The sequence below is a fragment of the Stenotrophomonas sp. 01N47 genome (assembly GCF_056399165.1).
Genome location: NZ_JBFTQU010000007.1, coordinates 1 through 56,215 on the forward strand (window position 1 = coordinate 1; position 56,215 = coordinate 56,215).

Here is a 56,215-nt window from a genome sequence, read left to right on the forward strand (position 1 = left end):
AACCACAGGGCACCGCAGTTGCCGGCCAGCGGCCGGCACTACCCAGCAACCACAGGGCACCGCAGTTGCCGGCCAGCGGCCGGCACCACCCTGCAACCTCAGGGCACTGCAGTTGCCGGCCAGCGGCCGGCACTACCAATCAACCACAGCGCACTGCAGTTGCCGGCCAGCGGCCGGCACTACCGGTGGGTGCCGACCGTTGGTCGGCACGCCCCCAGGCCCCCGCCAACCACGGCCGGGGCCCATCCACGGTAGAATTACCCCTTAATCGAATCCCAAGCCGCATATGAGCCACTACGAAGGCGATCTTCGCACTCCCGAATCGGCGCGCTTCGCCATCCTGGCCAGCCGCTGGAACGCCCGCATCACCGATGTGCTGGTTGCTGGCGCCCGCCAGAGCCTGGCCAGCAACGGCATTGCCGAAGCCAACATCGACGTGATCCGCGTGCCGGGTGCCTGGGAGCTGCCGCTGGTCGCCGCGCGCCTGGCCGCCGCCCATGAGCACGCCGCCATCCTCACCCTGGGCTGCGTGATCCGTGGCGACACCCGCCACTACGAACACGTGGCCGACCGCTGTGCCGAAGGCCTGATGCGCGTGCAGCTGGACTTCGGCGTGCCGGTGCTGAACGGCGTGCTGGCAGTGGAACGCGTGGAAGATGCCGAGGCCCGCGCAGGCGGCAGCCACGGCAACAAGGGCGAGGAAGTCGCACTCGCCGCATTGGAAATGGTCAACCTTCTGGAGCAGCTGCCATGAACAAGAACACCCAGGGCAAGCCCTCCGGTAAACCCGTCCGCCGCGATGGCATCGATCCGGTGCTGCGCTCGCGCGCGCGCCGTCGTGCCGTGCAGGCCATCTATGCCTGGCAGATCTCCGGTGGCAACGGCCAGTCGCTGATCGCCCAGTTCGCCCACGAGCAGGCCCGCGAAATCGCCGACCTGGCGTACTTCGAAGCGCTGATGCATGGCGTGCTGGATAACCGTCGCGACATCGACGAAGCCCTCGGCCCGTACCTGGACCGTGGCATCGAAGAAGTGGACGCGATCGAACGCGCGGTGCTGCGCCTGGCCGCCTACGAGCTGCGCTACCGTCTGGATGTGCCGTACCGCGTAGTGATCAACGAAGCCATCGAATCGGCCAAGCGCTTCGGTTCCGAACACGGCCACACCTACGTCAACGGCGTGCTGGATCGTGCCGCCGTGGAATGGCGCAAGGTCGAATCGGGTCACTGACCCACCTGTGCCCGCCTTGGGCGGGTCTGGACGCTTCCGGGTAGATGCCAACCTTGGTTGGCACGGTTGGGATCCTGCTTTGGTGGGGTCGACTGTTAGTCGACCGCCTTTCGAACAGCGGTCTTGATGTCGGACGGGAGAGCAGTCGACTAGCAGTCGACTCTACCCAGCCGGTTCCACCCAACCGGCATCATCCGCCCGCATCCGCGCCCGCCGCCCATCCATGCAACCCGCCGGAGCACCCCATGTCCCTGGCCGAATTCACCCTCATCGACCGCATCCGCGCCCGCACCGTCGAGCGCGACGACATCGTGCTTGGCATTGGCGATGACGCTGCACTGCTGCAGCCGCGCCCGAACGAGCAACTGGTGGTCACCGCCGACACCCTCAACAGCGGCGTGCATTTCCCGGCCGAGACCCCGGTGTTCGACATCGGCTGGAAGACGCTGGCCGTCAACCTGTCCGACCTCGCCGCGATGGGCGCGCGCCCGGCGTGGTGCACGCTGGCGATGTCGCTGCCTGAGGCCAGCGAAGACTGGATCGACGCGTTCGCCGATGGTTTCTTCGCACTGGCCGACCAGCACGACATCGCCCTCATCGGTGGTGACACCACGCGTGGCCCGCTGTCGCTGTCGGTCACCGCGATGGGGCAGGTATCACGCGGCCAGGCACTGCGCCGCGATCGCGCACAGGTGGGCGATGACATCTGGGTGAGCGGCACCTTGGGCGATGCTGCCGGTGCGCTGCGTCTGTGGCAGCAGGGCGCACTGAACGTCACCGCCGCCACGCTGCTGGCCGACTACGAAACCCTGCGCCTGCGTCTGCTGCGTCCCACTCCGCGCGTCACCCTCGGCCTGCGCCTGCGTGCGTTCGCGCATGCCGCCGTGGATATCTCCGATGGGTTGCTGGCCGACCTGGGCCACATCGCGGCACGCAGCGGCGTGCGCGCCGAAGTCGATGCCGATGCGTTGCCGATGTCAGCGGCGCTGCGCGAACTGCTGGGCCGCGATGCTGCACGTGAGTGCGCGCTGCACGGCGGCGACGATTACGAGCTGTGCTTCACCGCCGCCGCCGATCAGCGCGACGCGCTGCACTTCGTTGCCGAGTCGCTGGACCTGCCGATCACCCGCATCGGCCGCATCATGGAAGGGCAGGGCGTGCATACCGAAGGCCACGACGGCCCCAGCGGGTACGAGCACTTCGCCTGAAGCACGGCGGGGTCGGATCCCTTTGCAACGCAAAGGGCTCTGACCCCAACCTGACGCTATCACGGTGCTGTGGTAGGTGCCAACCTTGGCTGGCATGCCGTCTCGTTCTCCATATGGTCTTGCGGCCATGCCAACCAAGGTTGGCATCTACCAGAAGCGGTGCAGCTTTCGCTCAAGCTGCGTGCACTTGCAAACTGACATATTCGGCCAGCCCACGGCAGGCCAGTATCAATCCCTCGCGCACGTCATCGCCCACCTGCTGCCCCTCATCGCCGTCCACGCGTACACGCTCGATGGCATGCAGTAGTTCCAGCAGCAGTGTCAGCCCGGCATTGGCACGGTCGAGGCGGGCCATCGCGATGCCGTGGCCCTGATTGCGGGTTTTCCAGGGCCAAGGTCGCCCGTCGGCGGCCTCCACGTGGCGAATGCGCTGCAGGCAGCCGAGCAGGGTAATGCCCTCGTCGGCGTGGGCGCCCATCGTGCTGCCCAGCGTGGTTTCCAGTGCTTTGGCCAGGTCATCCGGCAGGCGTTCGACGGCGTCGCCCAGTGTGGCGAACAGATAGGGATAGAGCGAAGAAGTCATGGCGGCATCCTTGTGCATGTAGCAAGGGGCCACTGTCGCGCGGGTGCGAGGGTGGCAGGCGGTGCGTGGTTGCAATACCGGAGGTTGATGTAGAAGCGCCGGCGGGCACGAGGCCCCCACGCACCGCCCGCCATAAACGCGCGGACGGATTGCCTGCCGACGCCACCCGAGGGATGGGCGACGCCGACAGGCAAGCGTAAACAACACATCAACCTAACGGGATTGCAAGCCCGTGCCATCCGTTGTCGGTGGCGATCCATGATGTGCACGGAAGTGCCGCTGCACCAATCAGACAAGTTTCAAATTCGAAATCATTGCAATGTGCGTGCACAGCGAAGCGCAGATGCAGAATGGTTTGATCGCGTCATTCCGCGCCGCACATGGAAGCGGTAGCGCCGGACCATGCCCGATGGCTCTACAGCAAGCTCATCGTGCAATGAGCAACGGCGCCGGAATGCTCCGGCGCCGTTTCAGTTCCTTCTTACCAGCTGTAAGCCACGCTCAGGTTGCCAGTGGCTTCGCGATACCCGCTGTCACCGCGCATCACGCCGAACCCACCCCACGCGCTGAAACCGGAACGGAATTCCACACGCGCACCCGCGCTCAGTTCATAGCGGTTGCGCGGAATGCCGGCCTTCAACACTTCATCATCGAAGGCGATGCCATTACCGGCACCATCTCGGTACCAGTTGGCCGCCAGGTACGGGCTGACCGAGGCACCTGCTGCCGAGCGCGATTCACCCTGCAGGCGCAGGCCGGCACGACCGGACAGGCCGTTGTTGCCCGCTGCCCGCACCACGGTGCCGTTGGTTTCGGTATGCACATCCGTCTTCGCATCGGTATAGACCAGCTGCAGTTCCGGCTGCAGACTCAGCGCGGTGCTGCCGATCTGGCCGATGCCGAAGCGGTAACCCGCCTCGAGGGACGACTGCCAGATATCCGAGTCGTAGCGTTCTTCGGCCAGGCCATCGCCCTGCACGCGGTTGCGGACCTGGCCGCGCTGCACACTGGCATCCATATACATGGCGTCGTTGGCCCAGTTGCTGTACACGCCCAGCGCACCACCTTCCACCTTGCCGCGTGCACTGAACCCGGTCACGTCCGAACGCGAAGTAGCACTGCTGCGTGCCGCGGTGCCCATCACGCCGACGCGGCCACGGCCGTCATCGAACACGCCGATGTCCGCACCCAGCTGCAGGCGCGAGCGGTCCACGCGCAGGTCGAGCTGGTCATCCACCGCTCCCAGCTTGCTCTGGGTGGCATCCACGCGGGCCCAGCCACGGATGCCATCCGTCACAGCGGCGCCGCGCTGGCGGTCGCGGTAGCTGTGGCGCAGCATCTGGTCCAGTGCGAACTGGTTGGCCAGATAGGCGCCGGTCTCCGGGCGCAGGATCGGGATGGGGGTGATCGGGTCGATGGGGTCAACCGGATCAATGATCGGCTTGCACTGCGGCAGCGACGGGTCAGCCAGGCACGGGTCCGGCGTGGTTGCCAGCTCCGAACGCAGGTACCAGTTACCGTTGGCGTCCTTCACCAGGAAGTATTCGTACTGCCCACCCACGGCGCGGCCGACCAGATCGAACTGCGCGTTGGACGCGCCCCCGATATCGATCAGCTCGATGCCGCGATCGGTCTTGGCACCGGCACCGCCGGCATTGAGCACGCGCACGCTGGCCTGGCCGTTGGCATCACCGGCAATCACCAGCGTGTCCGTCAGCGAGGTGTCGTCGCCCAGCTGGGTGTTGAACAGCAGCGTGCCGCCGTTGCCGGTGAACGCATCCAGGCTGAGGGTGTTGAAGCTGCTGCCATTGCCCAGCGCCACGGTACCGCCCGCGCCCAGGGTGAGGTGGCCGACAGTGCTGTCGCCGGTCATCAGCCAGGTGCTGTCGCTGTCGATGCTGGCGGTGGTGACGTTGGTGAAACGGCCGTCTATCTGCGCCTTGTTGCGAAGCACTACGTCCAGGCTGCCGGTAACGCGGCCGGTGTCGAAGGTGATATCGCCGGCAAGGCGTGCGTCATCCACCGTGAAGTGGACCTCGGCTTCGCCCGTTGCACTGCCATCGGGGCGCACCAGCAACAGATGGCCATCGCCGCCGGAGAGCTGGGAGCCGTTGGCGACGGTGATGTCGTAGCGCACCGACCTGCGCGGTGCTACCCAGATGGCGGCCCCACTGTCCGAGGCGACCTGTGCGTTGTCCACGCGCAGGGTGATGGGCTGCCCGAGTACGGACGGGATGGTGCCACCCAACAGTAGTACGCCCGAATTCGCGCCTTCCACCCGGGTGCCATTCTGCAGGATGGCGGTGCCCTGCTGCAGGCGCACCGCATGACCATTACTGAGCATGGCCGCACCCGGTGATGCTTCGGCGCGTACGAACGAAGAGTCGACGATGACGGTGCTGTTGGCATCGGGTTGGCTGGGGGACTTGTCGAGATAGATGCCGACGCTGAACCTGGCGTTGGCCCCCACCGAGCGCAGGGTGCTTCCCGTGATGCGCGCGCTGGAATGATCGCTGACCACCACATTGCCGTCATGCAGCGTGCTGTTGGTCATATCCAGCGTTGAACTGCCCCGCAGCACGATGCTGGCACCCCTGCCATCGACGAGCGCTTGTACATGGCCGTTGTTCAGCGTTACCTGGGAGTCCGTGCTGGTGATTGTCTCCGTACGACCGCCGTCCACACTCAGGCGTGAGCCGTTGATGAGATTCCAGGCTTCGACGGTGCTGCCTTCACGCACGGTGGCCAATTGGCCGTCAAGGTCACGGGCCAGCACGGATGTTGCGGGAAGAGCCGCCAGGGCCAACAGCAGGCACTGGGTGAGGGGGCGCATGAGGAGGCACTGGGGACGTGCAGAATGACGGCGCATGGATCACTCCTGATCGGACGAATGTGTCTGGTATGGACAGCCGCGTCATGGGCCGTCGCCCCTCTCTTCCGGGGAGCTTGGCCTGTCGGCGATGCTATGCCAAAGACGCCCGGGCATGTCCATTTCGACTCAAATTGTTCCGGCTCAAGGAGCGGGGGGCCATGCAATTTGTTGCAAAGCGTCGTGATCGGCCTCCTGCGTTGCTTGAGGGTTCAGCGCACGACGGCGCCGTCGCTGGTGGGCAGGTTCAACCGCTGGGTAGGCTGCAGTGACTGGATGAAGCCCTCATCGTGGGAAATCACCACCAGGGTGCCCGGGTAGGCGTGCAGGACCTGCAGCAGATGGGCACGAAGGCTCATGTCCAGGTTGTTGGTGGGTTCGTCCAGTATCAGCAGGGTGGGCGGGTGGGCCGCCATCAGGGCCATCGCAAGGCGTGCGCGTTCGCCCCCTGACAGCTGGCCGATGGTCGTCTGCGCCGGAGCCTCGCCACGGAACAGGAAGTCGGCCAGATGCAGGCGGCATTCGGAGGGGGTCCATTGGGGCTGGCACGCGGCCATTGCCTGCACCGGCGTCAGTGCGGCCGGCAGCGCGTCATAGTGCTGGTCGATCAGCGCGACCTGCTCCGCCACCGGCAGCAGCCAGTCGCCCTCACGCTTGACATCGGTGGCACCCTGCAATGCGCGGGCGAAGGTGGATTTGCCGCTGCCGTTGTCGCCGGTCACCAGCAGGCAGTCGCCCACCTCCAGGCGAACCTGCAGCTGCTGCACGATCATGGGAGCATCGTAGCCGCATGCGCCATCGGTGATCTGCACCACCACGCCTTCCCGGCGCCAGCCCGCAGGAAGCTGGAAGCGCGGCTCGATGACCTCGTCGCGCTGCAGCTGCCGGCGGCGCTCGGCAATGTCCTCCTGTACCTCACGGATCTGCTGGCGTTTCTGTCCGGCGGTGGTGTTGCCGCGTTCCAGCTTGGTGGCCGAACGCACCGTGCCCCATTCGCGCTGCTCCACCTTCACTGCGCCACGCTTGCGTGAGGAGGCGGCGCGCTCCTGTTCGCGCATCAGTGCGTCATGCGCCTGCGACTGTGCGCGGTCGAGATCGCGCGCGGTGCGATCCAGCGCGTCGCGCCGGCGCTGCAGTTCCACCTGATGGTCGTGGTAACGGCCCTGGAAGACCTCGATGTGCTGGTTGTGGATATGCCAGAGCGTGTCGCACAGCGCATCGATCAACGCGGTGTCATGTGAGGCGATCAACAGGGTGCCGTGGTACTGGCGTAGCCGGGCCAGCAGCGAGCGCCGCGCACTGCGGTCCAGATGGTTGCTGGGCTCGTCCAGCAGCAGCACGTCCGGTGCTGAATCCAGCGCACGTGCCAGTGCATGGCGCATCTGTTCGCCGCCGCTGCGCGCCGATCCGTCCAGCACGTGCTGCGGCACAAAGGCAACCGATGCGCCATCGCGCCAGCGGATCTCACCTGCGCTGGGCATGACCTGTCCAGCCAGCATGCGCAGCAGGCTGCTCTTGCCGGTGCCGTTGTTGCCGATCAGGGCGACGCGTGCGCCGGCAGGCAGGCGCAGGTCCACGCCGCTGAAAAGTGGGCGGCCGTTGAAGTGAAGCTCTATATCGTCCAGTCGCAACATGTTGTTTGATCTCCAGCGAGCAGGTCGTTGACGGCCTGATCCTTCGCGACAGTGTGTAACGGTACAGTTTCCGATAAGGGTCTGGTCAGGACTTCAGGTCCCGAACCATTGACGGAACCCGATCCCTGAATTCCCTGGTGAAACTTCGGTTCTGGTAGTTCCCCAGCAGACCACGACCGTCAGCCAAAGTCACTGCAACTACTTGCAATAGCACTATGGCCGACCCAGCCCGGGGAGCAGCGCTAGTGCAGGACCTGAGTGAAATATCAGCCAGGCGGAAGCACCTTGCCCGGGTTGAGAATCCCATCCGGATCCAACGCGGCCTTGATCGCGCGCATCGTCGCCAACGTAGCCGGTGTGAACGCCTGCGCCATGAAATCGCGCTTGGCCAATCCAATGCCATGCTCGCCGGAGAGCGTTCCGCCCAGCGACAGCGTCAGCTCGAAGATCTTCGGCAGTGCGGCATGCGCGCGCGCGTTCTCGTCGGCATCGTCCGGGTGGTAGAGGATGTTGACGTGCAGGTTGCCGTTGCCGGCATGGCCGAAGGTGACGATGGTCAGTGCGTACTCGCGCGCCAATGCCTGCACGCCGGCCACCAGATCGGGGATGCGCGACACCGGTACCACCACGTCTTCGTTGATCTTGCCCGGGGCGACGCTGTGCAGCGCGGGTGACAAGGCCTTGCGTGCAGCCCACAACTGATCGCGCGCGCGGCCTTCCATCGCCACATCCAGCTCGATCATGCCGTCGCCCTCGGCGGCGGTCGCCAATGCCTGCAACAGGTAGGGCAGGGTGTCGTGGTCGCCATCGGCCTCGACCAGCAACATCGCACCCGCTTCCGGCACGTCGGCACCATTGAGGCGCAACAGCTCCAGGCTGCGTGCGTCCATGAATTCCAAGCGTGTGGGAACGACTGGCTGCGACATCAGCCGCGACACGCCAGCGGCGGCTGCATCGGCATCGCGGTACAGCACGCGCAGTCCGGCCTGGCTGACCGGTAGCGGGGTCAGCTTCAGGGTGGCTTCCACGATCAGCGCCAGCGTGCCTTCACTGCCCACCAGCAGGTGGGTGAGGTCGTAGCCGGTGGAATCCTTGGTGTAGGCGCCACCGCAGCGGATCACCTCGCCGGTGCCGGTCACCGCCACCAGGCCCAGCACGTTGTCGCGGCTGGTGCCGTACTTCACCGCGCGCGGGCCACCGGCATTGCACGCCAGGTTGCCGCCGCGATAGCGCTCGTTGGCGCTGATCGGCTGCAGCCCGGCATTGCACAGGTAAGCCTGCGCGGCAGCTTCCACCGCCGCGCCCCGCTGTGCCCGCGCGGTTGGCATGGGGCTTAGTTGGCGCTGGCGATTGGCATCGGCCGGCCGCCGCTGAAGGTCGACCAGGCCGGCACGCGCAGCACGTTGCCGTTGCTGTCCAGGAACAGCGTGCCGGTGGCGCCTGGCAGGCCGCCTTCGTTGGCCATCTTGTCCAGGTAGGCGCTGATCTTCCATGCATCGAACCCGAACGCGAACAGGCGGCCGGCCGCGCCACGCGCGGTGGGCAGAATCTGCCCGGCGGTGCTGGCCGACGGCAGGCCCAGCACGCCACGCACGTTCCACGCTTCGTTGGGGTACACGATGCCGTCCAGGGCCATGTCGTCTATGGCGGCCAACTGGCTGCGTGGACCGCGCACCAACGCACTCGCCTTCAATGGCGAAACCCTGGGCGCGGATATGCCACGCAACCGCTATGAAGTGCAGGCCGGTGCCGAGCTGAAGCTGGGTCAGCGCTGGTCGGCGTGGGGTGGCATGAGCGTGCAGCGTGGCGACCACGCCTACCGCAACGTGGGTGGCCAGCTGGGGATGCGCGTGCGCTGGTAACAAAAAAAGGAGCCGGGTAATGCCCGGCTCCTTCGCGTTACGCGTGCTGCTTCGTGCATCATCGTAGCGCCGGGCTCTGCCCGATTGCTTTCTGCGGATGTTCCAGCGCAGCCGGGCAGAGCCCGGCTCTACGGCGCGCAATGCGGGGTGTTACGGGGCGCCTACAGTGGCCTGTTGGTCGCGCGGGGTGCCGTAATCATCCAGCCACTGGAACGTCACCTGGTTCGGCATCGATGCACCCGTCGGCAGCGCATAGCGCACCTGCTGGCCCGGGGCGATCATGTCCACGTCCACCTTGCGGCCGTCAGCCAGCGTCAGCGTGCTCAGCGTCACGTGGTAGGCAGTGGGGTTGGTGACCTGCAACGCATTGTCTGCACTGGACCATACCAGTGCTGCAGCGGCATCACGCGCTGCTCCTGGCAGACCCGCAGGCCGGTGGAACAGCTTCACCCGCGTGCGCACCGCGAACTGCAGCAGGTTCTTGCCCGCGGCATCGGCCGGTTTGGGTGGGATATCCAGCAGGTTGAAATAGAACACCGATTCGCGGTCGGTCGGCAGCGCCGGTTCCGACGGACGCGGCGCATACGTAATGCGGTACGCCTGGCCCTGGTGGGCATTCAGCAGGCGCGGCTCGGCTGGCGTCAGCCGGAAGGGGGTTCGCACGTTCTCTGGACGCGCCTGGCTGTCACCATCGTCGATCCAGACCTGGGTCATTGCCGGTTGCCCGCCGGTATTGCTGGCCTTGATCGTGACGTCGCGGCCTTTCTGGGCGTCATGGACAATGCGGGTGCCCTGCAGGGTTACCGCTGCCGACGCGGGCAGGGACGCCAGGAAGACGGCCAGCGCGAAGGCCCCAGTCGATGCACGGGGTTTCATATGTCACCTCTCGATGGAAGGGATGACCAGCGGTGACGCCAGCCATCCCGGGGCGGCTCAGCGGTAAAGCACCACGAAGTCACCGGATGCATTGGCGGTGCCGGCCGTAGCATCCTGTCCCGGCGACGCGTACCACGCGGAGTAGTCAAGCTGGCCGCTGCCATTGGCGGCGATGGTCACCCACTGGGTGGGGTCCTCACCGATCTTCTGCTGGACGCCGGCGGCGTCATACAGCGCGACGCCGACCTGGCGCGCGGTGGACGCCGCAGTCAATTTCAGATTGCCGGTGCTGCCATCCGGCGTACCGCCGAAGCGTACGCCCACGTCCTGCGAGGCACCCGAACCGGTGCAATCCAGGCTGATGCTGAAATTCTTCTGGCTCGCACGCGTTGCAGCGTTCACCGATGCGAGGTCGACCTGACCCATCGCCACGGTGATCGTGCCGCCGGTGGATCGCACGGCACAGGTGGAGGTGAGCAGTTCACCGGTGATTTCCAGATTCTCGGCGAAGGCAGGAGCAGCGACGGCGGCCAGCAGCGACAGTGCAAGCAGGCGGATCTTCGGATTCATGAAGGTATCTCGTGTTGATGGAATGGGCGTCACCCAGAGGCGAACGGCGGCAGTCTCTTCGATGTGCGGGGTTGGGGACATGCAACAAGTTGCAAAAGACCCTGGGCGACGTTGGCTTTGAAATCATTCCGAAGGCGACGTTTCTGCATGTCGCACGGCCGGACCAGGCATTTCGACGTGTTCAACCGGTTGGGCTAGGACAAGTTGCGTTGCCCATCGTTTGCAATAAATTGCATGGCCTTGGTGGCATCGCAGGCCTAGCCTCCCACTTCTCCCCATTGCACGACGTCCGGGTTCAGCCGGGCATTGCCATGCACCTGTCTGTTTCCGCCCCGCTTCGCACCCTGTCGGCAGCCATTGCACTGGTGTTGGCCGCACCTGCATGGGCATCGCCCGAGCCGGCCATCGAGTTCAGCGAAGGCTTCCTGCTCGGTGGCGACGCCATCGACATGTCACGCTATGCCAATGGCAATCCACTGCCCGCCGGTGACTACGCGGTGGAAGTGAACGTCAATGGCCAGTTTCTGCTGGCACGCGACATCTCCTTCGTCGCCTCCAGTGACCCGCATATCGCCACGGCCTGTCTGCCCGCCGAGCTGGCAGGCCATCTATCGTTGAAGCCGGCCTATCTGGACGCATTGGCAGCGCAGGACGCCACCTGTATGGATCTGCCGGCACTGGTTGAAGGCGCAACCGTGGCCTTCGACAGCAGCAGCCTGCAGCTGGATATCAGCGTGCCGCAGGCCGCCCAGGCACAGCATGCGCGCGGGTATGTCGCCCCGGCGCAGCGCGACCGCGGCATCAACGCCGGGTTCATCGACTACAGTTTCAACCAGCACCGCAGCGATGGGCGCGACAACCGCTACCTGGGCCTGCGTGCCGGCCTCAACCTGGGCGCGTGGCGGTTGCGCCATCGTGCATCAGTGAACCAGGGCGAGCGCGGTACCCATCACGACGTGATCAGCAGCCACCTGCAACGCGACCTGCCAGAGTGGAACAGCCAGCTGCTGCTCGGACAGGGCAATACCGGTGGCGAACTGTTCGACAGCGTGGCGTTCACCGGCATGCGCATGGCCACCGACGAACGCATGCTGCCCGATTCACTGCGCGGCTATGCACCGGCGGTACGCGGCATCGCCGAAGGCAATGCGGTGGTACGCATTCACCAGAACGGCAGCATCATCCACGAGGCCAATGTCGCGCCGGGTCCGTTCCTGATCGAAGACCTGTATCCGACCAACTTCGGTGGCGACCTGGTTGTCACCGTGACCGAGGCCGACGGCCGCGAACAGCGCTTCTCGGTCAGTTTTTCTGCGGTGCCACAGGCACTGCGGGTCGGCTCTTCCCGCTTCAGTGCCACGGCTGGCGTGCTGCGCGATGCCGGCGGCAACGTGGAGCCCCTGCGGTTTGCCGAAGGCACCTACGCGCGTGGCATCAGCAACCGCCTGACCCTGCTCGGCGGTGCGCAGGCGGGTGAGGCGTACCAGTCGGTGCTGGCCGGTGCAGCCATCAACACCGCGATCGGCGCCTTCGGTGCCGATGTGACCCACTCGCGCGCGCGTCTGCGCGGAGACGATGCGGTGACCGGCAACAGCATCCGCTTGAACTTCCAGCGCTACGTTGCACGAACAGGCACCAACGTCGGTCTTGCCGCCTATCGCTACAGCACGCGCGGCTACCTCACCCTCAACGATGCCGCGCGCGCGCACGACGATGCGTGGGGCTACAGCACGCGTGCGCGACAGCGCTACCAGGTCAATTTCACCCAGCGGCTTGGCGCGCGCAGCTCGGTGTACCTCAGCGGCGGCCATGTGGCCTACTGGGACAGCACGCAGCGGCAGAACGACTTTCAGCTCGGCTTCCAGAGTACGTTGGGCCGCGCCAACTACAGCCTGTCAGCAATGCGTTATCGCCTCGGTGACGGTCGCCAGGACACCCGCTACACCTTCACCTTTGGCGTGCCATTGGGGCGAAGCCCGAGTGCGCCACGTGCGACCACCCAGGTGGGCCATTCCGGCCAGGGTGGCAAGCTTCAGCTGGGGGTCGCAGGTGCGCTGGGCGAATCACGCGCACTGACCTACAGCGCCACGGCCAGCCGGTCGGCCGCCGAGTCGGGCAGCGTTGACACCTATGTTGCTTACCAGGGCGGCACCGTTGCGTTGAACGCGGGCTACAGCCAGGCCCAACGCTACCGCAGCCTCAACCTGGGGGCGGCTGGCAGCGTGGCGCTGCACGCGGGTGGCATCAACTTCGGTCCCGCGGTGGGCGAGGGCTTCGTGCTGGTCCAGGCCGAGGGCGCCGAAGGGGCGAAAGTGGGCTATGGCGACCCGATCCGTGTGGCCGGCAATGGCTACGCGTTGTTGCCGCATGTCAGCCCCTATCGCTGGAACCAGATCGACCTGGACCCGTCCGGCCTGCCGCTGGAGGTGGAGCTGCTGCAGACCTCCCAGCGCGTGGCGCCCACCGCGGGCAGCATCGTGCGGGTGGCGTTCACCGCCACGCGCGAGCGCACGCTGTTCATCGATGCCACCGATGCGCTCGGCCAGCCGTTGCCGTTCGCTGCGCGGGTCGTGGATGACAACGGCCAGCCGATGGGCGCGGTGGGCCAGGGCGGCGTGATCCAGCTGCGCGGCGCGAACGACAGCGGCGCGTTGATCGTGGACCCGGACGGCCCGCACCGCTGCCGCCTGGAATACACCACGCCTGCCGCCGCCGACGCGTACGGCCTGTCCTGGACCCAGGCGGTGTGCACGCCGTACCCCGCGTTATCGCCCGGCCTGCAGGCGGTCCTGCAGGCTGCCACCACCGACGCACCTTGAACCCTTTTCCGTCGTTCCATCACGAGGTCATCCCATGCACGCTTCCACTGCTTTCCCCACCCGTATCGCCATCGCTTTCCTGCTGGCCTGTATCGCCCCGGCCGCTTTCGCGGCCACGCTGACCATTACCGGTCGCGTACTGCCCGGCACCTGCACCTTGGCGGACGCGCAGATATCCCTGGACCCGGTCAAGGCCAACGAAATGACCGTCGGCGACAACGCGCTCAAGGCCGGTGCACTGAACTTCACTGGCTGCATCGGCGTTACCAAGGCCACCCTCACCTTCGACGGCACCGCCGCCGATGGCGACGCGCTGCGTTGGAAGAACACTGCGGCCGCCGATGCCGCCACCGGGGTAAGCGTTGCGCTGCTGGCAGCGGCCACCGGCACCACCTATCTGACGAAGGGCGACAGTGTGGATCTGGTGGTGAGTGGCGCCACGGCCACCTATCCGTTGCGTGCCGGCTACTACCTGCCGTCCACCAGTGGCATCAACGCCGGCGTGGTGCGGACCGAGGTGGTGGTGACGGCGGACTATCTGTGAGCGGGTGGCTGTTGCGGCACGCGCGACCTCCGCGGAGAGCAGCGCTTGCCGCATTGACCTTGGCGTGGCTGTTGCCAGGCGCAGCAGGGGCGGCGTGCATGCGGCTGAATCCAGGCGACCAGGACGTGACGGTCAGCATGACGATGCCCAACCTCGACCTGCCTGACCGGAGGTTTGTGCTCCAATCGGGTGCAACACTCATCGATCCCTTCCAGTGTGATCCTGGAACGAATGCCTTCGTCGTGGATCTACCGCTGACCGGACTGACCTACGAGCGGGAGATCGCCTCCGATGATGGCAGGACCTACAGCGTCTATAGCCTCGGCCCGCGCTCGCCTTGATCGGTTTTCTGCATTCAGTCAGCGCACCTCGCGGCGGTACGAGCCCCTCACAGGATGCGGTTGCAGTGGGGCTGAGGCACCGTAATGCCGGTCTTCTGTCCGCATCCGCAGAGCCACTCAATGTATGGATGGGCATCGTTCGCACCGCCGGTACACTGAAGCCGGGTGCCATCGTAGGCGAAGCAGTGCTGACGGCTACATATCGCTGAGGCGCCCGAGGCAGGGGGCGCAGCCACGGCGCGTTGGAGCGTTCCTTCCAGTCCCGGCGCCATGCGAGTGGCGGACCCAGCAGGTGGCCTGGGCTGCAGGCCGGTGAAGTGCACTCGGAAATCACCGTCACCGCCGACTACGAGTAGGGTCGAGCTTGCTCGACTGCGTTGTTGTAGAGCCGAGCCATGCTCGGCTGAGGCGCGCAGGGGTCGTGATGTCTCGAAGGCTCGCCTCCACAAGCGGCGTGAAGCTGCACATCTCTCACCACGCACGCGCACGCGCTTGGTTCGCGAATGCCACGCTTTGCCGTTCGCAGCATTTCGCAACAAATTGCATGGTCCTGTACCCGTTTGAACTGCACCATGCATGGCTTCAACCTTTCACCCTGGAGCCATCATGTACGGTGTTACCCACTTTGCACGGGCAGTGACGCTGGCCGGACTGACGTCGTTTGGCTTCACGGCACACGCAGCGTGCGTGCCGGATGTTCCCAGCGTGACCTACGCGCAGACCGTACCGGTGCGATTCGTGCATGGGCCGGATGTGCTGCTGCATACTGCCAGCACCCCCATCATCACCTACCAGTGCGACAGCGACGAGCATGCCATTCTGCGTCCAAGGCTGATGGGGTTGACGTATGTTCGTGACATCGATTCCGAGCCTGCTTACGAACTCAGTCCTGATTCTCCATTGGTAGTGCTGAGTTTCTGGAATGAGCCAGACAATGGCAGTGAAGGCTTGGAAGGTGCCATCGATGCGATGCGTGATTCATCGTGGTCCTTCGAAGCGGCGGGAAATCGCATGCAAGCGACCTTGCGCTTTTACTCCCGCGGTGGCCCAATGCGACCGCAGACACAGCGCCCACTTGGCTCGGTACAGGTGCTTGGCTCCGGCTCGGCCGAGTTCCATTTCGAGTTGGGCTATGAGTTCCAGGGCACCACCTGCGCCCTGATGGATGCCAGCCCCGTGCTCGACCCCATCAGTGCCGCTGCGCTGGACGCCACTGGTACCGGTGGTGCGAAGGACTTCACTGTGCAGATGGACTGTGGTGTTCCCGGCCGCCCGGTGTCGCTGGAAATCCATGACGCCACCGACCGCAGCAACATGAGCGATATCCTGGTACCTGCGGCAGGCTCCAGCGCGCAGGGTGTGGGCCTGCAGGTGCTGCACAACGGCCTGCCGCTGCCGATGGGGCGCGTGTGGGCGCATACCGATTCCACCGGTGCCAGTGAACGCATTCCGTTCACCGCGCGCTACATCCGCCTGCCAAGCGAGCCGTTGCTGGCCGGCGAGATCATTGGCCAGGCGGTGCTGGTGGCCAACTACTACTGAGCGGCGGCAGCGGAAACACGACCATCGGCAGTGATCGAGTGTTCAGCGAGTTCTTCGTGAACTGACCGGAGCGCAGCCGAGCATGGCTCGGCTCTACAGTGCGGTGGGCGCAAATGATGGGGCCAGAGCCCATCGTCGTTGCGATAGGATCCGACCCTTGGCCATCGGTAGCGCCAGGCCATGCCCGGCGGCCATCACGCCGGCGGCAGCACCTTGCCGGGGTTGAGGATGCCATCCGGGTCCAGCGCGGCCTTGATCGCCCGCATCGCCGCCAGCGTGGCCGATGAAAAGGCCTGTGCCATGAAATCACGCTTGGCCAGGCCGATGCCGTGTTCGCCCGACAGCGTGCCACCCAGCGCCAAGGTCAGCTCAAAGATCTTCGGCAGCGCGGCATGCGCGCGTGCGTTTTCGTCGGCGTCGTCGGGGTGGTACAGGATGTTGACGTGCAGGTTGCCGTTGCCCGCATGGCCGAAGGTGACGATGGTCAGCGTGTAGTCGCGCGCCAGCGCCTGCACGCCGGCCACCAGGTCGGGTATGCGCGACACTGGCACCACCACGTCTTCGTTGATCTTGCCCGGGGCGATGCTGCGCAGCGCGGGCGACAGCGCTTTGCGCGCGGCCCACAGTTTCTCGCGTGCGGCCCCTTCCATGGCCACGTCCAGCGCCAGCAGGCCGTCGCCCTCGGCGGCGGTGGCCAGTGCCTGCAGCAGGTAGGGCAGGGTGTCGTGGTCGCCGTCGGCTTCCACCAGCAGCATCGCGCCCGCCTCGGGTACGTCGGCGCTGTTGAGCCGCAGCAGCTCCAGGCTGCGCGCGTCCATGAACTCCAATCGCGTGGGTACCACCGGCTGCGACATCAGCCGCGACACGGCAGCGGCGGCGGCATCGGCATCGCGGTACAGCACGCGCAGCCCGGCCTGGGTGACCGGCAGCGGGGTGAGCTTGAGCGTGGCTTCCACGATCAGCGCCAGCGTGCCTTCGCTGCCCACCAGCAGGTGGGTGAGGTCGTAGCCGGTGGCGTCCTTGGTATAGGCGCCGCCGCAGTGGATGAGGTCGCCTGCGCCGGTCACCGCCACCAGCCCGAGCACATTGTCGCGGCTGGTGCCGTACTTCACCGCGCGCGGGCCACCGGCATTGCACGCCAGGTTGCCGCCGATGCTGCAGATCTCGGCGCTGGACGGGTCCGGTGCCCAGAACAGGCCGTGCGGTGCCAGCGCCTGCTGCAGCGTTCCGTTGAGTACGCCCGGCTGCACCACGGCGCACCGGTCACCGGCGCGGATCTCGAGGATGCGGTCCATGCGGGTGAATGACAGCACGATGCTGCCCGGTAGTGGCACCGCGGCGCCGGTGGTGCCGGTGCCCGCACCGCGCGCGACCAGTGCCACGCCATGCGTGCGGCAGGCGCGCACCAGCGCCTGCACCTGTTCGATATCTGCCGGCAGTGCCACGGCAGCCGGGCGCTGGTGGCGCCAGGAGTTGTCCTGCGCGTTTGCTTCCAGTGCGCCGTCATCCATGCGCCAGCCGTCGCTGCCCAGCAGGGCGGACAGTTCGGCAACCAATGCGGAGGGCAGGGCAGTACTCATGACAGATCTCGAGGGGCAGCGGGGGCAGGGTGAATCAGTTTCCAGGCGATGACAGTGCCGGCCAGCGGCAGCCACACCCAGCGCAGTTCCGACAGCAGCGTGGCCAGGCCGCGCGCGCTGAAGAACTGCGCGGCGAAGGGCGAAACGCGGATCGGGCGCCAGGGCGCGAAGAAACGGTGTTCGCTCCAGGGCCAGGCCAGCGCAACGCCAAGGCCGCCGGAGGTCAACGCATCCAGCAATGGATGGCTGGCGGCGCAGACGAACACGAACGCCGCCGCTTGTACGGTAGATGCCAAGGTTGGCTTTGCCGTGGTAGGTGCCAACCTTGGTTGGCACAGCACCGCCAACCAAGGTTGGCGACTACCGGAGCTGAGCGGCGCCGACCCAGGTCGGCGGCTACCAAAGAACGCCAACACCGCCGCCAACACGGCGAGCACCAGGGCGAACAGCAACGAGTGGCTGGCTCCGCGATGGCCGAACGCATCGGCGTAGGGAATGTGCAGGGCAAACGCGAGTACATCGGCGTCGGGCAGCATCGCCGCGATCACGCCGGCGCCCAGCAGGCGCGGTGGAATGCGGCCGCGATCAGCGGCGCACCACAACGCCAGTGGCACCGCCGCGTGGGTGATGATCGAGGGCATCAGGCATCGGCTCTGGTAGTGCCGTCCGCTGGCCGGCATAGGGTAGCCATCAGCAGTCGTCCAGCCGGAACGCATCACGCAGCCAATGCAGCTGCGGTGGTTCACCCGTGGCTTCAACCACATCGAAGCGGCAGGGCGCATTGGCCATGGCGGGATGGTCCTGGAGGTACAGCTGCGCAGCGTGGATCAGGCGGCGGCATTTGTGCGGATCGACCGAGGCCGCGCCGCCACCGAAGTCCTGTCGCGCGCGGTAGCGCACTTCCACGAAGACCACGGTGCCGGCGTCATCCATCACCAGGTCCAGTTCACCGCCGCGATAACGCACGTTGCGCGCGCGCGGCTGCAACCCAGCCTGCTGCAGATGCTGCTCGGCGGCGGCTTCCACCGCCGAGCCACGTTGCAGGTGCTCAGCGACCACCGGCGATCGGCATCGGCCGGCCACCGCTGAAGGTCGACCATGCCGGCTGACGCAGGATATTGCCGTTGCTGTCCAGGTACAGCGTGCCGGTGGCGCCGTCCAGGCCGCCTTCGGTGGCCAGCTTGTCCAGGTAGGCGCTGATCTTCCACGCATCGGCGCCGAAGGCGAACAGGCGGCTGGCGGCGCCGCGCGCACTGGGCAAGGTCTGCGCGACCTGGGCAGCGGACGGCACGCCGGACACGCTGCGCACGTTCCAGGCTTCGTTCGGGTAGATGATGCCGTCCAGCGCCACGTCTTCTTCGACCTTGCCGCTGCCGGTGGTCAGCTGCGAGGTGCCCACGCGGGTGGCACCGCCGGCACCGGCCAGCGCCAGCTGCGGGGCCAGCAGGCGGGCCTGCGGTGCACGTACGGCCAGGAACACGGCATCGACTGCGCCGGCGTTGCGTACCTGCGCGCTGACATCACCCACCGTTTCGCTGACAGCGATGGTGGCGGCGACGCTGCCACCGCGCTGGGCAAAGCGCTGGGCGAACGCGGCCGCTGCGCGACGGCCGGTGTCGTCACTGCTGTTGATCACCAGCGCCTTGCTGCGCTCGCGGCCACGCATGTATTCGGCGGCGACGATGCCGTCGTCTTCCGGTGCCAGCGAGAAACCCGCGCTGCCGGCCGGCGGTGCATCCTTGCCGCGGTTCAGGCCCAGCACCGGCACCGGCAGCTGCTGGCGGCCATACACGGCATCCACTTCGTCGCGGCCGAGCGGGCCGACCACGAAGTCGGCGCCGGACGCTACGGCCTTGTCATACGCGGCCAGCGCACCGGCCGGGGTACCGGCGGTATCGAAGAAATTAACCTCCGGACGACGGCGGGTTTCGCCGTAGTAGGCGCTGAGCAGGCCATCGCGCACCGGCTGCGCGGCGGTGGCCAGGCGGCCGCTGAGCGGCAGCAGCACCGCCAGCTTGGCCGGTGGGCGGTAGCCATCGCTCATGGCCGGCGGGCGCTTGCTGGTGTCGAACTGGGCGGCGCCATCACGATCGAACGGGCGCGGCAGCGGCAGGCCACGGGCGATCAGCGCGCGGCCGGCGAAGTTGTACAACGGGTCATTGGCCGGCAGTGCGGCGGCACGGCTGCGCAGGGTGGCATCGTCAAGGGTGCCGAGCAGGCCGGAGATGGCGGCCTGGTTCTCGTTGCGCGCAGCACCGGCCAGACCGGCGTGCGCACGGGCGCGTTCGGTGGCGGCGCCGAAGGCATCGCCGGTAGCCTGCAGGGCATTGGCGCGGGCCAGCGACCAGCGCGTGCGCAGGCTCGGGTGCACGCTGTCGCCATGATCCTTCAGCAGGGCCAGCGCCTGCGCCGGCTGTTTGTCGGCCAGCGCCAGCTCGGCACTGGCCAGCTGGTAGCGCTGCAGGCTGGCACCGTTCACCTGGCGGGCGGTCACCTGGCCCAGCAGGCTGCGCGCGCGTGCGCTGTCGCCGGCCAGATGCCAGGCCCAGGCCGCATCGGCCAGGGCGTTGCTACGGGCACCACCACGCAGGGTGGCGGCCAACGCTTCCAGTTGCAGGGCGGCGTCGCGCGGCTTGCCTTGTTCGATCAGCGCCAGCGCCTGGCTCTGGGCCGGCGATTCGGGCGCGCTGACGAGGCTGGTGGTGGCACAACCGGCCAGCAGCATCAACGACAGCGACAGGGCAGAGATGCGTGCGGCGGGCTTGTTCATGATCGGGTCCATGCGATGAGGGCAGCGGCCTTGGCCAGGTACACGCTAGGATTCTACCCTTGCCCCGTGAGTACCGCTGAAATGAGTGTCCCAACCCTGTATGTCGTCGCCACGCCGATCGGCAACCTGGCCGATCTGAGCCCGCGCGCGCAGGACGTGCTGCGTTCGGTGGCGGCCATCTGCGCCGAGGACACCCGCCGCAGCGGCCAGCTGCTGTCCCATTTCGGCATCCAGCAGCCGCTGGTGGCGCTGCACGAGCACAACGAAGAGGCGCTGGCCCAGCGCCTGGTGGCCCGCCTGCAGGCAGGCGAATCGCTGGCGTTGGTCAGCGATGCCGGCACCCCGCTGGTCAGCGACCCCGGCTTCCGGCTGGTGCGTGCGGCGCGCGCGGCCGGCATCAAGGTCAGCCCGATTCCCGGCGCCTGCGCCGCCATCGCCGCGCTGAGCGTGGCCGGCTTGCCCAGCGACCGCTTTACGTTCGAGGGCTTCCTGCCGGCCAAGGCCAGCGGCCGCCGCGATCGCCTGCAGGCGCTGGCCGGCGAAGTGCGCACGATGGTGTTCTACGAATCCTCGCACCGCATTACCGAATCCCTGGCCGACATGGCGGCGATCTTTGGCGGCGAGCGCCCGGCCGTGCTGGCGCGCGAGCTGACCAAGCTGTTCGAGACCGTGCTGGACGGCGACCTGGCCGGGCTGCTGGCGCAGGTGGAAGCGGACGACAACCAGCGCAAGGGCGAGTTCGTGGTGATGGTGCAGGGCGCTGGCGATGATGCCGAGGCGCAGCTGGCCCATGGCCGTCAGGTCTACGCCAAGCTGAGCGAGCACCTGCCGCCGTCGACCGCCGCCAAGCTGGCGGCCGAATTGACCGGCGCACCGCGCAAGGCGTTGTACGGCAGTTGATGCGCGGGGTCGGACCCCTGCAGGGGCTCCGACCTCAGACACCCGAGGGTCGTTACGTGTGCAGCGTGCGGATGAAGGTGCTGATTTCACCTATCACTACGTCCAAGGGTGGGGCCAACAGGCGATTTCTGCGCAGGAAGGCTCTCCACTGCGCCTGTTTCTGCGCATCGTCGGCAAATGCCTTCGACAAGCCGAACGGCAGCGCTTGCGGCCAATGTGTACCGCGGCGTTCGAACGTTGCGCGAATCGCCTCGCTCAGTGAGGAGGTTGCCATTTCACCTTCGCGCGCCAGCGCCAGCAGATCGAAGTAGTCCTTCATCCTGCTGTTGGCGATGCCCAGTACTGTGATGGCTTCGAGTTTCTCGGCGAAGACGGCTTCCCGCGGGTAGACCCGCAATCGGGGTGACGGGAACTCATCGAGCAGTACCGGGTAGTTGCATTCAGGCGGCGGCTGATGGACGGCATCGCCGAACCCGACATCCCATTGGACGTGGCAGCGGGCATTGCCCAACTGAGCGCACAGTCGCATGCGCAGTCCCTGGTAGTGGGAGCCTTCGCGTATCGATTCGATGGCAGCCGAGGCCGCATCGAACTGCAATCCATCGTCCAGTTCAATCGCGCACAGGTCATGCACGATGCGTATCAGCTGCTGGGGATCAGACGATCCGTGCCCCAGGAAGTCGGCATCACGGGTGGGCCTATGAGGAACGTCGAACCATATCGCGAAAAGCATCGCGCCCTTCAGCAGGAACTGCTGCCGGTAAGGGGACATCGACAGCCGGTACAGCATCCGCTCTACCGCGAAGCGATCCAGTACGAACTGGAAGTCTTCGTCGCGCTCCCGTGCGCGGTCACGCAGCCGCTGCCGTATGGAGCGGATGCGGTCTGAGGAGGGCGTGGAGGTCATGCCAGCGCTTCAAGATAGGGGCGCATCAGTCTGGCAACGCGGCAGAGGCGTGCATACCTCCAAAGCTCATCCACGGTGGTCGCGCCCTCGCGCAGCGCGTCCCGCAGCGCTTCGATGGCAACGTCCATACCCACCAGATTCCGGTACTTGAAGCAGTCGGCAACGGTTTTGGCCACGCAGGTCGTGCGCACGTGCCGGCGTCCGACCTGCAGTGGTTCCAGCCCCGCCTCCAGTGTCTTTTCCGACATGCGGACAACCCGCAGAGGCGGCCAGTCGATACGGGGCGCACGATCCTTGTTGCCAATGGCAATCCAGACTTCGAAGGGTGTCTGGGTGGTCAGGCCGTGCTGGCGCAGGGCGCTCAGCAGGCACAGTCGCGGCGAAGCAGTGCGCTCGGCGACAACCTGCAGTCCCTCCTGTCCTTCCGCCGAAGCCAGGCCGGGCAGCATGTACACGCCCCGGGACAGCCGTTGCAAGTTGCCAGCGGCGACAAGTCGCGACAGCTGCGCGCGGGCTACGCCGGCGCGGACCAGATCGCGCGAGCGTGCCGCGCCCGTGCGCTGGATCAAGGCCTTGGCAATGGCGAGTGGGTCGGTCATTGGGCGATTGTTCCATAGTGTCGGTATAAATGAAGTAAATACCGACAATTTGGAACAAGGGTTGAGGTGTTAGTTTTGGGGCGTCGGGGGAGGTCCCGTAGTTCTTCATGGAGGAAAAAGATGCTGGCAAACGGACTGTCATTGCTGCTTGCCCTGGCTGGCGCGCCCGCCCCGGTCACCGCAGGCGACGACATCGAGGCCATGACCGAGGCCGATCTGGGCCGGGATTACATCGGCTACGCGCTGTTCGACCCCGGTCTGGTGAGCATCAAGCAGCTGGATCCGGCCCGGAACTACAGTCGCTACGTGATGTACCGCATGGCGCGCGATGTTCTGGAGTCGTACGACGCTTGCCTGCAGGTGGACGCCGACAACCGCGCAACGATCGAGGCGGCGTACCAGCAGGTAGTAAGTACCCAGCAGCGGTACGTCAGCGCGACGCAGTGGCGCGACCTGCAACTGGCGCTGCGCGCTGGTCGCATGCAGCTGCCCGAACGCGCGCAGTGGCAGTGCGGGGCCTTCGTGGATAACGCGCCCTATTTCGACGCAGCGTTGGACGACGCCTTGCTGGGCGCGGCCGAGCTTGCGCGCGACCGGGCCGGTGAGGGTGATCTGCGCAATGATGCGCTGCGCCCGGTGCTGGGGATTCAGATGAGTGGCCCTGCCGTGGTTGAAGCCGAGCCCGACGACGGTCCCGCGCGCCGGGCCGGCGTGCGCATGGGGGATGAAGTGCTGGCGGTGGATGGCACCCGGGTGAAGACGGTCTTCGGTATTGGGCAGGCGTTGAAATCCCGCAATCCAGGTGACCGGGTGGAGGTGAGGCTGCGCCGGGTTGAATGGGACGGCATGAAGCCGCAGTCGCGCGAATTGACGGTGACGGTGGAGCTGGAGTCGCGGGCGGCCTTGATGGGGCGTGCGAAGCCTCGGTAGATCCACGCCATGCGTGGATGGATGAATCGCGCGCCGCGATCAACCCGGCAGGGCAGGCCCGCGTGCGGTAGAATGCGCACGGCGGAGTCGGCCAGACAGTCGCGTCATCCCTTCGGGGGTGCCGAGGAAAGTCCGGGCTCCATAGGGCAAGGTGCCAGGTAACGCCTGGGCGGCGCAAGCCGACGGAAAGTGCAACAGAAAGATACCGCCTACGTCTTCTTCGGAAGGCCGGTAAGGGTGAAATGGTGCGGTAAGAGCGCACCGCGAGTCTGGCAACAGACCGGTACGGCAAACCCCACCTGGAGCAAGACCAAATAGGGATCCATTGGCGCGGCCCGCGTTGGATCCGGGTAGGTTGCTTGAGCGTTGCGGCGACGTAACGCCTAGAGGAATGACTGTCCACGACAGAACCCGGCTTATCGGCCGGCTCCGCCCCTTCATTCCATCCACGTGCATCCACGCATGGCGTGGATCCGGTAGTGCCGGCCGCTGGCCGGCAACCTCTTCATCTGCAGACGCATCGTGCGGCTGCCGGCCAGCGGCCGGCACTACCCGGATGATGTCCAGCCTCAGCCCGGCTTCCGGTACTGCCCGGCTGAAATGAACTGCGAGAAGCGCTCGCACCACACCACGACGGTGGTGAATTCGTCCACGTCCACATCGGCCGGCACATCCACCAGGAAGCGGTTGAAGGTCTTGACCTCGCCGATACGCTTGGCCTTGGCCTTGATCTTCAGGAAGTCGGCCTTGTTGTCGACGAAGTCGTGGACCAGGTAGACCTTGTAGTCCGGGCCCGGGCCCATCTTGCCGTCGAAGGCGACCTGACGGGCGCTGACGCTGACCTTGCCATCGGCCCAGTGCACCGCGTCACTGCCTTTGAGGTCGCGACGGAAAGTGGTGCGATAAGTGGCGTCGGCCATCGCGGTCTGTACCTGCTCGACCGGCGGATCGTCGGGCGCGATCAGGATGGGCAGGAAATACACGCCCAGACCGAAGCCGAGGCCGAGGGTGAGTACGTGGGTGGCGAGCAGGATGAGGATGCGGCGCATGGGGCCTCCTTGTGAGTGTGGATCGCGCGGCATGGCGCCGGGCAGGACCACCTTGAGAGGCTGAGGGCGGCATTTATAGACACAGTGCCAAACGCAAAAAGGGCACAGTGGGGTGACTGCAGCGGCGCAGGCCCTGTGGCGCGGGCGGAAAGGCGCTGCGTCGGAAAGCTGAATGACGCCGTTGGCGGCCTTGTGTCGCGGCAGCGCGCTGCGGGTAGTGCCGGCCGCTGGCCGGCAGCCGCGTGACCCGCCCGAAGATCCGGAGGTTGCCGGCCAGCGGCCGGCACTACCCCGCTGGCAAGGGGGGCCGGCCAATGTCGGGCATCTCCAGGTCAGAAAATGACGTGGCTCTGTCCGCTGGGTACACCCTGCGGCCCAAATCGCCGCTCGTGGATTTCGCCGTGGCCGTTCGCGTCAATCAGCAGCACCGTGCTGGCGCGGGTGCCGTAATCGTCGCCACGGATGAAGGCGGGGCTGAGCCAGCGTTCGCGTTCCAGGCCGATGCCGGTATCGGGCAGGTCGCTGTCGGCCGGCCGGTGTTCGTCGGCCAGGGCATCCCAGAGTGGGGTCAGGTCTGGGGTCAGCGCCCTTTCCCGTCGGGAGAGGGATCCGACCCCGTCTTGTTCCAGCCACGCCGACAGCGCATCCATCAGCCGCCGGGTCTTCGGCCAGGGCGCATCAAGCGCGCCGTTGGACATGCCATGCACGCCCGGGCCAAGCGTCTGCCGCTCGGCCGGGTGGTTGCCCAGATACTCCAGGCTGTGGCCATCGGCCAGCAGCAGGTTGAACGGGGCATAGGCAGCGGAGATCCCGGCCAGGCGTTCTATATGTATACCCGCCGGATCGCGGCCACGCAGGTAGTCGGCCACCAGGGCGCCACGCGATGGCCCGGTCTGGGAAGCCTGCGGATCGCGGACGTTGGTCACCACCGCCATCCGGCCGCCGGCACCCACCCCGGCCCAGCCGCCGCCGGAGCGCAGGTCGCGTCCGCCGATGACCGACGTCTCATCCTGCCAGGGGGCCAGGGCTGCAGTCGGTCGGGCGTGGAACTCATCACGGTTGCCGGCCATCACCAGCCGCCAGCGCGGGTGGTGCAACCAGCCAATAGCAAGCAGGCACATGGCGCCATTGTGCCCGGTTTGCGCAGTCCGACGTCGCTTTCGGCCCGTTCTGCATGAATGCGCAGCCCATGTTTCACGCGCCCTCCACACCCCTGAACTTCCGTTCAATCTCAAAAATTGAGACGGATCAGCAACTTGTGGATAAACCTTGAACAACTCTCTAAACATCGGCGCAAACCATTGATGCGGCTGGCGATTTCCCTGCTGAAAAGTTGTTGACAACCCTTGGGCCGCTGCTAAGGTGGGCATCAGAGGGAAATCCGGGTGTTTTGTGGATTTTCGTGGTTCAATGTTTCACCGGGCGAAGGATAAGGTGCAGGCGTCGTGTTCCAGGGCGAGACGGCCATCACAGTTGACGACAAAGGACGCATGGCGGTTCCCACCGCTCACCGCGACCTCGTTGCGCGCGTCAGCAACAACCGTCTCGTGTTGACCTACAACCCCTTCGAATCGGGCTGCCTGTGGCTGTATGCCGAGTCGGAATGGGAGCGGGTGCGCGACGACGTCATGTCCAAACCCAACACACAGCGCGTCGTACGTCTGCTGCAGCAGAAGCTGGTCGGTTCAGCCGCCCACCTGGAGCTGGACGGCAACGGTCGCATCAGCATTCCCGCCAGCCACCGCGGTGCGGTGGGCATTGAGAAGAAGGCGGTATTGCTCGGTATGGGCGACAAATTCGAATTGTGGAGCGAGCAGGCGCATCGGGCCCTGATCCAGCAGACGTTGTCTGATGAGGATCTGGGTGATGGGTTGCTCGACCTGAAGTTGTGAGCCGGGGTGCCCGGATGCGCCCAGAAGCGCAGACCGGTCACCTTCCGGTGTCGCAGTCGCCGGCGGTGCATCTGCCGGTCCTGTACACCCAGGTCCTGGAAGGCCTGAGGGTGATCGAAAACGGACGTTATCTGGATGGCACGTTCGGTCGTGGCGGTCATGCACGTGGCGTGCTCACCCAGCTCGGTCCCGAGGGACGCCTGCTGGTCATGGACAAGGATCCGGAAGCCATTGCCGTTGCCGAGCGCGATTTCGCGCCGGACCCGCGCGTGTCGATCTTCCGTGGCAGCTTCGCCCAGCTGCTGCAGTGGAACGAGACCGCCGAAGGCCTGGACGGCGTGCTGTTCGACCTTGGTGTGTCCTCGCCGCAGCTGGACGTGGCCGAGCGTGGTTTCAGCTTCGGCAAGGACGGCCCGCTGGACATGCGCATGGACCCGGACAGTGGCGAAAGTGCTGCGCAGTGGATCAACCGCGTGGAAGATCGTGAGATCGCCGACGTGCTGTGGACCTACGGCGAAGAGCGGCAGAGCCGGCGCATCGCCCGCGCCATCGTGGCCCGCCGCGAAAAGCAGCCGTTCACCCGTACCGCCGAACTGGCCGAGCTGATCGCCTCGGTGATGCCGCGCGGCAAGGACAAGATCCATCCGGCCACGCGCAGCTTCCAGGCCATCCGCATCCACATCAACCGCGAACTGGCCGACCTCGAAGCCGGCCTGGACGCGGCGGTGGAGCGCCTGAAGCCCGGTGGCCGGCTGGCGGTCATCAGCTTCCACTCGCTGGAAGACCGCATCGTCAAGCAGTACATGAACCGCCTGGCCAAGGCACCGCCGGCCAACCGCCGGCTGCCCGAGGCGCAGGCCTTCGTGCCGACCCTGGACCTGATCGGCGGCGCCATCAAGGCCACCGACGAAGAACTGGCGATGAACCCGCGCGCCCGCAGCGCCGTGCTGCGTGTGGCCCAGAAGCGGGAGGCCGATGCATGAGCCGGCTGCTGCTGATCATCCTGTTGGCCTGCACCGTGGCCTCGGCGATCGGCGTCGTGTTCGTGCGTCACCGTCACCGGCAGACGTTCATCGAGCTGTCGCGCGCCGAGCGCGCGCGCGATGACCTGAACATCGAATTCGGCCGCCTGCAGCTGGAGCAGGCGACCCTGGCCGAAGCCAACCGCGTGGACAGCATCGCCCGCGAAAAGCTCGGCATGAAGTTCCCCGAAGCCGCCGACGTCGTGGTGGTGCGCCCATGAGCAAGACCGGCCGCAACCGTCCCCGCAACGCCTTCAACCTGCGCCAGCGCCTGCGCTGGGTGGCCCTGGCACTCGGCCTGTGCTCGGTGTCGCTGGTCGGTCGTGCCGCCTACGTGCAGATCATCAACAGCGATTTCTACCAGCGCCAGGGCGAAGCGCGTTACCTGCGCGAACTGCCGATCAAGACCTCGCGCGGCATGATCACCGACCGCAACGGCGAGCCGTTGGCCGTGTCCACGCCGGTCGCTTCGATCTGGGTGAACCCGCAGGACCTGCTGCGTTCGCCCGAGCGCATCCCCGAGCTGGCACAGGCGGTGGGCATGTCGGTGGACGAGCTGAGCAGCCGCCTGTCGCAGAAGTCGGACAAGGAATTCATGTACCTGCGCCGCCGGATCAATCCGGACGAGGCAGAGCGCGTGGTCGCACTGAAGATTCCGGGCGTGGCGGCACAGCGCGAGTTCCGCCGCTTCTACCCGCAGGGTGAAGCGATGGCGCATGTGCTGGGCTTCACCAACATCGACGACCGTGGCCAGGAAGGCCTGGAGCTGGCCTTCGACGAATGGCTGCGCGGCAAGCCCGGCGGCAAGCGGGTGATCCGCAACCGCAAGGGCGAGACGGTCGAAAGTGATCTGCTGCGCGCCGCCGAGCCGGGCAAGGACCTGACCCTCAGCATCGACCGCCGCATCCAGTACCTGGCCTTCAAGGAACTGCGCAACGCGCTGGTGGCCAACAAGGCGGCCGGCGGCTCGATGGTGATCATGGACGTGACCACCGGCGAGATCCTGGCCATGGTCAACCTGCCGACCTACAACCCCAATTCGCTGACCAACGCACAGCCGGACACGCGCCGCAACCGCGCGGTGACCGATCTGGTCGAGCCGGGCTCGACGATGAAGCCGCTGACCATCGCCACCGCGCTGCAGGCCGGTGCGGTGACCAAGGACACCGTCATCGATACCAACCCGGGTTACATGACCCTGGGGCGTTTCACCATCCGCGATGTGCCGCGCAACAACGGCGTGCTGAACGTCACCGGCGTGATCACCCGCAGCTCGAACGTGGGTGCGGCCAAGGTTGCGGCGAAGATGCCCGACCAGGTGTTCTACGACGGTGTGCGCCGTTTCGGCTACGGCTCGGTCCCGCACAGCGGTTTCCCGGGTGAGTCCGGTGGCGTGGTGCTGCGTCCGGCCCGCTGGTCGGGCACCACCAAGACGACCATGTCCTACGGCTATGGCCTGAATGTCACGCCGCTGCAGATCGCCACCGCGTACTCGGCGCTGGCCAACGGCGGCAAGCTGATCGCGCCGACGTTCGTGAAGGGCCAGCGCAACGAAGGCCAGCAGATCATCGACGAGAACGTCGCCAAGCAGGTGGTGGCGATGATGGAAACGGTGGTTACCCAGGGTGGCGCCAAGCAGGCGGCGGTACTGGGCTATCGCGTGGCCGGCAAGACCGGTACCGCGCGCAAGACCGGCCCCGGTGGTTACGAGCGCGGCCACTACAACGCGCTGTTCGCCGGCGTGGTGCCGGCCACCAATCCGCGTTTTGCCACCGTCATCGTCATCAACGATCCGCAGGGCGGCAAGTTCTACGGCGGCCTGGTGTCGGCGCCGGTCTATCACAACGTGATGGAAGGCACCCTGCGCCTGATGGACGTGCCGCTGGATGACCTGCAGTCGTGGCTGGCTGCCCAGCAGTCCGGAAAGATCGGGCATTCGGCCTCGGTGCTGCCGGTACCGCCGGCCGAAGCCGCACTGCCGGTGGATGCCGCCGCTGAATTCGATGCCGCGCTGCCCAGCGCGCAATCCCATGTGCCGCCCGCGACGGGAGGCACGCAATGAGCCCTTCGATGTTGCTTTCGCAGTTGCTTCCGGACGTGGCCCTGGCGGGCCATGATCCCGTTCTGACCGGCCTGGTGCTGGACAGCCGTGCCGTGCGCCCCGGCAATGCCTTCGTTGCCATCGCCGGTTTCGGCGCGCATGGCCTGGGCTTTGTCGAGCAGGCGCGTGCTGCCGGTGCCGGCGCGATCCTGTTCGAAGCGCCGGCGCCCGCCGAACTGCCTGCGCCGGCCGATGCCATCGCCGTGCCGGACCTGCGCGCGCGTCTGGGGGCGATGGCCGACCAGTTCCATGGCGCGCCTTCGCGGGCGATGACCATGGTTGGCGTGACCGGCACCAACGGCAAGACCTCCACCGTGCAGCTGCTGGCCCAGGCCTGGCACCTGCTCGGTACGCCCAGTGGCAGTATCGGCACGTTGGGCGCCGGACTTTATGGTGCGGTCGAGCCGACCGGTTTCACCACCCCGCTGGTGCTGCAGATGCATGCACTGCTGGCGCAGCTGCGCGACGATGGCGCGCGCGCGGTGGCGATGGAAGTCAGCTCGCATGCGCTGGACCAGGGCCGCGTGGATGCCGTGCACTACGACGTGGCGGTGTTCACCAATCTCACCCGCGATCACCTTGATTACCACGGCGACATGGCCAGCTACGGCGCGGCCAAGGCGCGGTTGTTCCATCGCCCGGGCCTGAAGGCGGCGGTGATCAATCTTGACGATGCGTTCGGTCGCCAGCTGTTCGCCGGCCTGCCGGCGGGCGTGCAGGCCATCGGCCTGAGCTCGCGTGGTGCCGACGGTGCCAGCGTGCGCGCCGAAGCGCTGCAGCTGGACGGCCGCGGCATCGGTTTCGAGCTGATCATCGACGGCCAGCGCGCTGCGGTGCAGTCGCCGCTGCTGGGCCGCTTCAACGTGGACAACCTGTTGGCCGTGGCTGGCAGCCTGCATGCGCTGGGGCATCCGCTGCCGCGCATCGCCGAGGTGCTGTCGGCACTGCAGCCGATCCGTGGCCGCATGAACCGCCTGGGCGGCGAAGACGGCCTGCCCACCGTGGTGGTTGATTACGCACATACCCCCGACGCGGTGGAACAGGCGCTGGACAGCCTGCACGGTCACCTGCAGGGCACGCTGTTCTGCGTGTTCGGCTGCGGTGGCGAGCGCGATACCGGCAAGCGCCCGCAGATGGCTGCCATTGCCGAGCGCCTGGCCAACCAGGTCATCGTCACCGATGACAACCCGCGTGGCGAAGATGGCGACGTGATCGTGGCCGACATCCTGGCTGGTTTCACCGATGCCTCTGCCGTGACCGTGCAGCGCAACCGCGCGCGTGCGATCGGCTTGGCGGTGAAGCGCGCCGGTGACGGCGACATCATCCTGATTGCCGGCAAGGGCCACGAGCCCTACCAGGAAGTGAATGGCGTGCGGCATGACTTCGACGACACCGAAGTGGCCGCTGCCGCACTGGCTGCCAAGGCCGGTGTTCTAGCGACGCGCATGGATGCGCTAGTGGCCCGGCCGCAGGACGCGGAAGAGGGCCCAGCCCAGACCGGGGAGGGCGCGGCATGAAGCGCACCCTGCTTTCGCTGATCGCGCACTGGGCCGGTGGCGAGATCCACGGCGACGACGTGGCCATCGACGCCATCAGCAACGATACCCGCAGCCTTGGCCCGGGCAGCCTGTACGTGGCGCTGCGTGGCGAACGCTTCGACGGCCACGATTTTGCTGCCGACGCACAGGCACGTGGCGCCAGCGCGTTGCTGGTCGAGCGCCTGCTGCCGCTGGACCTGCCGCAGGTGCTGGTGGCCGACAGCGAGCGCGCGCTGGCGAAGATCGCCGCCGGCATGCAGCGCGACCGCGCGACCGAACTGTTCGCCATCACCGGCAGCAACGGCAAGACCAGCGTCAAGAGCCTGCTGCTGGCGATCCTGCAGCAGGTGGCCCAGCACGCGCACAAGGTGGTCTACGCCAACCCGGGCAACCGCAACAACGAGATCGGCCTGCCGCTGGCGGTGATCGACGCACCGGAAGATGCCGACTACGCCGTCTACGAGATGGGCGCCGGCAAGCCGGGCGACATCGCCTACCTGACCGACATCGCGCGCCCGCGCTATGCCCTGGTCAACAACATCGCCCCGGCCCACCTGGAGCGGATGGGCAGCCTGCTCGGCGTGGCGGTGACCAAGGGCGCGATCTACGCCGCGCTGCCTGCCGATGGCGTGGCCGTGATCAACGCCGACGATGCCTACGGGCGCTGGTTCGAACAGCATTTCATCGGTACCCCGGCACGTTGCCGGGTGCTGCGCTATGGCCTGGAACACACCGCCGACGTCACCGCGCGCGACATCCGCGCCGGTGCGCAGGGCAGCCGCTTCACCCTGGTCACGCCGATGGGCGAGGCGGGCGTGGTGCTGGGCCTGCCGGGCCGCCACAACATCAGCAATGCGCTGGCCGCCGCCAGCCTGGCGCTTGCCGCCGGCATCGAGCTGTCACTGGTGGCCACCGGCCTGGCGGAAGCGCAGCCGGTGCCGGGCCGCCAGATCGCCCATCAGCTGCACAACGGCGCGGTGCTGGTGGACGACAGCTACAACGCCAACCCTGGTTCGCTGGCCGCCGCCATCGACGCACTGGCCGCCGCCCCGGAAGAGGGCTGGCTGGTGCTGGGTGACATGCGCGAGCTGGGCGCCGACGCCGAGGCGCTGCATGCACAGGCGGGCATCCGCGCGCGTGCCGCCGGCCTCAAGCGCCTGTATGCGCTGGGCCCGCTCAGCGCCGCTGCCGCCGCTGCGTTTGGCGAGGGCGGACATCATTTCACCACCCATGACGCGCTGTCGCAGGCGCTGAAGGAAGCGCTGCACGCCGGCGTGCGCTGCCTGGTCAAGGGTTCCCGTGGCAGCGCCATGGACACGATTGTCAAAGCGCTGCTGGCGCAAGGAGAGGAATCCCCGCATGTTGTATGAACTGGCTCGATGGTTGCAGCAGTTGGAGAGCCTGTTCGGGCTGTTCAACTACCAGACGTTCCGCGCCATCCTTGCCGCGTTGACGGCGCTGTTCCTGTCGCTGTGGCTCGGCCCGGCGATGATCCGCAAGCTTGCCCAGTTCAAGGGCGGCCAGCCGATCCGGACCGATGGTCCGCAGACCCATTTCTCCAAGGCCGGCACGCCGACCATGGGTGGTTCGCTGATCCTGCTCACCGTCACCCTGTCGGTGCTGATGTGGGCCGACCTGCGCAACCGCTACGTGTGGCTGGTGCTGGCGGTGATGCTGTGCTTCGGCGCCATCGGCTGGTACGACGACTGGATCAAGATCGTCCGTCGCGACCCGAACGGCCTGAAGTCGCGCTGGAAGTACCTGCTGCAGTCGATCTTCGGCCTGGCTGCGGGCATCTTCCTGTTCCAGACCGCCGACGTACCGGCGGCGCTGACCTTCTACATCCCGATGTTCAAGTCGGTGGCGCTGCCGCTGGCCGGTATCGGCTTCGTGGCCATTGCCTATTTCTGGATCGTCGGCTTCTCCAACGCGGTCAACTTGACCGACGGCCTGGACGGGCTGGCGATCATGCCGACGGTGCTGGTGGCCTGCGCGCTGGGCGTGTTCGCCTATGCCTCGGGCAACGCGGTGTTCGCCAACTACCTGCAGATCCCGCAGATTCCGGGCGCCGGTGAGCTGGTCATCATCTGTGCGGCGATCGCTGGCGCGGGGCTGGGCTTCCTGTGGTTCAACACCTATCCGGCCATGGTGTTCATGGGCGATATCGGCGCGCTGTCGCTGGGCGCGGTGCTGGGCACCATCGCGGTGATCACCCGCCAGGAACTGGTGCTGGTGATCATGGGTGGCGTGTTCGTCATCGAAACGCTGTCGGTGATGATCCAGGTCGCCTCGTTCAAGCTGACCGGCAAGCGCGTGTTCCGCATGGCGCCGATCCACCACCACTTCGAACTGAAGGGCTGGCCGGAGCCGCGCGTGATCGTGCGCTTCTGGATCATCTCCGTCGTGCTGGTGCTGATCGGCCTGGCCACGTTGAAGGTACGCTGATGAATGACCTGTCGCACCAGGCAACACGCCTTGAGGCCATCGGTGGCAGCTACGACAGGTGGCTGCTCGGCGCGATGATCGCGCTCACCGGGCTGGGCGTGGTGATGGTCGCGTCCAGCTCGATCGCGTTGATGAGCAGCCCGTTCTATTACCTCAACCGCCACCTGATCTTCCTGGCGGTCGGCATCGTGTTGGCCATCTTCGCCGCGCGTACCGAACTGAAGACCATCGAGCAGTACAACCAGATGCTGCTGCTGGGCTGCTTCGCGCTGCTGGTGGTGGTGTTCGTGCCCGGCCTGGGCAGCAGCGTCAACGGTGCCCGCCGCTGGATCAACCTGGGCATCTCCAAGTTCCAGACGGTCGAAGCGGTGAAGGTGCTCTACATCGTCTGGCTGTCCAGCTACCTGGTGCGCTTCCGCGACGAGGTCAACGCGACCTGGCCGGCGATGCTCAAGCCGCTGGGCGTGGCCGGTGCGCTGGTGGTGCTGCTGCTGCTGCAGCCCGACTTCGGCTCGTCCACCCTGCTGCTGGCGATCACCGCCGGCATGCTGGTGCTGGGCGGGGTGAACATGCCGCGCATGTCGATGCCGGTGGTGATCGGCCTGGTCGGCATGAGCGCGCTGGCGATCATCGAGCCGTACCGCATGCGCCGCATCACCTCCTTCCTCGACCCGTGGGCCGACCAGCAGGGCGACGGCTACCAGCTGTCCAACGCGCTGATGGCGGTGGGCCGCGGCGAGTGGACCGGCGTTGGCCTGGGCAATTCGGTGCAGAAGCTGTACTACCTGCCCGAGGCGCACACCGACTTCATCTTCTCGGTCACCGCCGAGGAATTCGGTTTCCTGGGCACCTGCGTGATCGTGGCCCTGTACGCACTGCTGGTCGGCCGCACCTTCTGGCTGGGCATGCGCTGCGTGGAAATGAAGCGCCACTTCTCCGGCTACATCGCCTTCGGCATCGGCCTGTGGATCAGCATGCAGACCTTCGTTTCGATCGGCGTGAACCTGGGCATCCTGCCGACCAAGGGCCTGACCCTGCCGCTGATTTCGTCGGGTGGTTCGTCGGTGCTGATGACCTGCGTGGCGATGGGCCTGCTGCTGCGCGTGTCCTATGAACTGAAGCGCGCCGAGCGCCGCCAGGCCGTGCGCATGGGCGCTGCCGACGATGTTGCCGGCCCTGCCGCCGCCGAGCCTTCTGCTGCACCGGTGGCGAAGAACGTGCCGATGGCTGCCGAACCGGCCGCGGCCGAGCCGGCCGCCGTGCGTGGCACCAGCCGCCTGCAGTCGCGCGTCGAACCCACCTTCGGGAGGCTCGGATGAGCGCGGCCCAGAACAACAACCGGCCGGTGATGATCCTGGCCGGTGGTACCGGCGGGCACATCTTCCCGGGCCTGGCCGTGGCCCGCGTGCTGCGCGCGCGTGGCGTGCCGGTCACCTGGATGGGCGCCGATGGCGCCATGGAAACCCGCCTGGTGCCGCAGCACGACATCGCCATCGATACGCTGGCCATCACCGGCCTGCGTGGCAAGGGCAAGCTGGCTCTGCTGGCCGCGCCGTGGCGCCTGATGCGCGCGCTGCGTGCGGCCGGCCTGATCATCCGTGATCGCCAGCCGCGTGCGGTGGTCGCCTTCGGTGGCTTCGCTTCCGGCCCCGGTGGCATGGCCGCGCGCCTGCACGGCCTGCCGCTGATCGTGCACGAACAGAACCGCGCGCCGGGCCTGACCAACCGCATCCTGTCGCGCTACGCGCGCCGCCTGCTGACCGGGTTCCCTGGCACCTTCGCTGCACGCGAAGAGTTCGTGGGCAATCCGGTGCGCGCCGAAATCGCCGCCGTCGCGCCGCCGCAGCAGCGGCTGGCCGATCGCAGCGGTCCGCTGCGCCTGCTGGTGCTGGGCGGCAGCCAGGGCGCACGCGCGCTCAACAGTGGCGTTCCGCAGGCTCTGGCCAGCCTTGGTGCGCGGGTGCCGGTGGTGGTGCGTCACCAGAGCGGCGAGAAGCTGCATGCCGAAGCGGTCGAGGCCTATGCCAAGGCCGGCGTGCAGGGCGAGGTCACACCGTTCATCGCCGACATGGCCGAAGCCTTCGCCTGGGCCGACCTGGTGGTGTGCCGTTCCGGCGCGTCCACGCTGGCCGAACTCTGCGCGGTCGGCATCGGCAGCGTGCTGGTGCCATTCCCCGCTGCTGTCGACGATCACCAGACCCGCAATGCGGAGTACCTGGTCGAGCGCGATGCAGCCGTATTGCTGAAGCAGGACGAAACGCTGGCAGACGGCATTGCCGCGCTGCTGCGTGATCTGTCCGAAAATCCCGCCCGCCGCATGCAGATGGCGCAAGCCGCGCGTGCCCTGGCCAAGGTCGATGCCGCCGAGCGCATCGCCGATATCATTCTCGAGGAAGCTGTATGAAGAAGGCACGCTCCAGCGCCTGCCCTGCGCGAGGCCGCGCATGATCCGCCGCCTGCATGACACCAACGATCTGGTGCGCGCGTTCCCGCGCGTGCATTTCGTCGGCATCGGCGGCACCGGCATGAGCGGCATCGCCGAAGTGATGCTGACGCTGGGCTACGAAGTGTCCGGTTCGGACAATGCCGACAACGTCGCGACCCGCCGCTTGGCCGGCCTGGGCGCGCGCATCATGCGCGGCCACTCGGCCGCCAACGTGCTGGGCACCGACTGCGTGGTGGTCTCCAGCGCGATCCGCGAAGACAACCCGGAGCTGATGGAAGCGCGCAGTCAGCGCATTCCGATCATGCCGCGCGCGGCGATGCTGGCCGAACTGATGCGCTTCCGCCGCGGCATCGCCGTGGCCGGCACCCACGGCAAGACCACCACCACCAGCCTGACCGCTGCGGTGCTGAGCGAGGGTGGGCTGGACCCGACCTTCGTGATCGGTGGCCAGCTGCTGGCGGCCGGTGCCAACGCCAAGCTCGGTGGTGGCCAGTGGCTGGTGGCCGAGGCCGACGAGAGCGACGGCAGCTTCCTGCGCCTGAATCCGTTGATGTCGATCATCACCAACATCGATTCCGATCATCTGGAGAACTACGGCAACGATTTCGCCCGCGTGCAGGCGGCGTTCGCCGAGTTCCTGCAGCGCCTGCCGTTCTACGGCCTGGCGGTGCTGTGCATCGACGATCCGGAAGTGGCCGCACTGGCCGCCAAGACCCCGCGCCACGTGATGAGCTACGGCATGAGCCCGCATGCCGACGTGCGCGCCGAGAACGTGGTGCAGGAAGGTTCGCGCATGCGCTTCACCCTGCGCCTGCCGCAGGGCACCAGCCAGGAAGTGGTGCTGGCGCTGCCGGGCAAGCACAACGTGCTCAATGCGCTGGCCGCTGCGGCGGTGGGTTGGCAGCTGGGTGTGTCTCCGGACACGATCGCGCGTGCGCTGGCCAGCTTTGCTGGCGTCGGTCGCCGCTTCAACGATCTGGGCGAAGTGACCACCGCCAACGGTGCCAAGGTCCGCATCATCGACGACTACGGTCACCATCCGAGCGAGCTGGAAGCCGTGTTCGCTGCCGCGCGCGGCGGCTGGGCCGACAAGCGCCTGGTGGTGGCCTTCCAGCCGCACCGTTACAGCCGTACCCGCGATCAGTTCGACAAGTTCGCCGCCGTGCTGTCGAGCGTCGATGCGCTGGTGCTGAGCGAGGTCTATCCGGCCGGTGAAGAGCCGATCGCCGGTGCCGATTCGCACGCGCTGGCCCGCGCCATCCGTGCGCGTGGCCGCAGCGAACCGGTGGTGGTTGGCAAGGCGTCCGAGCTGGCAACCGTGCTGCCGGACGTGCTGCAGGACGGTGATCTGCTGCTGATGATGGGTGCCGGTGACATCGGCGCCGTCGCCAGCCACATTGCAGTGGAAGGCTTCAAGGCGGAGGGCGAGGCGTGAGCACGCTGACCTTCCCGCCGCTGCGCAACACCGACCCGGCCGTGTTCGGCCGCGTCGCGGTGCTGCTCGGTGGCAGCTCCAGCGAACGCGAAGTGTCGCTGGATTCGGGCCGCAACGTGCTCGAAGCCCTGCAGTCGCGCGGCGTCGATGCGGTCGCCATCGATGGCATTCCGGCGCTGGCCAAGGCGCTGGCAGCCGGCGGCATCGATCGCGTGTTCAACATCCTGCACGGCCACAACGGTGGTGGTGAGGACGGCATCGTGCAGGGCCTGATGGACGCCTTCGGCGTGCCGTACACCGGCTCCAACGTGCTGGGCTCGGCCTTGAGCATGGACAAGATCCGCACCAAGCAGGTGTGGCTGTCGCTGGGCCTGCCGACCCCGCAGTACCGCGAAGTACACGGAGGTACGAGTGCCGCGGGAGGCAGGATGCCGGGAGCGGCCGAAAAGAATGTCCACGCGCTGGCGGCCGAACTCGGCCTGCCGGTAGTGGTCAAGCCTGCCAATGAAGGCTCCAGCGTGGGCATCAGCCGGGTCACCGACGACGCCGGCCTGGACGAAGCGGTGGCCCTGGCCGCGCGCTACGACGGCCAGCTGCTGATGGAACAGATGGTGGTCGGTGACGAACTGACCGTGGCCATCCTGGGTGACGTGGCGCTGCCGTCGATCCGCATCGTGCCCAAGGGCCAGTGGTACGACTACAACGCCAAGTACATCGCCGAAGACACCCAGTACCTGTGCCCGGGCCTGGATGGCGATGACGAAGAAGAGATCCGCCGCATCGCGCTGGCTGCCTTCCGCGCGGCCGGTTGCCGTGGCTGGGGTCGCGTGGATGTGATGCGTGACCGCGCCAGCGGCCGCTTCTTCCTGCTGGAAGTGAACACCGCGCCGGGCATGACCAGCCATTCGCTGGTGCCCAAGGCGGCCGGGCAGGCCGGCATCAGCTTCGAAGAGCTGGTGTGGCGCGTGCTCGAACAGACCCTGGAGGCATCGCACGCATGAACGCGGTGCTGCGCATCTTTGTCTGGCTGTTGGCACTGTCGGTGGTTGCACTGCCGGTGGTGGCCGTGGTCAATGGCTGGGTCGGCGCCGAGCGCTGGCCGCTGGCGAAGCTGCGCGTGCACGGTGAGTTCAAGCGGGTGCCGCCGGAACAGCTGCAGCAGGTGCTGCTGCCGTATGCACATGCCGGCTTCTTCGCGGTGAAGCTGCAGGACGCGCAGGACGCACTCGAAAAGCTGCCGTGGGTGGAAAGCGCGCAGGTGCGCAAGCAGTGGCCGGACGTGCTGGAAGTGACGCTGGTCGAGCACAAGCCGTTCGCGCGCTGGGGCGAAGATCGCCTGCTGTCCGAGCAGGGCAAGCTGTTCCCCACGCCGAAGAAGCTGGCCGACCTGCAGCTACCCGAGCTGGATGGCCCGGACAGCCAGACCGAGGAAGTGGTCAAGCTCTACAACGATTCGCGCGCGCTGTTCGCGCCGGCTGGCGTCGACGTACGCCGGCTGACCATGGACGCCCGCGGCAGCTGGTCGCTGTTGCTGAGCAACGGCACTGAAGTGGTGGTCGGCCGCGACGACGCGCGTTCGCGCCTGCAGCGCTTCGTGCGCGTGCTGCCGCAGCTGGCCAACCAGGCTGCGCCGATCGAGCGCGCCGACCTCCGATATACCAATGGTTTCACGCTGAGCTGGGGCACTCCGGCCGCCCCGGCCAATGCACCGGGCACCCCGGCAAGAAGGACGCAGGAAAGAACATGAATCGCAAGGGTGACAAATCGCTGATCGTCGGCCTGGATATCGGCACCTCCAAGGTGGTGGCGCTGGTGGGCGAGTATTCGCCGGGCAACCCGATCGAAGTGATCGGCATCGGCTCGCACGAGTCGCGCGGCCTCAAGCGCGGCGTGGTGGTGGATATCGAATCGACCGTGCAATCGATCCAGCGCGCGGTCGAAGAAGCCGAGCTGATGGCCGGCTGCGAGATCCGCTCGGTGTATGCCTCCATCTCCGGCAACCACGTGCAGTGCAAGAACTCGCCCGGCATCGTGCCGATCCGCGACGGTGAAGTGACCTGGGGCGACCTGGATCGCGTGCTCGATGCGGCCAAGGCAGTGGCGATTCCGGCCGACCAGAAGATCCTGCATGCGATCCCGCGCGAGTACGTGCTGGACGATTCGCAGGAAGGCATCCGCAACCCCGTCGGCATGACCGGCGTGCGCCTGGAGGTGCATGCGCACCTGGTGGTGTGCGCGCAGTCGGCCGCGGCCAACATCAGCAAGTGCGTGCAGCGCTGCGGTCTGCAGGTGGACGACCTGGTGCTGTCCTCGCTGGCATCCAGCGTGGCGGTGCTGACCGCCGACGAGCGCGAGCTGGGCGTGGTGCTGGTCGACATGGGCGCCGGTACCACCGACATCGCAGTGTTCGTGCAGGGCGCGATCTGCCACACCGCCTCGCTGCCGATCGCCGGCGACCACGTGACCAACGACATCGCGCACATGCTGCGCACGCCGACCCCGGAAGCCGAGCAGATCAAGGTGCGCTATGCATGCGCCCTTGCCCAGCTGGCCACCGCCGAGGAAAGCATCCAGGTGCCGTCGGTCGGTGATCGTCCGCCGCGCCGCATGCCGCGCCACGCGCTGGCGCAGGCAGTGCAGGGCCGCTACGAAGAGATCTTCGAAATGGTGCAGGCCGAACTGCGCCGCTCCGGCTTCGAGGAACTGGTACGCGCCGGCATGGTGCTGACCGGCGGTGCCTCGAAGATGGAAGGCGTGGTCGAACTGGCCGAGGAAATGCTGCAGATGCCGGTACGCGTGGGCATCCCGCAGCACGTTACCGGGCTGGGCGAAGTGGTGGGCAACCCGGTGCATGCCACCGGCGTGGGCCTGCTGCTGATGGGCAGCCAGATCGAGCATCCGCGCCGGCCGTCGCTGCCGACCGGTCGCGCTGGAAGCATGTTCAAGAAACTCAAGACCTGGTTCCGCGGCGAATTCTGACGCGGGACCTGCACGACCCGGGCTCGCCCGGTTGCAACACCGGCAACACGACGCAACACCGGCAACACATAACCCACACAGCCGCAACGACGGCATGCAGCACGAAGGCAGGACGCCCGAACGCCCATGCAATCGAAAGCGGATACAACGAGGACACGGACATGGCGCATTTTGAACTGATCGAAAAGATGGCACCCAATGCGGTGATCAAGGTGGTTGGCGTGGGCGGCGGCGGCGGCAATGCCGTGGCGCACATGGTCAACTCGGCAGTGGATGGCGTGGAATTCATCACCGCCAACACCGACTCGCAGGCCATCAAGAATTGCGGTGCCAAGCTGCAGCTGCAGCTGGGTACCAATGTCACCAAGGGCCTGGGCGCAGGCGCGAATCCGGAAGTCGGCCGCCAGGCTGCGCTGGAAGACCGTGAGCGCATCATGGACGCGCTGCAGGGCGCGGACATGGTGTTCATCACCGCTGGCATGGGCGGTGGCACCGGTACCGGCGCTGCGCCGGTGGTGGCACAGCTGGCCAAGGAAATGGGCATCCTGACCGTGGCCGTGGTCACCAAGCCGTTCCCGTTCGAAGGCCGCCGCCGCATGCAGGTCGCGCTGAAGGGCATTGAAGAACTGAGCCAGCACTGCGACTCGCTGATCACCATCCCCAACGAGAAGCTGATCACCGTGCTGGGTCGCAACGCGACCATGATCCAGGCCTTCCGTGCCGCCAACGACGTGCTGCAGGGCGCCGTGCAGGGCATCGCCGACCTGATCGTGCGTCCGGGCCTGATCAACGTCGACTTCGCCGACGTGCGCACCGTCATGTCCGAAATGGGCCTGGCGATGATGGGTACCGGTACCGCCCGCGGCGATGACCGCGCGCAGGCCGCGGCCGAGTCGGCCATCCAGAACCCGCTGCTGGACGATGTGAACCTGGCTGGCGCCAACGGCATCCTGGTCAACATCACCGCCGGTGCCGACTTCACCATGGCCGAGTTCGACGAGATCGGCCGCACCATCGACGGCTTCGCTTCGGAAGACGCGACCGTGGTGGTGGGTACCGTGCTCGATCCGGACATGCAGGACGAAGTGCGCGTGACCGTGGTCGCCACGGGCCTGAACCGCGTCTCAGCCAGCAAGACCCAGCGTCCGGGTGAGCGTGCACCGATCAAGCTGGTCCGCAACGCCACCACCGGCCAGCCGGAGTTCGGCGAGTTCGACAACGGCGGCGATGCCGTGTCCAAGGCCGTCGGCGGCATGGGCCTGGGCCTGCGTCGGGCCAGCAGCGACAGCGTGGCAGCTTCCACCCCGTCGGCTCCGGCCTCCTCGGCCCCGGCCGCGGCGGAGCTGCCGAACGACTACCTGGACATCCCGGCGTTCCTGCGCCGCCAGGCGGACTGATCGACGCTGCCCGGGGCTTGTCCCCCCCGGGTTGCGCCACCATGTCCTGAAAACGCGGGCGCCGGGCCAGGATGGGCCCGGCCGCCCTGCTTCACGCGCGTCCTACCGGCGCGCCGGTGTGTCCTGCCGGCGTTTCAGCCGGGGTAGGGGACCCTGCGTGTTAATCTAATGTGTCACTTCCGGCCGTCCCCCCATGATCCAGCAACGCACCCTCAAGAACACGATCCGCGCCACCGGCGTAGGCCTGCACAGCGGCGACAAGGTCTACATGACCCTGCGCCCGGCGCCGGTCAACCATGGCATCGTGTTCCGGCGCGTGGACCTGGACCCGGTGGTGGAAGTGCCTGCGAAGGCTGAGCTGGTCACCGAAGTGACGCTGTGCACCGGCCTGACCTGCAACGACGCCAAGATCCAGACCGTCGAACACCTGATGTCGGCCCTGGCCGGCCTGGGTGTGGACAACATCATCGTCGAACTGTCCTCGGCCGAGCTGCCGATCATGGACGGTTCGTCCGGCCCGTTCGTGTTTCTGCTGCAGTCGGCAGGCATCGTGGAACAGGACGCGCCCAAGCGCTTCATCCGCGTACTGAAGACCGTGGAAGTGACCGAGGGCGACAAGATGGCCCGCTTCACGCCCTACGAGGGTTACAAGCTGGGCTTCACCATCCAGTTCGACCACCCGATGATCCCGGCCAAGCAGTCGCGCCAGGAAATCGAGTTCTCGACGATGGCCTACACCAAGGAAATTTCCCGTGCGCGCACCTTCGGGTTCATGCGCGACCTGGAATACATGCGCGAGCGCAACCTCGGCCTGGGCGGTTCGATGGACAACGCCATCGTGCTCGATGAGTTCCGCGTGCTCAACGAAGACGGCCTGCGCTACGCCGACGAATTCGTGCGCCACAAGATCCTCGACGCGATCGGCGACCTTTATCTGGCCGGCGGCCAGGTGTTGGGTGCCTACGAGGGCTTCAAGTCCGGTCACGCGCTCAACAACAAGCTGGTACGGGCATTGATGGCCGATGCTACCGCCTGGGAATGGGTCACTTACGACTCGCCGGCGGTTGCGGACCCCGTGGTGTATGCCACGCCGGCCTATGCTTGATTCCACAGGGTATTGATTTTAAAGACAAAAACGCCGCCTCCCAGGGCGGCGTTTGCGTTTCCGGTATCCCTTGAGGCGCTGGCGCAGTCGGTGACGCGACGGCCGGGCCGAGGTCACGGTTTTGTGAACCTGTTGGATCGGAAGCCTGAATTTAACGTTGTTTTAACAACAATCTAACGACTGGCCCCCCGGGGCCAGCTAGGATGCGATCCGGCCCCCGAAATGTTTCACGCTGCGGTGACACGCGCGACGGGGAGTGGAGCAGGACGCTCCGCTGCTTTCAGGTTTCCCGCTTCGGTTTCGAAGGAAGGTCCTGCAGAGCTGCCAAGGCGTCGCGTAGCCCTTTGTGCGTGGCGGCTGAAACTGCGTGGGGTCCATTCCGGTTGTCGAGCGCTGGGGAGCGCGTGGGAGTGGGAGACGCAGTCTTGACGGTCACCTTGGTGGCCTTCAGCCCGATGGACCGGGCCGCGTCGAGCAACTGGGCTTCGGCAAGCCGCAACTTGGCATGCCAGACCGGGGACTCGACGAGAAAAACGAGGTGTTCCCCGTCCACATTGGCCAGCCGGCAACGGCTGCGCAGAGGTGGCGGCAACTGGGGGCGCAACTGACGGTCCAGCGCGTCGAGCCACATGGCACGCCGCAGCGGGTTCCCGCTTTTGTCCGCCATCACTACATCCAGGGCCGGTTTCGGTCTGGATGCGGGACGAACGCTGGATTTCGGCTCAGACATGAAAACTCACTGATGGCATTTAAAAAGATCGTAATCAAAACGCGTGAAGGACAGGCCAAATCGGCGCTCACGCGTTTGCGGTTCTACTTCGAGGACCGCCCCCGAGCCCTGCTGGGCAGCGTGCTCGGCGCAGGTTGCATTATCGGCCTTGCCGGCGGCATTGGTGCCAGCGCGCTCAATGATTCGCGCCTGCAGGCCAAGGTCGACCGCCAGGAGGCCGAGCTGGCCAAGGTCCAGCGCGATGCGCAGACCCAGGTCAACGCGCTGGCCGCCCGCCTCGGCGAGCTGCAGGCACAGGCCACCCGCCTGAACGCCCTGGGCGAGCGACTGACCCAGATGGGCAAGCTGGAAGACGGCGAATTCGACTTCAACGAGACCCCCGGCCTCGGTGACGGCGATGCCGGCGGCCCGACCGCCGACATTCCGGTGAAGGACGTCAACGCCGACTTACAGGTGCTGGAGCAGCGCTTCGCTGCTTCAGGCCGCCAGTTGTCGGTGATGGAATCGCTGATGTTCGACCACCAGCTGCAGCAGAACGCCGTGCCCTCGCGCATGCCGATCCGCAACAGCTACGTCACCTCCGGCTTCGGTACCCGTGCCGACCCGTTCGGTCGCGGTGCCGCCACCCACAAGGGCATGGACTTCCACGCCCGCGTCGGTGACCCGGTGATGTCGGTGGCCGACGGCGTGGTCAGCTTCTCCGGGGTCAAGGGCGGCTACGGCAACGTGGTCGACGTGGACCACGGCAATGGCTACGTCACCCGCTACGCGCACAATTCGCGCCTGGTGGTGAAGGTCGGCGACCTCGTCCGTGCCGGCCAGGAAGTGGCCAAGGCCGGTTCCACGGGTCGTTCGACCGGCGCCCACGTGCACTTCGAGGTGTGGGAGAACGGCAACGTGGTCAACCCGCGCAAGTTCCTCGGCGATGGCGGCAATACCCCGGTCGGGCGCATCACCCGCGGTTGATCCCGCTTTGGCTTGCCGGCCGGCGGCCGGCACTACCGCCCCCGGAGTACGGGGGCAGCGCCGTAGGCGCGGGGGTGTGGAGGCCAGGTAAGCGGGGCCCGCGGTCCGCGCAGCGGAGCGTGGGAGCGCCAGCGCGCATGCGCTGACGCGTACCCGGCCAGCGGCCGGCACTACCGGAATGTTCGGATGCCAATGCCGCCACAGGGTTGAAACCCCAGCGGCCCATCCCAAGCTACAATGGGTGTTGCCATCGACAGGGCGCCAAGCGCCCTGATTCGTTTGCGGCGGACGGATCCTTCCCGGAGCCGTGCGGCATTTCCATCCAACCCGGTTCCCTCAATGATCAACAGCCTGCTTACCCGCGTATTTGGCAGTCGTAATGAACGACAGCTGCGCCAGCTCAACCGCATCGTCGCCAAGATCAATGCGCTGGAGCCGGAGATCGAGAAGCTTTCCGACGAGCAGCTGCAGGCCAAGACGCCGGAGTTCAAGCAGCGCATCGCCGGTGGTGAAGCCCTGGACAAGGTGTTGCCGGAAGCGTTCGCGGTCTGCCGCGAGGCCGGTCGCCGCGTGCTGGGCATGCGCCACTACGACGTGCAGCTGATCGGCGGCATGGTGCTTCACCTGGGCAAGATCGCAGAAATGCGCACCGGTGAAGGCAAGACCCTGGTGGCGACCCTGCCGGTGTACCTCAACGCGCTGGAAGGCAAGGGCGTGCACGTGGTCACCGTGAACGACTATCTGGCCCGCCGCGATGCCGCGCAGATGGGCAAGCTGTACAACTGGCTGGGCCTGAGCGTGGGCGTGGTCTACCCGGGCATGCCGCACAGCGACAAGCGTGAAGCCTATGGTTCGGACATCACCTACGGCACCAACAACGAATTCGGTTTCGACTACCTGCGCGACAACATGGCGCTGTCCAAGGCTGACCGCTACCAGCGCGGCCTGCACTACGCCATCGTCGACGAAGTCGACTCCATCCTGATCGACGAAGCGCGTACCCCGCTGATCATCTCCGGCCCGGCCGACGATTCCCCGGAGCTGTACATCCGCGTCAACCGCATCGTGCCGAACCTGGTCAAGCAGGAAGCGGAAGACGGCGAAGGCGACTTCTGGGTCGATGAGAAGGGCAAGCAGGTGCACCTGTCCGAAGCGGGCATGGAGCACGCCGAACAGCTGCTGGTGGAAGCGGGCATCCTCGATGCCGAGACCGAAGGCCTGTACGCGGCGCAGAACCTGACCGTGGTCCACCACCTCAACGCCGCCCTGCGCGCGCACGCCATCTACCAGCGTGATGTGGACTACATCGTGCGCGATGGCGAAGTGGTCATCGTCGACGAATTCACCGGCCGTACCCTGGCCGGCCGCCGCTGGTCCGATGGCCTGCACCAGGCGGTGGAAGCGAAGGAAGGCGTGCCGGTTCAGCGCGAGAACCAGACGCTGGCCAGCATCACCTTCCAGAACCTGTTCCGCATGTACAAGAAGCTGTCCGGCATGACCGGTACGGCCGATACCGAAGCGTTCGAATTCCAGAGCATCTATGGCCTGGAAGTGGTGGTGATCCCGACCAACCGCCCGACCATCCGCAAGGACAGCCCGGACCAGGTGTTCCTCAACCGCAAGGGCAAGTTCAATGCGGTGCTGGCCGACATCGAAGAGTGCGCCAAGCGTGGGCAGCCGGTGCTGGTGGGTACCACCTCGATCGAAACCTCGGAAATGCTGTCCGAGCACCTGCGCAAGGCGGGTGTGAAGCACGAAGTGCTCAACGCCAAGCAGCACGACCGCGAAGCGACCATCGTTGCCAACGCCGGTCGTCCGGCTGCCGTGACCATCGCCACCAACATGGCCGGTCGTGGTACCGACATCGTGCTGGGTGGTTCGCTGGAAGCGGAAATCCACGAGCTGGGCGAAGGCGCGACCGACGAGCAGAAGGCCGCGATCAAGGCCGAGTGGCAGAAGCGCCATGACGCGGTCAAGGCTGCGGGCGGCCTGCACATCGTCGGCACCGAGCGCCACGAATCGCGTCGTATCGACAACCAGCTGCGTGGCCGTTCGGGCCGCCAGGGTGATCCGGGTTCGTCCCGTTTCTACCTGTCGCTGGAAGACAACCTGATGCGCATCTTCGCCTCCGACTGGGTGCAGAAGGCCATGCGCATGATGGGCATGAAGGAAGACGACGTCATCGAGGACCGCCTTGTCAGCCGCCAGATTGAAAAGGCACAGCGCAAGGTCGAGGCCCACAACTTCGACATCCGAAAGAACCTGCTGGATTTTGACGACGTCAACAACGACCAGCGCAAGGTGATCTACGCCCAGCGCGACGAACTGCTGGACGCCGAGTCGGTGAAGGACAACGTCGATGGCATCCGCGACGACGTGATCTTCGACATCGTCGCCCGCTTCGTGCCGCCGAACTCGGTGGACGAGCAGTGGGACCTGCGTGGCCTGGAAGCCACCCTGCAGTCGGACTTCGGCGTGGACATGTCGCTGACCGATCTGGTCAAGTCGCACGAGGAACTGGACGCCGAAGGCATCACCGCCAAGGTGCAGGAACGCATCAACCAGCACTTCGCCGAGAAGGAAGCGGGTGTGGGCGAAGAGACCATGCGCGCACTGGAGAAGCACGTGATGCTGACCGTGCTCGACCAGAGCTGGAAGGAACACCTGGCGCGCATGGATTACCTGCGCCAGGGCATCTACCTGCGCGGTTATGCGCAGAAGCAGCCGAAGCAGGAATACAAGAAGGAAGCCTTCGAGCTGTTCTCGGACATGCTGGAGAACGTCAAGCGCGAAGTGGTGACCCTGCTGGCCCGCGTGCGCATCCGCAGCGACGAGGAAGTGCAGGCACTGGAAGCAGCCGAGCGCCAGCAGGTGGAGGCCCGCCTGAGCCAGTCGCAGTTCCAGCACCAGGACGCTGGCGGCTACGGTGCCGACGAAGAGGCGGCGCAGGTGGAGGCCGCCCAGCAGGGCGTGGCGCAGCTGCAGCGTGACGAGCCCAAGATCGGTCGCAACGATCCGTGCCCGTGCGGCAGCGGCAAGAAGTACAAGCACTGCCACGGCCAGCTGAGCTGACCCCCCGGAGAGCCCCGCGAAAGCGGGGCTTTCCTGTTCTGGGCCTTGAAGCGTTCGGCGATTGCGCCGGTGCCCCGGTTTTCGGCATGCTCCCCCCATGCCTTCCCCGAAACGATCGATCCACGTCGTTGCCGCCGTCATCACTGACGCCCGCGGTCGTATCCTGCTCAACCGCCGCACCGAAAGCCGCGACATGGCCGGCCTCTGGGAATTCCCGGGCGGCAAGCGCGAGCCCGGTGAGACCTCCGAACAGGCGCTGGTGCGCGAGCTGCGCGAGGAGCTGGGCATCGAGGCCGAGGTGGGCGAGTGGATCATGGACGTGCCGCAGCGCTACCCGGACAAGGACCTGACCCTGGAAGTGCGCCACGTGCGCAGTTGGAAGGGCGCCCCGCGTGGACGCGAGGGCCAGGCCATCACCTGGGTGACGCCGGACAAGCTGGCCCGTTATTCAATGCCGCCGGCCGACCTGCCGGTGGTGGCCGCACTGCGCCAGCCGGACTGCTACCTGATCACCCCTGTGCCGGACATCGATGAGGGCGGCCTGCAGCGTTGGCACGGCCAGCTGCAGCAGGCGGTGGCTTCGGGGCAGCAACGCATCCAGCTGCGCCTGCCCGCCGAGCATCCGCAGCGTCAGGGCGTGATCGAGCAGGCCGTGCGCGCGCATCGGCGCGGTGTGCAGTGGTTGCTCAACCGCGATATCGAACTGGCGCGCACCCTGGGGGTTGGCGTGCACCTGGGCAGCGAGCAGCTGCAGTCGCTGCAGGAACGCCCGCTGCCGGCCGGGCAGCTGGTGGCGGCCTCCTGCCATGACCTTGAACAGCTGCTGGCCGCACAGCGGCTGGGCTGCGACTTCGCGGTGCTGGGGCCGGTGCAGGCCACTGCGAGCCATCCCGATGCAGTGCCGTTGGGGTGGGAGGCCTTCGCCGCGCTGCGCGCGCAGGTCTCGCTGCCGATCTATGCGCTCGGCGGCATGACACCGCAGCATGTGGCCGAGGCACGCCGTCACGGCGGGCAGGGCATCGCCGCCATCCGCGGACTGTGGCCGGCGTAGCGCCATACACAGGGTCGCAAGCAAGTAGATCCACGCCATGCGTGGATGAGCAGACCCACGTCACGCAGCGACCAGTAGATCCACGCCATGCGTGGATGGCGGTTCAGCAGACCCGCTCACAACGTAATCCAGAAACACCCGTATTGCCGCCGCAGCCCAAGCACCGTCGCCGCTCGCGTCGCGCTGCCCGGCAGGGTCTGCTCCAACCGCAACCCGACCGGGCGCCTTGCAGTCGGTGCAGGTGCCGTATCCGATTCCAATTCCTGCGCGCCAGGGCCCGCGCCCTCATCGACATCCTGCCGCGGATACACCGGCACCACGTCCACCAGCGGTCGTCGCACCACCGATTCCAGCTGGCCAAGAATGCGCTGCGCGCCGGCATCGGACACCGCGCCCCACAGGTACAGCGAAGAGAGCCGGTTCACATCACCGATGCTGACCGCGGTGTTCAAGGCCTGCACCAGTTCGCTCAAACGACGTGGACAGCTGCTGCCGAGGCTGTCGCGTTGCAGGGTATTGCCGGAAGGCGTTGGTGGCGGGCGCCGGGACTGCGCACCCAGGCTATCGCAGGGGCGGTCGGTATAGACACTTTGCCCCTGCGGATCGGTGCATCGGTTCAAGCGCGTGGACTGCGCCTGCGCAACGGCGCAGACGCCGGGCAGCAGCAGGAGCAGCAACAGGGACAGGACGACCTTCATCGACGCAGCGTAGCGCCGATTGCGATAACGCAGCGTACTTTTCAGCCACGCAGCAGCTTCAGAACCGAGACGGTCGGCTTGGCCAGGTTCAGCGTGTAGAAATGCAGGCCAGGGGCGCCGCCTTCGACCAGGCGCTGGCACAGCTTGGCCACGACCTCGGCACCGAACGCGCGGACCGATTCGGCGTCGTCACCGTAGGCCTGCATCTTGCGGCTGATCCAGCGCGGAATTTCCGCACCGCACTGTTCGGAGAAGCGGCGCAGCTGGCTGAAGTTGGAGATCGGCATGATGCCCGGGGTGATCGGCACCTGCACGCCGAGCCGCTGCACTTCGTCGACGAAGTGGAAGTAGGCATCGGGATTGAAGAAGTACTGGGTGATGGCCGCATCGGCACCGGCGTCGATCTTGGCCTTGAAGTGCTTCAGGTCGAGCAGTGCGTCCTGCGCCTGCGGATGCGTTTCCGGATACGCGCCCACTTCGATGCGGAAGGCATCGCCGTGTTCGGCGCGGATGAAGGCGATCAGTTCGGAGGCGTAGCGCATGTCGCCGGGGAAGCCCATGCCCGACGGCAGGTCGCCGCGCAGCGCGACCAAGCGCCGGCAGCCGATGGCACGGTACAGCTTGAGCAGCTCGCGGATCTCCTGGCGGGTGCCACCTACGCAGGACAGATGCGGGGCCGCCTCGAAGCCGTGGTGCTGGTTGAGATGGCGCACGGTCTCGGAGGTGTAGCTGAGGGTCGAGCCACCGGCGCCGAACGTGCACGACACGTACTCGGGTGCGTACTCCTTGAGCTTGGCCGCGGCACGGTCCAGCTGGCTACGCTGTTCATCGGTCTTGGGCGGATAGAACTCGAAGCTGATGGCGGTCATGGCACGGGCGGTGGCGTCGGGTTCGGATCAGTATATCGCTTCATCAAGATGGATGTGCGGTGAACGTGTAGGGTCAGGCCGTCCCGTGCTGGCGACCGTTCGCCCCGCTGAGGGGCCGTTGCTCCGTAATCGCAACCGGGGCACCGGAAGCCAAGCCAGGCTGGTCCCAATCCCGGCACCACCCACGCGATGAAGGAGCAGACGATGAAGATCTTCCAGGCACTCTGGTACGCGATGAAGGCCTTGGCCAGGCTGGCGATGATCGGCTTGGCGATGGCCGTGCTTGGCTCAGGCCCGGCCCATGCCACCGCCGTCGACAAGGCCGCCGTTCCAGGCACAGTGCAGGTCGAGGTGCTCGGCAAGGGCCGTCCCTTGCTGATGATTCCCGGGCTTAACAGCAGTGCGGAGGTCTGGCGTGAGACCTGCCTGGCCCTGAAGGACGTGCAGTGCCATCTGGTGCAACTGCCGGGTTTTGCCGGTGCGGCGCCTGCCGATCCGCGCCCGGCGGATTTCCTGCCGGCAATGCGCGACGAACTACTGGGCTATCTGCAGGCGCGGCACCTGTCGAAGGTTGCCGTGATCGGCCACAGCCTGGGGGGTGTGCTGGCGATGCAACTGGCACTGAAGGCACCCGATACCATCGGTCCGCTGGTGATCGTTGATTCGCTGCCGTTCTATGCGGCGGTGATGAACCCGCAGGCCACCGCGCATAACGTGGGGATGATGGCCGGGCAGCTGCGTGAAGGCCTGCTGGCGGCCGATGAGGCCAGCTTCAATGCACGCAACGATGCGACTGCCAAAGCCCTGACCCGCAGCACCCAGCATCTGCCGGAGCTGCAGCGTTGGGGGCGCGACAGTGATCGCACGAGCATGGCCGATGCGATGTACTCCATGCTGGTGCGCGATCTGCGTGATGACATCGCCGGCATCCACACGCCGGTCCTGGTGCTGGGCAGCTGGGCCGCTTATCAGTCGATGGGGGGTACGGAAGCCAGTACCCGTGCGCAGTTCCAGGCGCAGTACGCGAAGCTGCCGGGTGTGCAGATCGAGATGAGCGCACAGGGTTACCACTTCCTGATGTGGGATGATCCGCGTTGGCTGCAGGCGCAGGTGCGCCGCTTCCTCGCCGCACATCCCTGACCGCCGTATGCCCTTTCCTCCACCGCCAAGGCTGCTCATGGACGCTACCACGCCATCCCGCCGCTTCTGGATCCTCAACGCGCTGGCGTGGGCAGGCTATGCGACGTACAGCCTGTGGCTGGGGGTGCGTATCGGCGGCGGTACGCTGTTCAGCGGCGTGGTGTTGATCTCCCTCAGCATTGCCGTGTCCCTGTGGTTGTGCAGCGGCGCGCTGCGTTCGGTCGCACTGCGGCAGCGCTGGTGGGATGGCAGTCTGGGCAGACTGGTGCTGAAACTGGCAGCTGGCGTGGTGGTCGGCGCCAGCATTGCACAGGGGCTGACGGCGGCATTGCTGTTGCCGGCGCTGGCCCTGGGCTGGGTGCAGTTGCCCGGTGGGCGTGCCGACTATCAGCTGTCGTCGGTCGTGCTGTACTGGATGAACACCGCCCTGTTCCTTTTGATGTGGACGGGGTTGTGGGCGGGCCTGCATGGCTTGCGCCGCGCGCGCCACAGCGAGCTGGCGCGATTGCGCGTGGAGGCGGAGCGCAGCGCCCTGGAGCGCGATGCGTTACGTGCGCGGCTGAATCCGCATTTCATGTTCAACGCATTGAACAACCTGCGAGCGCTGATTCTGGAAGACCCCGAGCGTGCCCGCGACATGGTCACCCGCCTGTCGCGCACGCTGCGCCACGCATTGGCCCACAATCGCAGCGAGCAGGTGACCCTGGCCGAGGAACTGGAAGTGGTCGACGACTATCTGGCCATCGAGGCGATCCACTTCGAACAACGTCTGCAGGTGCGGCGGGAGATAGCCGCAGAGGCTGTGCAGGCACAACTGCCTGCGATGGCATTGCAGCTGTTGGTGGAGAACGCGATAAAACATGGTATTGCCAGCCGCGCGGGCGGCGGCGAGGTACATATCCGCGCGTCGCTGGAAGATGACCTGCTGCGCCTCCAGGTGGACAACCCGCTCTGCACTGGCGGCGAACCTGCGCAAGGGCATGGTGTGGGACTGGCCTACCTGCGCGCGCAGCTTGGCACGCGCGGCCGTTTCGCCCTGCAGCCGATCGGCGACCGCATGCAGGCGCTGCTGGAGATTCCACAATGACGGCCGCGCTGCGTGTGTTGATTGTCGATGATGCACGGCTGGCGCGGCAGGAGCTGCGAACGCTGCTGTCGTCGCTGCCATGGGTGCAGTGCGTGGGCGAGGCCGACGATGTGCCTGCTGCGCGCGAGGCGATCGCCACGCTGGCGCCGGACCTGGTGTTGCTGGATGTGCAGATGCCCTCCGGTACCGGCTTCGATGTACTGGACGGGTTGGAAAGGGTGCCCTCGGTGGTGTTCGTCACTGCCTACGACACCTACGCAGTGCGCGCGTTCCGGGCCAATGCACTGGATTACCTGGTGAAGCCGGTGGAAGCACCGCGACTGCTGGAAGCGCTGGAGCGTGCGCGTCATCATGCGGCGTTGGATACCGAACCTCCCACAGTGCACGGCACGCTGGGTGCGCAGGACCAGGTGTTCGTGCGCGAAGGCGAGCGCTGCTGGTTCGTGTCCATTGCCGAGATCCGTCGGCTGGTGGTGGACGGCAACTACACGCGGCTGTGGTTCCGCGACCAGAACGCATTGCTGGCCCGCAGCCTGAGCGCGTTGGAAGCACGCTTGCCATCGGACCTTTTCTTTCGTGCCAACCGCAACACGCTGGTCAACCTGCGGCGCATTCGCGCGGTCACGCCGAGCATTGGCGATGGTTACGATCTGGCACTGGATGATGGCAGTGAAGTGGAGGTGTCGCGGCGGCAGGCACGGGAGCTGCGCGAGCGGATGGCGCTGTAGCCGCCGATCCTACAGTTCCGCGCTGACCGGGCTGGTCACGAATCCCCACAGCAGCCGCGCCATCACCGCAGGTGAGCGTGCCTGCGCGCGGGAGTAGGCCAGCAGTGCATCCAGCCTTGGACGGTCGTAGAGGTGGCCGGCCAGCAGCACCGCATGCACGCGCCGGCTGTTGCCGATGTCCAGCAGAGGATTGCCGTCCAGCAGCACCAGGTCGGCCGCCTTGCCGACCTCGACACTGCCATGCCGGGCCTGCAGGCGAAGGTGCTGTGCGGCGTGCAACGTGGCTGCGCGCAGCACGTCGGCCTGGCTGAGTCCGGCCTGGTGCAGCAGTTGCAGTTCATCGTGATAGCGGAAGCCGCCAAGCCCGGTGTCGGTGCCCACCAGCACCGGAACACCGGCGCGGTGCGCAGCGCCGGTCAGTGCCAGGCCATGATTGAAATAGGCGTGCAGTGCGCGCTCGCCACGTTGGCCTGGATGGCGGGTGACCGTGGCCTGCAGGTCGTCGCGCCAGGCCCAGCGCGAAAGCGGATCGAGGTACGCCAGTCGCGGATCATCGATGAAGCCCGGATCGCGCGCGCGGGCATCCTCCTCGCGGGTGACATGAGTGGGCACGAAGGCGCTGCCGCTGGCCTGCATCAGCGCGAAGGCGGCCTTGCACCTTGCAGGCGCATAGCTGTCCACCAAGTGCTCGGCCAAGGCTGTCGGGTCTTCACCGTCCAGCGTCCCGCTGCGCCATGCAGCTGCGGAGCCGGAGCAGTGGCGAACGAACAGATGCGCGTGTTCAAAGCTGTGCTGTCCGGCCTGCAGTGCCTCTTCCAGCGCCACCGCCCTGGGCAGGTGGCCCACCAGCGGACGATGCAGTTGCCGCGCCTCGGCAGCCAGCCGTTGGTAGGTATCCGGGCGCAGCCGGTTGTAGACCTTCAGTGCATCCACGCCGCGCTCGGCGTACTCACGCGCGCGACGGACGGCGTCCTGTGGTGCCAGCGCAGGGTCTTCGAAGTAGAAGCTTGCCACCTGCACGAATCGCGGCGCGGTCAACGTGCCAGCGATGGCCTGTGCGCTCCAGCGACGCTTGTCAGCGACGCAGGCGATCAGCGGATCGGTCGGCTGCGGGCAGTCCATCATGTCGCGGGTGCCGGTGATGCCGTTGGCCAGCATCAACGGGAACTGCAGTTGCGGAGACAGCTGCAGTGCGTGGGTATGCATGTCCCAGAAGCCAGGCAGCAGCCAGCGGCCACCGGCGTCGAATACGTGCAAGGTGGCGTCGTGGGGGCCATTGCCGATGGCGATGATGGTGCCGTTGCGCACCGTTACAGTGGTGGGCGCGCTGGCAACGCCGTTCTGCACGTCCACCACCCGCGCATTGATGATCACCCGGCTGTTGCCGACATCGGGTGGCGGCGGCGCTGGCAACGGCCAGATCAGGGCGGCAGCGAACAGCAGGGGCGGAGCGAGAAGCACAGCCGCTACTGCCTTCAGCAGAGGCCGTTGGCGTGATCGAGGGGAAGGGGACAACGCGCGTGCTGCATCCATGAGCCTGCAATCCCTGCGGTAGGTCGAAGGTAGGGTGGGGCAAGTCCGCCGCGGACGCCAGTGACTCTCGGCCTGCTCCCCCTGCACCGCCGGGGGCGGTTACCCTGTGCAGCGGATTCTTCGATCACACCGCGCCATGTCCATCGTCCTCACCGATTTCGCCCGCCCCCGCCTGTTCCCGCGCGTACCGCGCGGCAACACCATCCAGGACTGCAGTGCCGAGCAGTTCCAGGCGCATCTCAACGCGCACCCGCCGCTGAAGGTGCTCGATGGCTATGCACCGTTCTGCAAGCTGTTCGTCTATGAAAACTGGACCAGCACGCGCTGCCTGACCGTGCCGATCACCGACGCCAACCGGCACCAGCTGCGCAGTGGCTACGAGGCGCGCAACCGCGACGAACTGCCGGTGCTGGTGCGCTGGTTCGAGGGCGTGGAATCGCCGCGGGCGAACTTCCTGGTGGTGATCCTGTACAGCGCCGAGCAGTTGGCCAAGGAGGGCTCGCCCATTGATGCGGACTGGGGCATCGTCGGCTGCATCTACACCGCCGAACCGGAAGAAGTACCGATGGCACCGATCACGATGATGCGCAATGCGCTGGGCGTGGAGGAGGGTGGCTCCGGCGTGCCGCTGGACCGTGCGGCGTACCAGCGTGCCGTGGCGTTCTGGGAGAACAACGCCAACTGGCGCCCATGATCGGGACGCTGTGAAACGGCCGCGCAACAACACGCTACGATGGCGGCAGATTGGCGCAGGAGGTGCAGAATGATGATGGGACGCATGAACCCACGGGGCGCTGTGCTGGGGACCGTGCTGCTTGCCGCTGGTGGTTGCTCGGCGGGATACGACGCCGACGCGTCCTGCGGAAGCTTGTCCGAGCCGGCGGCGGTCCGTGATGCCAGTGTCGACCAGTTGCAGGCATCCAGTATCGGAGGGCGCTGTACGTTCCGCGCAACCGGGAGCGATGCAGCAGCGCTGCAACGCCAGCAACGCATGCTGGAGGCGATCTCCCTCATCGCATGTGGCAAACCGGCAAACGCCCAGCCGACGCAGGGAACATCGGGCTTCGAACTGCAGATGCCTTCGCGCTGCGCGCTCTCCGCACGCACGTCGCAGGTTGTCCAGGATGCCGCTGGCTGGCGTCTTGACCGCGCTTCCATGCCGAGCTAT

Annotated in this window: 48 protein-coding genes, 1 other RNA gene and 3 pseudogenes (1 of these 52 cut by a window edge); 34 read left to right on the forward strand and 18 right to left on the reverse strand. The window is 66.6% G+C overall.

All coding sequences use genetic code 11. From position 1 onward, the window contains the following. Positions 1-286: 286 nt before the first annotated feature. From ribH to thiL, 3 genes are all read left to right on the forward strand, one after another. Positions 287-754 carry a 6,7-dimethyl-8-ribityllumazine synthase gene (gene ribH, locus AC1DKR_RS14595; RefSeq protein ID WP_363729785.1) on the forward strand — a complete coding sequence of 156 codons (468 nt, stop codon included), beginning with the start codon at positions 287-289 and terminating at the stop codon, positions 752-754. Further along, positions 751-1,230, forward strand: a complete 480-nt coding sequence (gene nusB, locus AC1DKR_RS14600) for a transcription antitermination factor NusB (protein ID WP_478033325.1) — start codon at positions 751-753, stop codon at positions 1,228-1,230. Before ribH ends, nusB begins: the two co-directional genes overlap by 4 nt. Before the next feature lie 245 nt (positions 1,231-1,475). Continuing rightward, complete coding sequence (gene thiL, locus AC1DKR_RS14605) at positions 1,476-2,438, forward strand: thiamine-phosphate kinase (RefSeq protein ID WP_394198888.1); 963 nt, start codon at positions 1,476-1,478, stop codon at positions 2,436-2,438. 172 nt (positions 2,439-2,610) lie between these two features. Here the strand turns inward: thiL and AC1DKR_RS14610 are convergent, their stop codons facing one another. The 4 genes and pseudogenes from AC1DKR_RS14610 to AC1DKR_RS14625 form a co-directional block, all read right to left on the reverse strand. Further along, positions 2,611-3,021, reverse strand: a complete 411-nt coding sequence (locus AC1DKR_RS14610; RefSeq protein ID WP_230110873.1) for a hypothetical protein — start codon at positions 3,019-3,021, stop codon at positions 2,611-2,613. Between the two features lie 481 nt (positions 3,022-3,502). Further along, on the reverse strand, positions 3,503-5,854 hold the full coding sequence (locus tag AC1DKR_RS14615) for an autotransporter family protein (RefSeq protein ID WP_478033326.1): 2,352 nt from the start codon (positions 5,852-5,854) through the stop codon (positions 3,503-3,505). Between the two features lie 248 nt (positions 5,855-6,102). Then, a complete protein-coding gene (locus tag AC1DKR_RS14620; protein WP_478033327.1) occupies positions 6,103-7,524 on the reverse strand; it encodes an ATP-binding cassette domain-containing protein in 1,422 nt (473 codons plus the stop codon). A gap of 266 nt (positions 7,525-7,790) precedes the next feature. Continuing rightward, positions 7,791-9,008: pseudogene (locus AC1DKR_RS14625) on the reverse strand (FAD-binding oxidoreductase); the annotation flags it as partial. Positions 9,009-9,167: 159 nt separating this feature from the next. Between AC1DKR_RS14625 and AC1DKR_RS14630 the strand changes: the two are divergent. Continuing rightward, positions 9,168-9,386 (forward strand): annotated as a pseudogene (locus AC1DKR_RS14630) (autotransporter outer membrane beta-barrel domain-containing protein); the annotation flags it as partial. Positions 9,387-9,536: 150 nt separating this feature from the next. Here AC1DKR_RS14630 and AC1DKR_RS14635 read toward each other — a convergent pair. Together AC1DKR_RS14635 and AC1DKR_RS14640 are read right to left on the reverse strand one after the other, a co-directional pair. Then, positions 9,537-10,262 carry a fimbrial biogenesis chaperone gene (locus AC1DKR_RS14635; protein ID WP_253079127.1) on the reverse strand — a complete coding sequence of 242 codons (726 nt, stop codon included), beginning with the start codon at positions 10,260-10,262 and terminating at the stop codon, positions 9,537-9,539. A gap of 57 nt (positions 10,263-10,319) precedes the next feature. Further along, on the reverse strand, positions 10,320-10,832 hold the full coding sequence (locus AC1DKR_RS14640) for a fimbrial protein (RefSeq protein WP_312786260.1): 513 nt from the start codon (positions 10,830-10,832) through the stop codon (positions 10,320-10,322). 311 nt (positions 10,833-11,143) lie between these two features. On the opposite strand from AC1DKR_RS14640, the gene AC1DKR_RS14645 reads away from it, so the two are divergent. The 4 genes from AC1DKR_RS14645 (at position 11,144) to AC1DKR_RS14660 (ending at position 16,078) form a co-directional block, all read left to right on the forward strand. Beyond that, positions 11,144-13,651: a fimbria/pilus outer membrane usher protein gene (locus tag AC1DKR_RS14645; RefSeq protein WP_478033328.1), complete on the forward strand. Its 2,508-nt coding sequence runs from the start codon at positions 11,144-11,146 to the stop codon at positions 13,649-13,651. A gap of 34 nt (positions 13,652-13,685) precedes the next feature. Then, on the forward strand, positions 13,686-14,195 hold the full coding sequence (locus tag AC1DKR_RS14650; protein WP_108264791.1) for a fimbrial protein: 510 nt from the start codon (positions 13,686-13,688) through the stop codon (positions 14,193-14,195). Positions 14,196-14,254: 59 nt separating this feature from the next. Then, positions 14,255-14,536: a hypothetical protein gene (locus AC1DKR_RS14655; RefSeq protein WP_146186917.1), complete on the forward strand. Its 282-nt coding sequence runs from the start codon at positions 14,255-14,257 to the stop codon at positions 14,534-14,536. A gap of 1,050 nt (positions 14,537-15,586) precedes the next feature. Beyond that, positions 15,587-16,078: a fimbrial protein gene (locus AC1DKR_RS14660; protein ID WP_478033329.1), complete on the forward strand. Its 492-nt coding sequence runs from the start codon at positions 15,587-15,589 to the stop codon at positions 16,076-16,078. A gap of 194 nt (positions 16,079-16,272) precedes the next feature. Here the strand turns inward: AC1DKR_RS14660 and AC1DKR_RS14665 are convergent, their stop codons facing one another. Genes AC1DKR_RS14665 through AC1DKR_RS14680 form a run of 4 tightly spaced genes read right to left on the reverse strand, consistent with a single transcriptional unit; the run spans position 16,273 to position 20,428 of the window. After that, positions 16,273-17,658: an FAD-binding oxidoreductase gene (locus AC1DKR_RS14665; protein WP_478033330.1), complete on the reverse strand. Its 1,386-nt coding sequence runs from the start codon at positions 17,656-17,658 to the stop codon at positions 16,273-16,275. Further along, the gene (locus AC1DKR_RS14670) at positions 17,655-18,299 is read right to left on the reverse strand and encodes a metal-dependent hydrolase (protein WP_478033331.1); all 645 of its coding nucleotides are present in this window, start codon (positions 18,297-18,299) and stop codon (positions 17,655-17,657) included. Before AC1DKR_RS14670 ends, AC1DKR_RS14665 begins: the two co-directional genes overlap by 4 nt. Before the next feature lie 49 nt (positions 18,300-18,348). Beyond that, positions 18,349-18,717, reverse strand: a complete 369-nt coding sequence (locus tag AC1DKR_RS14675; protein WP_363729811.1) for a YraN family protein — start codon at positions 18,715-18,717, stop codon at positions 18,349-18,351. Continuing rightward, a complete protein-coding gene (locus AC1DKR_RS14680; RefSeq protein ID WP_394197887.1) occupies positions 18,707-20,428 on the reverse strand; it encodes a penicillin-binding protein activator in 1,722 nt (573 codons plus the stop codon). The genes AC1DKR_RS14675 and AC1DKR_RS14680 overlap by 11 nt, the downstream gene beginning before the upstream one ends. Positions 20,429-20,509: 81 nt before the next feature. Here AC1DKR_RS14680 and rsmI point away from each other — a divergent pair, with 81 nt between their 5' ends. Beyond that, complete coding sequence (rsmI, locus tag AC1DKR_RS14685; RefSeq protein WP_108267214.1) at positions 20,510-21,328, forward strand: 16S rRNA (cytidine(1402)-2'-O)-methyltransferase; 819 nt, start codon at positions 20,510-20,512, stop codon at positions 21,326-21,328. A 52-nt stretch (positions 21,329-21,380) separates the two neighbouring features. On the opposite strand, the gene AC1DKR_RS14690 is transcribed toward rsmI, so the two are convergent. Further along, a complete protein-coding gene (locus AC1DKR_RS14690) occupies positions 21,381-22,235 on the reverse strand; it encodes a nucleotidyl transferase AbiEii/AbiGii toxin family protein (RefSeq protein ID WP_108267212.1) in 855 nt (284 codons plus the stop codon). Beyond that, positions 22,232-22,834 (reverse strand): type IV toxin-antitoxin system AbiEi family antitoxin domain-containing protein, encoded by a 603-nt coding sequence (locus tag AC1DKR_RS14695; protein ID WP_108267210.1) that lies wholly within the window; start codon positions 22,832-22,834, stop codon positions 22,232-22,234. Before AC1DKR_RS14695 ends, AC1DKR_RS14690 begins: the two co-directional genes overlap by 4 nt. A 120-nt stretch (positions 22,835-22,954) precedes the next feature. Between AC1DKR_RS14695 and AC1DKR_RS14700 the strand changes: the two genes are divergently transcribed. Next, a complete protein-coding gene (locus AC1DKR_RS14700; RefSeq protein WP_478033332.1) occupies positions 22,955-23,764 on the forward strand; it encodes a PDZ domain-containing protein in 810 nt (269 codons plus the stop codon). Between the two features lie 83 nt (positions 23,765-23,847). Further along, positions 23,848-24,199: RNase P RNA component class A (rnpB, locus tag AC1DKR_RS14705), an RNA gene on the forward strand. Positions 24,200-24,333: 134 nt separating this feature from the next. Here the strand turns inward: rnpB and AC1DKR_RS14710 are convergent. Continuing rightward, complete coding sequence (locus AC1DKR_RS14710; RefSeq protein ID WP_478033333.1) at positions 24,334-24,813, reverse strand: DM13 domain-containing protein; 480 nt, start codon at positions 24,811-24,813, stop codon at positions 24,334-24,336. A gap of 332 nt (positions 24,814-25,145) precedes the next feature. Beyond that, positions 25,146-25,934: an NRDE family protein gene (locus AC1DKR_RS14715; RefSeq protein ID WP_312786599.1), complete on the reverse strand. Its 789-nt coding sequence runs from the start codon at positions 25,932-25,934 to the stop codon at positions 25,146-25,148. Between the two features lie 324 nt (positions 25,935-26,258). On the opposite strand from AC1DKR_RS14715, the gene mraZ reads away from it, so the two are divergent. From mraZ to lpxC, 15 genes and pseudogenes are all read left to right on the forward strand, one after another. Further along, a complete protein-coding gene (gene mraZ / locus AC1DKR_RS14720; RefSeq protein ID WP_025876601.1) occupies positions 26,259-26,705 on the forward strand; it encodes a division/cell wall cluster transcriptional repressor MraZ in 447 nt (148 codons plus the stop codon). Positions 26,706-26,719: 14 nt separating this feature from the next. After that, positions 26,720-27,688, forward strand: a complete 969-nt coding sequence (rsmH, locus tag AC1DKR_RS14725; RefSeq protein WP_025876600.1) for a 16S rRNA (cytosine(1402)-N(4))-methyltransferase RsmH — start codon at positions 26,720-26,722, stop codon at positions 27,686-27,688. Further along, complete coding sequence (gene ftsL / locus AC1DKR_RS14730; RefSeq protein WP_025876599.1) at positions 27,685-27,948, forward strand: cell division protein FtsL; 264 nt, start codon at positions 27,685-27,687, stop codon at positions 27,946-27,948. Before rsmH ends, ftsL begins: the two co-directional genes overlap by 4 nt. Further along, positions 27,945-29,789, forward strand: a complete 1,845-nt coding sequence (locus tag AC1DKR_RS14735) for a peptidoglycan D,D-transpeptidase FtsI family protein (protein ID WP_313251870.1) — start codon at positions 27,945-27,947, stop codon at positions 29,787-29,789. Before ftsL ends, AC1DKR_RS14735 begins: the two co-directional genes overlap by 4 nt. After that, entirely contained in the window at positions 29,786-31,345 is a 1,560-nt protein-coding gene (locus tag AC1DKR_RS14740; RefSeq protein ID WP_478033334.1) for a UDP-N-acetylmuramoyl-L-alanyl-D-glutamate--2,6-diaminopimelate ligase, read from the forward strand. Before AC1DKR_RS14735 ends, AC1DKR_RS14740 begins: the two co-directional genes overlap by 4 nt. Beyond that, the gene (locus AC1DKR_RS14745) at positions 31,342-32,736 is read left to right on the forward strand and encodes a UDP-N-acetylmuramoyl-tripeptide--D-alanyl-D-alanine ligase (protein ID WP_478033335.1); all 1,395 of its coding nucleotides are present in this window, start codon (positions 31,342-31,344) and stop codon (positions 32,734-32,736) included. The genes AC1DKR_RS14740 and AC1DKR_RS14745 overlap by 4 nt, the downstream gene beginning before the upstream one ends. Beyond that, on the forward strand, positions 32,726-33,811 hold the full coding sequence (gene mraY / locus AC1DKR_RS14750) for a phospho-N-acetylmuramoyl-pentapeptide-transferase (RefSeq protein WP_025876592.1): 1,086 nt from the start codon (positions 32,726-32,728) through the stop codon (positions 33,809-33,811). Before AC1DKR_RS14745 ends, mraY begins: the two co-directional genes overlap by 11 nt. Next, the gene (gene ftsW / locus AC1DKR_RS14755) at positions 33,811-35,130 is read left to right on the forward strand and encodes a putative lipid II flippase FtsW (RefSeq protein ID WP_478033336.1); all 1,320 of its coding nucleotides are present in this window, start codon (positions 33,811-33,813) and stop codon (positions 35,128-35,130) included. The genes mraY and ftsW overlap by 1 nt, the downstream gene beginning before the upstream one ends. Beyond that, positions 35,127-36,215 carry an undecaprenyldiphospho-muramoylpentapeptide beta-N-acetylglucosaminyltransferase gene (gene murG / locus AC1DKR_RS14760; RefSeq protein ID WP_478033337.1) on the forward strand — a complete coding sequence of 363 codons (1,089 nt, stop codon included), beginning with the start codon at positions 35,127-35,129 and terminating at the stop codon, positions 36,213-36,215. The genes ftsW and murG overlap by 4 nt, the downstream gene beginning before the upstream one ends. A 40-nt stretch (positions 36,216-36,255) precedes the next feature. Next, positions 36,256-37,692 carry a UDP-N-acetylmuramate--L-alanine ligase gene (gene murC, locus AC1DKR_RS14765; RefSeq protein WP_478033338.1) on the forward strand — a complete coding sequence of 479 codons (1,437 nt, stop codon included), beginning with the start codon at positions 36,256-36,258 and terminating at the stop codon, positions 37,690-37,692. Beyond that, entirely contained in the window at positions 37,689-38,693 is a 1,005-nt protein-coding gene (locus tag AC1DKR_RS14770) for a D-alanine--D-alanine ligase (protein ID WP_478033339.1), read from the forward strand. The genes murC and AC1DKR_RS14770 overlap by 4 nt, the downstream gene beginning before the upstream one ends. Next, positions 38,690-39,367: pseudogene (locus AC1DKR_RS14775) on the forward strand (cell division protein FtsQ/DivIB); the annotation flags it as partial. The gene AC1DKR_RS14770 and the pseudogene AC1DKR_RS14775, both read left to right, overlap by 4 nt. Before the next feature lie 68 nt (positions 39,368-39,435). After that, positions 39,436-40,671: a cell division protein FtsA gene (gene ftsA / locus AC1DKR_RS14780; protein ID WP_025876580.1), complete on the forward strand. Its 1,236-nt coding sequence runs from the start codon at positions 39,436-39,438 to the stop codon at positions 40,669-40,671. Between the two features lie 161 nt (positions 40,672-40,832). Beyond that, positions 40,833-42,068 carry a cell division protein FtsZ gene (ftsZ, locus tag AC1DKR_RS14785; RefSeq protein WP_025876577.1) on the forward strand — a complete coding sequence of 412 codons (1,236 nt, stop codon included), beginning with the start codon at positions 40,833-40,835 and terminating at the stop codon, positions 42,066-42,068. A 193-nt stretch (positions 42,069-42,261) separates the two neighbouring features. Continuing rightward, positions 42,262-43,173 (forward strand): UDP-3-O-acyl-N-acetylglucosamine deacetylase, encoded by a 912-nt coding sequence (gene lpxC / locus AC1DKR_RS14790; protein WP_223494239.1) that lies wholly within the window; start codon positions 42,262-42,264, stop codon positions 43,171-43,173. Positions 43,174-43,453: 280 nt separating this feature from the next. Here the strand turns inward: lpxC and AC1DKR_RS14795 are convergent, their stop codons facing one another. Then, positions 43,454-43,903, reverse strand: coding sequence for a DciA family protein (locus tag AC1DKR_RS14795; RefSeq protein WP_230110841.1), 450 nt, complete (start codon positions 43,901-43,903; stop codon positions 43,454-43,456). A gap of 12 nt (positions 43,904-43,915) precedes the next feature. Here AC1DKR_RS14795 and AC1DKR_RS14800 point away from each other — a divergent pair, with 12 nt between their 5' ends. From AC1DKR_RS14800 to AC1DKR_RS14810, 3 genes are all read left to right on the forward strand, one after another. Then, positions 43,916-44,869, forward strand: coding sequence for a M23 family metallopeptidase (locus AC1DKR_RS14800; protein ID WP_108267187.1), 954 nt, complete (start codon positions 43,916-43,918; stop codon positions 44,867-44,869). 339 nt (positions 44,870-45,208) lie between these two features. Next, entirely contained in the window at positions 45,209-47,941 is a 2,733-nt protein-coding gene (secA, locus tag AC1DKR_RS14805; protein WP_025876568.1) for a preprotein translocase subunit SecA, read from the forward strand. A gap of 97 nt (positions 47,942-48,038) precedes the next feature. Further along, complete coding sequence (locus AC1DKR_RS14810) at positions 48,039-48,992, forward strand: Nudix family hydrolase (protein WP_478033340.1); 954 nt, start codon at positions 48,039-48,041, stop codon at positions 48,990-48,992. A gap of 116 nt (positions 48,993-49,108) precedes the next feature. Here AC1DKR_RS14810 and AC1DKR_RS14815 read toward each other — a convergent pair whose 3' ends face one another. Together AC1DKR_RS14815 and metF are read right to left on the reverse strand one after the other, a co-directional pair. Next, positions 49,109-49,690 (reverse strand): DUF4124 domain-containing protein, encoded by a 582-nt coding sequence (locus AC1DKR_RS14815; protein WP_478033341.1) that lies wholly within the window; start codon positions 49,688-49,690, stop codon positions 49,109-49,111. A gap of 41 nt (positions 49,691-49,731) precedes the next feature. Then, on the reverse strand, positions 49,732-50,559 hold the full coding sequence (gene metF, locus AC1DKR_RS14820) for a methylenetetrahydrofolate reductase [NAD(P)H] (RefSeq protein WP_478033342.1): 828 nt from the start codon (positions 50,557-50,559) through the stop codon (positions 49,732-49,734). A 204-nt stretch (positions 50,560-50,763) separates the two neighbouring features. On the opposite strand from metF, the gene AC1DKR_RS14825 reads away from it, so the two are divergent. From AC1DKR_RS14825 to AC1DKR_RS14835, 3 genes are read left to right on the forward strand one after another with little or no spacing between them, the layout of a single operon-like run. After that, complete coding sequence (locus tag AC1DKR_RS14825) at positions 50,764-51,699, forward strand: alpha/beta fold hydrolase (protein ID WP_478033343.1); 936 nt, start codon at positions 50,764-50,766, stop codon at positions 51,697-51,699. Between the two features lie 37 nt (positions 51,700-51,736). After that, positions 51,737-52,786, forward strand: coding sequence for a sensor histidine kinase (locus AC1DKR_RS14830; protein ID WP_312785789.1), 1,050 nt, complete (start codon positions 51,737-51,739; stop codon positions 52,784-52,786). Then, on the forward strand, positions 52,783-53,514 hold the full coding sequence (locus tag AC1DKR_RS14835; protein WP_223494245.1) for a LytR/AlgR family response regulator transcription factor: 732 nt from the start codon (positions 52,783-52,785) through the stop codon (positions 53,512-53,514). Before AC1DKR_RS14830 ends, AC1DKR_RS14835 begins: the two co-directional genes overlap by 4 nt. A gap of 9 nt (positions 53,515-53,523) precedes the next feature. On the opposite strand, the gene AC1DKR_RS14840 is transcribed toward AC1DKR_RS14835, so the two are convergent. Continuing rightward, positions 53,524-55,047 carry an amidohydrolase family protein gene (locus tag AC1DKR_RS14840; RefSeq protein WP_033830365.1) on the reverse strand — a complete coding sequence of 508 codons (1,524 nt, stop codon included), beginning with the start codon at positions 55,045-55,047 and terminating at the stop codon, positions 53,524-53,526. Between the two features lie 136 nt (positions 55,048-55,183). Between AC1DKR_RS14840 and AC1DKR_RS14845 the strand changes: the two genes are divergently transcribed. Together AC1DKR_RS14845 and AC1DKR_RS14850 are read left to right on the forward strand one after the other, a co-directional pair. Then, a complete protein-coding gene (locus AC1DKR_RS14845; RefSeq protein WP_100462950.1) occupies positions 55,184-55,741 on the forward strand; it encodes a DUF3228 family protein in 558 nt (185 codons plus the stop codon). Positions 55,742-55,810: 69 nt separating this feature from the next. After that, a protein-coding gene (locus tag AC1DKR_RS14850) for an energy transducer TonB (protein WP_363729859.1) crosses the window boundary here: on the forward strand, positions 55,811-56,215 show its 5' portion. It continues 231 nt past the right edge of the window; 405 of the gene's 636 nt are visible here — the first part of the coding sequence; the start codon lies at positions 55,811-55,813; its stop codon lies off the right edge, out of view.

Coding starts and splice junctions, on each gene's coding strand:
- thiL (WP_394198888.1), top strand. CDS start 1,476: ATGTCCCTGGCCGAATTCACCCTCATCGACCGCATCCGCGCCCGCACC.
- ftsZ (WP_025876577.1), top strand. CDS start 40,833: ATGGCGCATTTTGAACTGATCGAAAAGATGGCACCCAATGCGGTGATC.
- AC1DKR_RS14840 (WP_033830365.1), bottom strand. CDS start 55,047: ATGGATGCAGCACGCGCGTTGTCCCCTTCCCCTCGATCACGCCAACGG.
- murC (WP_478033338.1), top strand. CDS start 36,256: ATGATCCGCCGCCTGCATGACACCAACGATCTGGTGCGCGCGTTCCCG.
- ftsL (WP_025876599.1), top strand. CDS start 27,685: ATGAGCCGGCTGCTGCTGATCATCCTGTTGGCCTGCACCGTGGCCTCG.
- AC1DKR_RS14635 (WP_253079127.1), bottom strand. CDS start 10,262: ATGAAACCCCGTGCATCGACTGGGGCCTTCGCGCTGGCCGTCTTCCTG.
- AC1DKR_RS14715 (WP_312786599.1), bottom strand. CDS start 25,934: ATGTGCCTGCTTGCTATTGGCTGGTTGCACCACCCGCGCTGGCGGCTG.
- AC1DKR_RS14810 (WP_478033340.1), top strand. CDS start 48,039: ATGCCTTCCCCGAAACGATCGATCCACGTCGTTGCCGCCGTCATCACT.
- AC1DKR_RS14845 (WP_100462950.1), top strand. CDS start 55,184: ATGTCCATCGTCCTCACCGATTTCGCCCGCCCCCGCCTGTTCCCGCGC.
- AC1DKR_RS14620 (WP_478033327.1), bottom strand. CDS start 7,524: ATGTTGCGACTGGACGATATAGAGCTTCACTTCAACGGCCGCCCACTT.
- AC1DKR_RS14830 (WP_312785789.1), top strand. CDS start 51,737: ATGGACGCTACCACGCCATCCCGCCGCTTCTGGATCCTCAACGCGCTG.
- AC1DKR_RS14680 (WP_394197887.1), bottom strand. CDS start 20,428: ATGAACAAGCCCGCCGCACGCATCTCTGCCCTGTCGCTGTCGTTGATG.
- rsmH (WP_025876600.1), top strand. CDS start 26,720: ATGCGCCCAGAAGCGCAGACCGGTCACCTTCCGGTGTCGCAGTCGCCG.
- AC1DKR_RS14640 (WP_312786260.1), bottom strand. CDS start 10,832: ATGAATCCGAAGATCCGCCTGCTTGCACTGTCGCTGCTGGCCGCCGTC.
- AC1DKR_RS14800 (WP_108267187.1), top strand. CDS start 43,916: ATGGCATTTAAAAAGATCGTAATCAAAACGCGTGAAGGACAGGCCAAA.
- AC1DKR_RS14710 (WP_478033333.1), bottom strand. CDS start 24,813: ATGCGCCGCATCCTCATCCTGCTCGCCACCCACGTACTCACCCTCGGC.
- AC1DKR_RS14660 (WP_478033329.1), top strand. CDS start 15,587: ATGCGACCGCAGACACAGCGCCCACTTGGCTCGGTACAGGTGCTTGGC.
- rsmI (WP_108267214.1), top strand. CDS start 20,510: ATGAGTGTCCCAACCCTGTATGTCGTCGCCACGCCGATCGGCAACCTG.
- mraY (WP_025876592.1), top strand. CDS start 32,726: ATGTTGTATGAACTGGCTCGATGGTTGCAGCAGTTGGAGAGCCTGTTC.
- AC1DKR_RS14825 (WP_478033343.1), top strand. CDS start 50,764: ATGAAGATCTTCCAGGCACTCTGGTACGCGATGAAGGCCTTGGCCAGG.
- metF (WP_478033342.1), bottom strand. CDS start 50,559: ATGACCGCCATCAGCTTCGAGTTCTATCCGCCCAAGACCGATGAACAG.
- AC1DKR_RS14695 (WP_108267210.1), bottom strand. CDS start 22,834: ATGACCGACCCACTCGCCATTGCCAAGGCCTTGATCCAGCGCACGGGC.
- AC1DKR_RS14745 (WP_478033335.1), top strand. CDS start 31,342: ATGAAGCGCACCCTGCTTTCGCTGATCGCGCACTGGGCCGGTGGCGAG.
- ribH (WP_363729785.1), top strand. CDS start 287: ATGAGCCACTACGAAGGCGATCTTCGCACTCCCGAATCGGCGCGCTTC.
- AC1DKR_RS14835 (WP_223494245.1), top strand. CDS start 52,783: ATGACGGCCGCGCTGCGTGTGTTGATTGTCGATGATGCACGGCTGGCG.
- AC1DKR_RS14690 (WP_108267212.1), bottom strand. CDS start 22,235: ATGACCTCCACGCCCTCCTCAGACCGCATCCGCTCCATACGGCAGCGG.
- secA (WP_025876568.1), top strand. CDS start 45,209: ATGATCAACAGCCTGCTTACCCGCGTATTTGGCAGTCGTAATGAACGA.
- AC1DKR_RS14700 (WP_478033332.1), top strand. CDS start 22,955: ATGCTGGCAAACGGACTGTCATTGCTGCTTGCCCTGGCTGGCGCGCCC.
- AC1DKR_RS14670 (WP_478033331.1), bottom strand. CDS start 18,299: ATGCCCTCGATCATCACCCACGCGGCGGTGCCACTGGCGTTGTGGTGC.
- ftsA (WP_025876580.1), top strand. CDS start 39,436: ATGAATCGCAAGGGTGACAAATCGCTGATCGTCGGCCTGGATATCGGC.
- AC1DKR_RS14815 (WP_478033341.1), bottom strand. CDS start 49,690: ATGAAGGTCGTCCTGTCCCTGTTGCTGCTCCTGCTGCTGCCCGGCGTC.
- nusB (WP_478033325.1), top strand. CDS start 751: ATGAACAAGAACACCCAGGGCAAGCCCTCCGGTAAACCCGTCCGCCGC.
- AC1DKR_RS14650 (WP_108264791.1), top strand. CDS start 13,686: ATGCACGCTTCCACTGCTTTCCCCACCCGTATCGCCATCGCTTTCCTG.
- AC1DKR_RS14740 (WP_478033334.1), top strand. CDS start 29,786: ATGAGCCCTTCGATGTTGCTTTCGCAGTTGCTTCCGGACGTGGCCCTG.
- murG (WP_478033337.1), top strand. CDS start 35,127: ATGAGCGCGGCCCAGAACAACAACCGGCCGGTGATGATCCTGGCCGGT.
- AC1DKR_RS14735 (WP_313251870.1), top strand. CDS start 27,945: ATGAGCAAGACCGGCCGCAACCGTCCCCGCAACGCCTTCAACCTGCGC.
- AC1DKR_RS14795 (WP_230110841.1), bottom strand. CDS start 43,903: ATGTCTGAGCCGAAATCCAGCGTTCGTCCCGCATCCAGACCGAAACCG.
- AC1DKR_RS14610 (WP_230110873.1), bottom strand. CDS start 3,021: ATGACTTCTTCGCTCTATCCCTATCTGTTCGCCACACTGGGCGACGCC.
- AC1DKR_RS14665 (WP_478033330.1), bottom strand. CDS start 17,658: ATGAGTACTGCCCTGCCCTCCGCATTGGTTGCCGAACTGTCCGCCCTG.
- AC1DKR_RS14645 (WP_478033328.1), top strand. CDS start 11,144: ATGCACCTGTCTGTTTCCGCCCCGCTTCGCACCCTGTCGGCAGCCATT.
- AC1DKR_RS14615 (WP_478033326.1), bottom strand. CDS start 5,854: ATGCGCCCCCTCACCCAGTGCCTGCTGTTGGCCCTGGCGGCTCTTCCC.
- ftsW (WP_478033336.1), top strand. CDS start 33,811: ATGAATGACCTGTCGCACCAGGCAACACGCCTTGAGGCCATCGGTGGC.
- lpxC (WP_223494239.1), top strand. CDS start 42,262: ATGATCCAGCAACGCACCCTCAAGAACACGATCCGCGCCACCGGCGTA.